Here is a 57671-nt window from a genome sequence, read left to right as displayed (position 1 = left end):
GGCGGTCGACCACCAGCGACTTGGCGTGCAGGCCCATGCGCGCACCCTTGCGGGTGACCGGCAGCGGCTTGTTGACCGCCTTGCTGCCCAGGAACGACGGCCGCGTCTCGGTACGCAGCAGGCGCGTTTCCACTTCGCTGCCGGCGGCACGGCGACGTTCGCGCGCGTTCTGGTAGGCGCTGCCGGTACGCGGATGGTTCACCGGCACCTGCCTGCGGGTCGCGGCCAGATCCCCATCGCTGCCACCGCCGGCATTGCTGCCAGCGGCGCTGCCGCCGATCAGCGGATTACGTCCGCCGTCGTCGTCGCCTGCGGGCGCGGCGATCGGATCAGGCAGCAGGTTGCGGTAGTCGACCGGTGCATCCAGCGGGAACGGCTTGTATTCGAAGATGTTGAAGCCCAGTTCGCGCATGTTGCGTCGCTTGTACTTGTACGACAGCGCATACACGATCGGGTTGTCGGTGGCCGCCAGGCTGTTGCTGGACACCACCACGCGCGGCGGCTGCGGGCGCTTGCGCAGCTCGCGGAACAGCTTCTGCGCCGGCTTGGACAGCACCAGGTACGGCGTCTGCAGGATCACTTCCTTCTGCGCACCGGCAATGAGTGCATCCAGCTGTGGCTCGGTCACATGCTGGCCGGCCAGCGGGGCATCGGCTTTCTCGCGGCGGTGCTTGCGCGGCAGGTCGGCGACGTAGCGCACCGAGGCCACCGGCAGCGCGGTATCCACGAAGGAACGGGTGACGAAGTCCATGTCATTGGCTTCGGCGCTGACCCGCTGCACCCGCTCGGGGCGGCGGAAGGTGGCCGGTGGCAGCACCGGCACGCCCTCGCGCAGCAGGGTGCGGCCCACGTCATTCAGGCGCTCGGCCGGCACGCTGCGGTGGGCGCGCCAGAAGGCATCGAAGTTGGCCGCCATCGCGCGCGCTTCCGGACCGGCGATCATGACGTCGCGGTCGCGGAAGTTGTACTCGCGGTCCCAGTCGTAATAGTCGTCCTGGTAGTTGCGGCCGCCGACCACGCCGATCGCATCGTCGATCACCAGCAGCTTGTTGTGCATGCGCTGGTTGAAGCGACGGAAGCAGCACAGCACGCTGCCGGCGTAGTCGAAGTAGTTCAGCCGGGCCTTGCCGAAGGTCGGGTTGTAGACCCGCAGCTGGAAGTTCTGGTGGGCACCGGACAACGCGCCGAGGATCTGCAGGTCGGAAATCGCCGAGAGCTGGTCGATCAGCACCCGCACCTTCACCCCGCGCCGCGACGCGGCCAGCAGTTCGTCGATGACCAACCGCGCGCTGTCGTCCTTGTCGAAGATGTAGGTCTGCAGGTCGATGCTGCGGGTGGCACTGCGCAGCAGGTTCAGGCGTGCCACCAGGGCGCCCTCCCCCTCGTCCAGCAGGGTGGCGTAGTGGCGCGGCTGCTCCGGGGTGGATTCGGTGAACGCCCGGCCGGCCAGCGCCCGCAGCGGCGAGTCCTGCGCGCAACGGTCGGCGCGCTGGCAATCGACCTGGGTCGAGCGCGCCTGCACGGCGATCGCTTCGGCGCGGTCGCGCTCGGCAGTGGACAGCGATGCACAACCGCTGCCCAGCAACACGCTTGCCAGCGCCAGTACACGCAGCAGGAGGTTCACGGTTTCGGCGCCTCGCTCAGGCGCGCTCGCAATACGAAGGTCACTCGGTCACTCAAGGCAAGCTGCCAGCTGTCCATTCCATACCGGCCTCGCTGCACGGTACCGCGGCTGACGACGTCGCAATCATAGCCGGGTCGGGCGCACTCCGCCTTCTCGACCTTCAGTGTCTCGGGATGGCTGATCCCGCGCAGGGTCAGCCGCCCGTTGATGTCGCCCCCGTCTTCCACGGTCTCCGGCCAGTACGGCAGCGAGTCGAACTCGACCACCGGGTGGCGGCCCGCGTCGAAGAACTCCTCGCCGCGCATCCAGCCGGTGTAGCGCGCCTTGCCGGGGATCTCGACCGAGCGCGTGAACATCTTCAGGTGCACCTGGTGGCGGCCATCGGAGAGGACCTCGATGCGACCTTCGAAGTGCGGGAACAGGCCTTCGATGCGCTGCCCGAAGCGGGTGCGCACCTCGAAACCGATCTGCGAGCGTTGGGTATCCAGGCGCAGGACCCGGTGCGCCTCGGCGACCACCGGCGGCAGGGGCGTTGGCGGTGGCGCGGCAGCCCAGGCCGCGCCGGAAACCAGCAGCACGGGCAGCAGAAAGCGGCTGCGCCGCGCCAGGCTCATTGGATCACGGCCACCAGAACGCGTTCAGGCTGGCCACGCCCGGCTCGATCGAGGCCTCGCGCGGGAACCCGAGCACGGCAATGCCAGCCGGCGGCATGCCGCGGTAGTCGCTGCTGGTGCCGTCGGTCATCAGCGCCACCAGCTGCTCCAGGCCCGGGTTGTGGCCGACGATCAACACCCGGTCCAGGTCACGACGCTCGTCCACCAGCGCCGCCAGGGTGCCCGGGGTGGCTTCGTAGATCCGGTCTTCCAGGCGCTTTTCGACATAGCCGATGGCCGTCATCACCGCTTCCAGGGTCTCGCGGGTACGTCGCGACGGCGAGCACAGCACGCAGTCCGGCAGCAGGTTGTTCTCCTTCAGCCACTTGCCGGCGGCTTCGGCTTCGGCGAGCCCCACCGGCGACAACGGCCGGTCGAGGTCGGCCTGGCCGGGGGTCGCCGGTTCGGCATGGGCATGGCGCAGCAGGATCAATTCACGCATCGCGGGTTTCCATGAAGAAGAGGATGCAGCAGAAAGAGTGACGCAGGCATCAAAGCTTGAGCCAGGACAGCAGCGGCTCCCAGTCGGCCTGGTGCTCGCGCACCTGGGCCGAGCGGTAGTCGAACAGGCTGCGGCCAAGGCCGGTCATGACCACGTAGCTCTGGCTGTCGCGCAGCTGCGCGACCACCGGGTACGGCCATTCGCCCAGCATCTGCAGCGCCTGCTGCGAGGTCTGGGTCCATGGCTTGGTACGGTTGAGCACCAGCCCCACCGGCAGCTTGCGGCTGTGCACGCGCGGGTTCTGGGCCAGGCTGTTGAGGAAGCCGACGATCGCTTCGATGTCCAGCGCCGAGGGCAGCACCGGTACCACCACCGCGTCGGCAGCGTCGAGGAAATGGGGAATATCGTCAGCCAGGGCACCGGCCGGCGCGTCGATGATGACGGTGTCGGTGCCATCGGGCAGCTTCTGCGCCCACTGCTTCTTCCGATACACATCGATCGGCAGCACCGCGCTTTCCAGCCCGGCACGGCGTTGTGCCCAGCGGGTGCTGGAGCCCTGCGGGTCGGCATCGGCAATCACCGTGGCCTTGCCCTGCAATGCCGCGTACGCGGCCAGGTGGGTGGCGACGGTGGTCTTGCCCACCCCGCCCTTGGAACCGGCCACCAGGATCGTCTTCATGCCAGCCTCGCTTCCGGGTACGTGCCCCGAGCGTACACCGGCGATGGTGACGGGAGGTAGCGTCGTGCTGAACCAGCGGCCATCGCCTTTGCTATCGTGGCGCCCCCGAAGGATCGAACCGGCATGAGCGAACTGCAGGATCTGAGCGCGTTGATCCGCGCCAACACCCCACTGATCGTCATCGAGACCCAGGACGAGGGTCGCATCGTCGAGCTGTTCCGGCAGACGCTGATGCACGTATGGCGGGCGCTGCACCGCTGGTCGATCACCGAGGGCCTGCGCCGGATCGACCTGGACAGCGAAGACCCGCCGGTCGGGCCGCCCGACGCCAGCGCGGCCCTGCAGATGATCCGCCAGGCGGAGCAGCGCGGGGTCTACCTGCTGCTCGATTTCCACCCCTACCTGGGCTATGCCAGTCACCAGCGTGCCCTGCGCGACCTGATCCAGCGCCGCCACAGCGAGCCGCATGTGCTGGTGCTGATTGGTGCCAAGGTGGAGCTGCCGGCCGAGCTGGAAGCACTGGCGGTGCGCTTCAACCCGCGCCTGCCCGATGCCAACGCGCTGTTGAAGATGCTGCGCGAAGAGGCCGACGCCTATGCGCGCGAGCATGGCGGCCGCCGGGTTGAAGTCGACAGCGAGGCGGTGAAGAAGATCCTGAAGAACCTGCAGGGCCTGAGCCTGGTCGATGCCCGGCGCATCGCGCGCCAGCTGATCTACGCCGATGGCGCACTTCGCGACGACGACCTGCCACAGCTGGCACGGCTGAAGTTCGAGCTGCTCAACCGCAGCGGCCACCTGTTCTTCGAACATGACAGCGCGCGCTTTGGCGATGTGGCCGGCGCCAACCGGCTCAAGCGCTGGATCAACCAACGCCGCGTGGCCTTCATTGCCGGTTCGGCCCCGGCCGGGTTGGACCCGCCGCGCGGCATGCTGCTGCTGGGCGTACAGGGCTGCGGCAAGTCGATGCTGGCCAAGGCCACCGCCGCCGGCTTCGGTGTACCACTGCTGCGCCTGGACGTGGGCGCGCTGTACAACAAGTACCACGGCGAAACCGAGGCCAACCTGCGCCAGGCGCTGGCCTCGGCCGAGCAGCTGGCGCCCTGCGTGCTGTGGATGGACGAGATCGAGAAGGGCCTGGCCAGCGGTGGCGAGGACGGCGGCGTGTCACGCCGCGTGCTCGGTTACCTGCTGACCTGGATGGCCGAGCGCAAAGCGCCGGTGTTCATCGTCGCCACCGCCAACCAGGTGCACGAACTACCCGCCGAGCTGCTGCGCAAGGGCCGCTTCGACGAGATTTTCTTCGTCGACCTGCCCTTGCCTGACGTGCGCGTGGAACTGCTGCGGCTGCACCTGGGCCGGCGCCAGCTCAACGCCGACGACTTCGCGCTCCCCGCGTTGGCTGCAGCCGCCAATGGGTTCTCCGGCGCCGAGATCGAGCAGGCGATCGTGGCCGGCCTGTATGCGGCGCACGCCGAGGGCCGGCCGCTGGACACCGAGCTGCTGATGACCGAGATCCGCGCCACGCGGCCACTGTCGGTGCTGATGGCCGAGCAGGTGGAGGCACTACGGGCGTGGGCGTCGGGGCGGACGGTTTCCGCGGACGACTGAGTTTCCAGCGAACGGCGCAGCCCCTCGTGGCAGCGGGTTGGCTGTGAACATCAAAATCCGCGCTTGGCCGGGCGGGGTGGATTCGCGGGGGACGCCGTCAACCCGTCCATGGGGGCTTGGCCGCGGCATCCATGCCGCGGACACCCCCGCGAACCCACCCCGCCCGGCCTCTGACAATTTCCGGGTGCGTCCGCCACGGAAGAGAAAAAAGAAAAGCAGAAGCAAAGGCAAAAGCGGTTGGCTGGCCGCCTTTTGTAGAGCCGAGCCCACGCTCGGCTGCATTTCGATCAGATATCGAATAATCGATTCCGATGCACATTCATCCACGCATGGCGTGGATACCGTGTCGACCAAGGTCAACACCTACCCACAGCTGCGAAAATCTGTCGAAGGCGGGGCACTGTGGGTTTGCGGGGTGTGAGCCGCATGGATGCGGCGACCAAGCCCCCATGGATGGGTTTACGGCGTCCCCGCAAACCCACAGTGCCCCGCCATCCCGCAGGAAGCCCGCTGTTGCTTCGGCTCTGGCCGTTGCCTCTGCGGGTGCCGGGTGCAACCCGGCCGAACCCCTCCCTCAGGGCCAGGCAGGCGGCGCGGCAACCCACGCCTGCTGCACCTCGGCCAGCGACGCACGCTCGTCCTCCCGCCACTGCGGCAGCAGCTGCCCATAGTTGGCCGTGGTATTCCACTGCGTCGGCTCGGTGCGTACCGCAGCCGCATACCACTGCACCGCCTCCTGCTTCTGCCCCATGCGCCACAGCGCCAGCGCGTAGGTTGGTGGCACCCAGGTGGGCTTCGTACGGGCGTTGCTGGCCGATACCAGCCACTGTTCCAGCGCCGCCTCTGCCTTGCCCTGCCGGAGCAGGTCCCAGCCGTAGTTCCAGCGCACGCTGCGGCCACTGCTGCTTTGCGCCGGGGCCTCTTTCAGGGCTTCGCCATACAGCTGCTCGGCCAGTTCACCGCGACCCTGCGCCCCGGCCACCGATGCCAGCTGTACCGTCGCCTCGACCGCGCGGCGGCCGCGTTCACGCAGCTTGACCAGCTGGGCCACCAGGTCATCGCCCTCGCCCTGCACCGCCACCATCGGCGTGGCCGCCGGGTCGTTGTCGAAGTAGAACTCCTGTGGTGCAGGCACGGCCGGCGCGGCCCATGCAGTAGCCACTCCCGAGGCCAGCAGCACGCTGGCCAGGATCTTTCCTGGAACTGACATCCCTTCTCCCCAGGCCGCAACTGCAGCCTCCCTCTCTCTTCCCGATCCTAACCCCAGCACCGCCACGGGCGCGAGTGCCGGGGCCTGCGCGGCCCCGCTGCTACAATTCGCGCCTTTCCCGCCGCGTGCCTGCACGCGGCCGGTGCCAGCCGATCCTACCGGGCCAGCCATGACCAGTACCGCGCAACTCACTTCGCCCTCTTCCGCCGACCTGCTCGACCGTGATTACACGCTCGACCACAAGTACACCCGCAATGAGGGGCGGATCTACCTGAGTGGCGTGCAGGCGCTGGTGCGGCTGCCGCTGATGCAGCGCCTGCGCGACGCCGCCGAAGGCATCGACAGCGCCGGCTTTGTCAGCGGCTATCGTGGCAGCCCGCTGGGTGGCTTCGACCTGGAACTGTGGCGCGCGCGCAAGCATCTGGAAGCGGCGAAGGTGAAGTTCACCCCGGGCCTGAACGAGGACCTGGGCGCCACCATGGTGTGGGGCACGCAGCAGACCAACCTGTTCCCCGGCGCCAACGTGCAGGGCGTGTTCGGCATGTGGTACGGCAAGGGCCCGGGCGTGGACCGCTGCGGCGACGTGTTCAAGCATGCCAATGCTGCGGGCACCTCGCGCTACGGCGGCGTGCTGGCGCTGGCCGCCGATGACCATGCCTGCCGCAGTTCGACCCTGCCGCACGGCAGCGAAGACGAATTCGTCAGCGCGATGATGCCGGTGCTGAACCCGGCCGGCGTGCAGGACATCCTCGACATGGGCCTGCTGGGCTGGGCGATGAGCCGCTATACCGGGCGCTGGGTCGGCTTCAAGACGATTGCCGAGACGGTGGAATCGTCGGCCTCGGTGCAGGTCGATCCGACGGCACGCCGCATCGTGCTGCCGGAGGACTTCGAGATGCCGTCGGGCGGCCTCAACATCCGCTGGCCGGACCCGCCGCTGGACCAGGAAATGCGGCTGCACCGCTATGCGGTGAAGGCCGCACAGGCGTTCGCCCGCGCCAACGGCATCGACAAAGTGGTGATGGACGCGCCGCGCGCGCGGCTGGGCATCGTCACCACCGGCAAGAGCTACCTGGACGTGCTGCAGGCGCTGGAATACCTGGGCCTGGATGAAGCCGCATGCGCTGACATCGGCATCCGCGTGTACAAGGTCGGCATGACCTGGCCGCTGGAACCGCAGGGCATCGCGCGCTTCGCGCAGGGCCTGGAAGACATCATCGTGGTGGAGGAGAAGCGTGCCTTCATCGAGCGCCAGATGAAGGAACAGTTCTTCAACTGGCCGGCCAGCTGGGGCCAGCGCCCGTCCATCGTTGGCAAGTACGACGAGAGCGGCGAATGGATCCTGCCGTCCACCGGCGAACTGACCCCGGCCACCATCGCCGGCGTGATCGGCCGCCGCATCCAGAAGTTCTTCAACAACGAATCGATCGAACAGCGCCTCCAGTGGATGCAGGAAAAGGAAGCCGAGCTTGCGTTGCCGCGCGCCAGTTTCCCGCGCGTGCCGCATTACTGCTCGGGCTGCCCGCACAACACCTCCACCCAGGTGCCGGAAGGCTCGCGTGCGCTGGCCGGCATCGGTTGCCATTACATGGTGACCTGGATGGACCGCAGCACCGATACCTTCACCCACATGGGTGGCGAAGGCGTGACCTGGGCCGGGCAGGCGCCGTTCACCGACACCCCGCACGTGTTCCAGAACCTGGGCGACGGTACCTACTTCCACAGCGGTTCGCTGGCGATCCGCCAGGCGGTCGCGGCCGGCGTCAACATCACCTACAAGATCCTCTACAACGACGCGGTGGCGATGACCGGCGGCCAGCCGGTGGACGGCCCGCTGAGCGTGCCCGACATCGCCAGGCAAATGCGTGCCGAAGGCATCCACACCATCGTGGTGCTGTCGGACAACATCGGCAAGTGGACCGGCCAGCGCGAGCACTTCCCCAGCGATGTCGAGTTCCACGACCGCAGCGAACTGGACGAAGTGCAGAAGCGCCTGCGCGAAGTGAAGGGTGTTTCGATCCTGATCTACGAACAGACCTGCGCCACCGAGAAGCGCCGCCGCCGCAAGCGCGGCAAGCTGGAAGACCCACAGAAGCGGGTGATGATCAATTCGCTGGTCTGCGAAGGCTGCGGCGACTGCGGCAAGAAGAGCTTCTGCGTGTCGGTGCTGCCGAAGGAAACCGAGTTCGGCCGCAAGCGCGAGATCGACCAGTCCAACTGCAACAAGGACTATTCCTGCGTGAATGGCTTCTGCCCGAGCTTTGTCACCGTGCACGGTGGCCAGCCGCGCAAGGGCAGCAAGCGCGATGCCTCCACCCTGCTGGACAACCTGCCGGCGCCGACCATCCGCGGCACCCTGGAACAGCCCTGGAACATCCTGATCACGGGCGTCGGCGGTACCGGCGTGGTGACCATCGGCGCGCTGCTGGGCATGGCCGGCCACCTGGAAGGCAAGGGCGCGACCGTGCTCGACCAGACCGGCCTGGCGCAGAAGGGCGGCGCGGTAACCACGCATATCCGCATTGCCCGTCGCCCTGAAGACATCCACGCCGTGCGCATCGCCGCCGGCGAAGCCGATCTGGTACTGGGCTGCGACATGGTGGTGGTCAACGACTACTGGGCCCTGTCGAAGGTGCGTGCCGGCCGTTCGCAGGTGGTGCTGAACACCTACGAGGCGATGCCCGGCACCTTCACCACCCGCCCGGACATGCAGTTCCCCGCCGCCGACATCGTGGCCGGGGTGCGCGTGGCGCTGGGTGGCGAGGAACCGCTGCTGCTCGATGCCACCCAGCTGGCCACCGCGCTGCTCGGCGATGCCATCGCCGCCAACCTGTTCATCCTCGGCTACGCATGGCAGCAGGGCCTGGTGCCGCTGTCGTTCGCATCGCTGATGCGCGCCATCGATCTCAATGGCGCCGCCGTGGCGATGAACCAGCAGGCGTTTGCCTGGGGCCGCCTAGCGGCGGTCGATCCGCAGGCCGTGCAGCAGGCTGCCGGCCTGGTGCGCAACCGCCACACCGATACCGAATCCACCCCGGGCCCGCTGCACCCGCTGCCGCCGGGCGAGTGGGAAGGCAACGAGTGGGGCGCCACCGCTGCGCCGCGCAACACCGGCGACGAACGCGAACTGCGCGGCCTGCCCTCGCATGGTGGCGACGTGGCGTTCCTGCCGCTGGACGATGCGCGCCTGTCGCGCTCGCTGGATGAAATGATCGAGCGCCGCGCCGCGTTCCTGGTCGAGTACCAGGACGCCGCCTACGCCAACCGCTACCGCAGCCTGGTCGAGCGCGTGCGCGCCGCCGAAGCCGACCGCATCGGTGGTTCCACCGCGCTGACCGAAACCGTGGCCCGCTACCTGTTCAAGCTGATGGCCTATAAGGACGAGTACGAAGTGGCCCGCCTGTACACCAGCGGCGACTTCCAGCGCCGCCTGCAGCAGCAGTTCGAGGGCGACTACCAGCTGCGCTTCCACCTGGCACCGCCGCTGTTCGCCAAGAAGGACGAGCAGGGCCGGTTGCTGAAGAAGGAATACGGCCCGTGGATGTTCAAGGCCTTCGGCCTGCTGGCGAAGCTGAAGTTCCTGCGTGGCGGCCGACTCGATGTGTTCGGCCGCACCGAGGAACGCCGCATGGAACGCAAGCTGATCGGTGACTACGAGGCCACCGTGCAGCTGCTGCTGGATGGCCTGGATGATGACCGCCTCGCGCTGGCGGTCGAGATCGCCAGCGTGCCCGAGCACATCCGCGGCTACGGCCACGTCAAGGAAGCGCATTTCGAGCAGGCCAAGGCACGCGAAGCCGCCCTGCTGGCGCAGTGGCGCAATCCGAAGGCACTGCACATCGTGCAGGTGGCCTGATGGTAGTGCCGGCCGCTGGCCGGCATTCATCCCGGCAGTCGGTTGCCGGCCAACGGCCGGCACTACCGGCGGTTTACCCCAACCGCCACAGCAGCAGGCGGTTGTTGGCCGGCATCGCCACATCCCCCAGGCGGGTGAAGCCATTGTCGGCCGCCAGCGCCTGCACCGCTTCGCTATCGCGGATGCCGCTGCGCGGATCACGTGCCTTCAGCCAGGCATCGAACTGCGCATTGCTGTCACTGGTGTAGCGACCGCCGTAGTTGAACGGGCCATACACTGCCAGCAGCGCACCATGACGCAGCACCGGTGGCAGCGCGGCGAACAACGCCTGCACGTGGTCCCAGCCCATGATGTGCAGCGTGTTGGCGCTGAACGCCGCATCGAACGTGCTGCCTTCGGGCAGCGTCAGGCCCGGCGCAGGCGGCAGTTCCACCTGCAATGCCACCGGCGGCAGCAGGTTCAGCAGCGCGGCCTCCGCACGCCAGGCCTCGATACCGGGCAGATGGTCCGGATGATCGCTGGGCTGCCAGCGCAGCCACGGCCAGCGCTCGGCAAAGAAGGCCGCGTGCTGTCCCGTACCGCTGCCGATTTCCAGCACCCGATGGCGGTCGCCCATCCACGGGTCGAGTGCCGTGGCGATCGGTTCGCGGTTGCGCTCGCAGGCTTCTGAATACGGCTTGCTCGACATCAGGGACGGTGTCCAGGCGGGGTCGGCCCCATTGTGCACGAGGGGGTGTTGCTCGGCAGGGCTTGCAGCCCTGCACCCGCAGGAGCCGGAGCCAGAGCAACGTCAAAAGCTGGCATTCCGTGGGTTGGCGGGGTGGGTCCGGTTGAGGGGGACGCTGCAAGTACGTCCATGTAAGCTCGGTCGCCGCATCCATGCGGCTCACGCCCCCTCAACCGGACCCGCCCCGCCTTCGACAGACTTCCGCGATCTGTCGGAACGGCGTACAGCCTTGGTGGGTGCCGACCGTTGGTCGGCACGGATGAATTCATTCGATATCTGACAGATGTGCCGACCAACGGTCGGCACCCACCAACAGCCACCGGCCAGCTGTCAGAGGTGGGGCGGTGTGGGTGGACAGGACCGTTGGCGCCATGGATGGCGCCATCGAGCCCCCATGGATGGGTTCACGGCGTGTCCTGCCCACCCACACCGCCCCGCCATCCCAGGGAATGCCGCTCTGGCTTTGGCCGTTGCCGTTGCATTGAGCAGGTGCAGGGCTGCAAGCCCTGCCGAAACCCCCACCAACCATGACTGCAGTCACTTGCCCGGACGCGCCGCGCTGGCGAAAGTCGAGGAGTTGACGTGATCGGTCCGGCCCGTTGCCAACCGCACGCAAGCGAGAGAGAGAAACGCTGTGCAACGACGTGAGTTCCTGGCTTTTTCCGGTCTGGGCCTGGCGGGCCTGCTGCTGCCGCATTCCCGTGCCATCGCCGCCGAGCAGCTGCTCGCCCCGGTCGATACCGCCCAGCGCAGACGCCTGGCGGACGTAGCGCTCGCCGCCGCACGCACGGCCAAGGCCAGCTACTGCGATGTGCGCATTGGCCGCTATCTCAACCAGTCGGTCATCACCCGCGAGCACCAGGTCGGCAATGTGACCAACCGCGAATCGTCCGGCGTGGGCGTGCGGGTAATCGCCAACGGGGCCTGGGGCTTCGCTGCCACCCATCAGCAGACCGAGGCCGCCGTGCGCGCCGCGGTCGAGCAGGCGGCGGCAATCGCCCGCGCCAACGCCAGCATCCAGACCCGGCCGGTGCAGCTGGCGCCGACGCCATCGGTGGGTGAGGTCCGCTGGCAGACGCCGGTCCGCAGGAACGCCATGGCGGTGCCGATCCAGGACAAGGTCGAGCTGCTGCTGGCGCTCAACGCCGCCGCGCTGAATGCGGGCGCCGACTACATCAATTCCACACTGTTCCTGGTCAACGAACAGAAGTACTTCGCCTCCAGCGACGGTTCTTTCATCGACCAGGACATCCATCGCATCTGGCTGCCATTCACCGCCACTGCCATCGACAAGGCCAGCGGCAAGTTCCGCACCCGTGCCGGCCTGTCCTCGCCGATGGGCATGGGCTATGAGTTCCTCGATGGCGATGCGCGCGGCAAGGTGCAGCTGCCCGGTGGCATCACTGCCTATCGCGATTCCTACGACCCGGTCGAGGACGCCATCGCCGCCGCCCGCCACGCGCGCGAAAAGCTCAAGGCGCCCTCGGTGAAGCCCGGCAAGTACGACCTGGTGCTGGACCCGTCCAACCTGTTCCTGACCATCCACGAGAACGTCGGCCACCCGCTGGAGCTGGACCGCGTGCTCGGCTACGAAGCCAACTACGCCGGCACCAGCTTCGCCACGCTGGACAAGCGCGATGCCGGTTTCCGCTGGGGCAGTGACATCGTCACCTTCTTCGCCGACAAGACCCAGCCTGGCAGCCTCGGTGCGGTCGGCTACGACGACGAAGGGGTGAAGACGCAGCGCTGGGACCTGGTGCGCGACGGCATCCTGGTCGACTACCAGGCCACCCGCGATGAAGCCGATATCCTCGGCCGCAATGCGTCGCACGGCTGCAGTTACGCCGATTCCTGGTCCAGCGTGCAGTTCCAGCGCATGGCCAATGTCTCGCTGGCGCCGGGCAAGCAGCCGCTCAGCGTCGAGGACATGATCAAGGACGTGGAGAACGGCATCTACATCCACGGCCGGGGCTCGTATTCGATCGACCAGCAGCGCTACAACGCGCAGTTCGGCGGCCAGTTGTACTACCAGATCAAGGACGGAAAGATCGCCGGCATGGTCGAGGACGCGGCCTACCAGATCCGCACGCCCGAATTCTGGAATGCCTGCACCGCCATCTGCGATGAGCGTGACTTCCGCCTGGGCGGTTCGTTCTTCGACGGCAAGGGCCAGCCCGGCCAGGTCTCGGCGGTCTCGCACGGTTCGTCCACCACCCGCTTCAACGGCATCAACATCATCAACACCGCGCGCAGTCTCGGCGCTTGAGCCACCCATCCTTCGACATGGAGAGCAGCCTTGCAAAGACGTGACTTCCTGGCCCTGACCGGGCTTACCGCGGGCGGGCTGATCGTGCCCTCCTTCTTCGGCAAGGCAATTGCCGCCGAGCAGCTGCAGAGCACGCTGGACCTGGGGCTGAAGAAGCGCCTGGCCGATGCAGCGCTGGCCGCCGCCCGCCAAGCCGGCGCCACCTACTGCGACGTGCGCATCGGCCGCTACCTGCGGCAGTTCGTGATCACCCGCGAGGACAAGGTGCAGAACGTGGTGAACACCGAGTCCACCGGTGTTGGCATCCGCGTGATCGTCAACGGTGCCTGGGGCTTCGCCGCCACCAATGCGCTGGGTACGGCCGATGTGGCCCGGGCCGCACAGCAGGCCGCGGCAATCGCCAAGGCCAATGCCGGCGTGCAGACCGCACCGGTGCAGCTGGCCAAGGCGCCGGGCGTGGGTGAAGTGAGCTGGCGCACGCCGATCCGCAAGAATGCGATGGAAGTGCCGATCAAGGACAAGGTCGGACTGCTGCTGGACGTCAACGCCGCAGCGATGGGCGCCGGCGCCAGCTTCGTCAATTCGATGCTGTTCCTGGTCAACGAACAGAAGTACTTCGCCTCCACCGATGGCTCCTACATCGACCAGGACGTGCACCGCATCTGGGCACCGATGACGATCACCGCCATCGACAAGTCCAGCGGCAAGTTCCGTACCCGCGAAGGCCTGTCCTCGCCGATGGGCCTGGGCTACGAGTACCTGGACGGTGCAGCTGCCGGCAAGGTGGTCAGCCCGAACGGCGTGGTCAACTACAGCTCTTCCTACAACATGAAGGAAGACGCCATCGCCGCCGCCAGGCAGGCACAGGAAAAGCTGAAGGCACCGTCGGTGAAGCCGGGCAAGTACGATCTGGTGCTCGACCCGTCGCACACCTGGCTGACCATCCACGAGTCGATCGGCCATCCGCTGGAACTGGACCGTGTGCTTGGCTACGAAGCCAACTATGCCGGCACCAGCTTCGCCACCCTGGACAAGCGCGAACAGCATTTCCAGTACGGCAGCGAGCTGGTCAACATCTTCGCCGACAAGACCCAGCCGGGCAGCCTCGGCGCGGTGGCGTACGACGATGAAGGCGTGAAGTGCAAGCGCTGGGACCTGATCAGCAATGGCAAGCTGGTGGATTACCAGACCATCCGCGACCAGGCGCACATCCTCGGAAAGACCGAGTCCGACGGCTGCTGCTACGCCGACTCGTGGTCCAGCGTGCAGTTCCAGCGCATGGCCAACGTGTCGATGGCACCGGGCAAGAAGCCGCTGAGCGTGCCGGACCTGATCAAGGACGTGGAGAACGGCATCTACATCATCGGTGATGGTTCGTTCTCGATCGACCAGCAGCGCTACAACGCGCAGTTCGGCGGCCAGCTGTTCTACGAGATCAAGAACGGCCAGATCACCCGCATGCTGGAAGACGTGGCCTACCAGATCCGCACGCCGGAGTTCTGGAATGCCTGCACCGCCGTGGCCGACGAGCGTGACTACCGCCTGGGCGGTTCGTTCTTCGACGGCAAGGGCCAGCCGGGCCAGGTCTCGGCGGTCTCGCACGGTTCGTCCACCGCGCGCTTCAACGGCATCAACGTCATCAACACCGCACGCAGCCTCGGCTGACCGGTCAGGAGCCCTTACACCATGAGTATCTTCACCGAAGCCCAGGCCAAGGCCATCCTCGACAAGGTCATCGCCCTGTCCAAGGCCGACGAGTGCACCGCCGTGCTGGCCGGCGCGATCAGCGGCAACATTCGTTTCGCGCTGAACAATGTCTCCACCAGTGGCATCGTCGACAACACCGAGCTGGCGGTCACCGTCGCCTTCGGCAAGCGCGTCGGCACGGCCTCGATCAACGAGTTCGACGACGCCGCGCTGGAACGCGTGGTGCGCCGTGCTGAAGACCTGGCACGCCTGGCCCCGGAGAATCCGGAGTTCATGCCGGCCATCGGCAAGCAGAGCTACCGCGCCAGCCCGACCTTCAGCGAATCCACCGCAGCGATCGACCCGGCCTTCCGCGCCAAGGTCGCCGCCGATTCGATCGCTCCTTGCCGTGGCCACGGCCTGATCGCCGCCGGCTTCCTCGAAGACGGCCAGGGCTTCCAGGCCACCGCCAACAGCAACGGCAACTTCGCCTACCAGCGCACCACCAACTTCGATTACACCTGCACCGTGCGTACCGAAGATGGCCGTGGTTCGGGCTGGGTCGGCCGCAACCTGAAGGATGCGGCGGACTTCAAGGCCGACCAGGACATCCGCATCGCCATGCGCAAGGCCACCGAATCGGCCGAAGCCAAGGCGCTGGAACCGGGCAAGTACACGGTGATCCTGGAGCCCGCCGCGGCCGCCGGACTGATCAGCTTCATGATGAACTTCTTCAGCGCACGCTCGGCCGATGAAGGCCGCAGCTTCCTGTCGAAGAAGGGCGGTGGCAACAAGCTGGGCGAGCAGGTCTACGACCCGCGCGTGACCATGATCGCCGACCCGTGGCATCCGGACGCACCGGTGCTGCCGTGGGATGGCGAAGGCATGCCGCGCGAGCGCATGGCCATCATCGAGAACGGCAAGATCGCCAACCTGGACTACTCGCGCTTCTGGGCACAGAAGCAGGGCAAGACCGCCAAGGCAACACCGGGCAACCTGCTGATGAGCGGTGGCGACAAGAGCACCGCCGAGCTGGTGCGCGGCACCCAGAAGGGCATCCTGGTCACCCGTACCTGGTACATCCGCATGGTCGATCCGCAGACCGTGCTGCTGACCGGCCTCACCCGCGACGGCACCTTCTACATCGAGAACGGCCAGATCAAGCACCCGGTGAAGAACTTCCGCTTCAACGAATCGCCGGTGATCATGCTCAACAACATCGAAGAGCTGGGCAAGCCGGTGCGCGTGGCCGGTGATGAATCCAGCTACGTGATGATGATCCCGCCGATGAAGCTGCGCGATTTCACCTTCACCTCGCTGTCCGACGCGGTCTGATGGATCGCCGGGCCTGTCTGCGCTGGTTGGCCGCTGCCGCTTCGGCGGCGGCGCTGCCGGCCTTCGCGCAGGCCGGCCCGCGCAGTTCGCGCTACGACTTCTGGTTCACCCGCCTGCAGTACGACTCCGGCGACTGGGACGTGGACGCGCGCATGCCGTCCAACCTGATCACCTCGCTGATCGACTACACCTCGCTGCGCGTGGACCCGCAGGAACACGTGGTAGCGCTGGCCGACCCGCGCATGCTGGAAGCGCCGTTCTGCTACCTGGCCGGGCACACGCTGGTAGAGTTCAACGCCGCCGAGCGACAGAACTTCGTGCGCTATGTGCGTAATGGCGGCTTCGTCTTCGTCGACGACTGCAACCACGATATCGACGGCCTGTTCGCCACCTCGTTCGAAGCGCAGATGGGTCGCCTGTTTGGTCCCAAAGCACTGCAGAAGCTGCCCAACAGCCACCCGCTGTACCGCAGTTTCTTCCGTTTCCCCGACGGCCCGCCCGCCACCAGCTTCGAGCTCAACGGCTGGGGCGACGACCTGGTGCACGACTACCTGAAGGGCATCGAGGTCGACGGCCGCCTGGGCCTGCTCTACAGCAACAAGGACTATGGCTGCGAGTGGGACTACGACTGGCGCAACAAGCGCTTCCTGGCCGAGGACAACACCCGCTTCGGCGTCAACATCGTGATGTACGCGTTGAACAATTGATAGGACCTGCACGCCCATGACCTCCCCCGACCTCGATTCCCTGCTGCCGCGCCTGCACGATCTGCGCGCTGCGCTCGCACGCGCCGTGGTGGGCCAGAACACCGTGGTCGAGCAGCTGCTGATCGGCCTGCTGGCCGGCGGCCACTGCCTGCTGGAAGGTGCGCCCGGGCTCGGCAAGACCCTGCTGGTGCGCTCGCTCGGCCAGGCACTGGAGCTGCAGTTCCGGCGCGTGCAGTTCACCCCGGATCTGATGCCCAGCGACATCCTCGGCACCGAGCTGCTGGAGGAAGACCACGGCACCGGCCATCGCCATTTCCGCTTCCAGCAGGGCCCGATCTTCACCAACCTGCTGCTGGCCGACGAACTCAACCGCACCCCGCCCAAGACCCAGGCCGCACTACTGGAAGCCATGCAGGAACGCACGGTCAGCTACGCCGGCACCACCTACGCATTGCCCGCGCCGTTCTTCGTGCTGGCCACGCAGAACCCGATCGAGCAGGCCGGCACCTACCCGTTGCCGGAAGCACAGCTGGATCGTTTTCTGCTGCACGTTCTGGTGGATTACCCCAGCGAAGACGAGGAACGGCAGATCCTGGAACAAACCACCGGCGGCACCACCGACGCGGTACCGAAGGTGATGGACGCCGAGGCGGTGATCGCGCTGCAGGCTGCGGTACGCCAGGTGCATGTCAGCCCTGATGTGCTGGCCTGGATCACCCGCCTGGTGCGCGCCAGCCGCCCCGGCGACGGCGCACCGGCGGCCATCAACCAATGGGTGAAGTGGGGCGCCGGCCCGCGCGCCGGGCAATCGCTGGTGCTGGCGGCGAAAGCACGCGCACTGCTGCAGGGCCGGTTCGCCGCCACCCGCGAGGATGTGCAGGCGCTTGCCGCGCCGGTGATGCGCCATCGCCTGCTGCTCTCGTTCGCCGCCGAGGCCGAGCAGAAGCGTGCCGACGACGTGGTCGCTGCGCTGCTGCAGGCCGTGCCGTTCCCGGGTTGATCCTCGCGTGAACGCCGGTACCCCGCTGACGTTGCCACCGGAACTGCGTGCGCGCCTGCGCATGCTGCGGTTGCGGCCGCGCCTGGCCAGCGGGGCGAGCGGCATCGGCCAGCACGCCAGCCGCAGCCGCGGTGCCGGTCTCGAATTCGCCCAGTACCGTGCCTACGAGCCCGGCGACGAACTGCGCCAGATCGACTGGAAGCTGTATGCGCGCTCGGACCGCTTCTTCGTGCGCGAATCCGAACGCGAAAGCCCGATCACGGTCTGGCTGCTGCTCGACGCCACCGCTTCGGCCAACCAGGTGGATCGCGCGACACCGCAACGCACGCGCCTGGACCACATGTGCGGCGTGGCTGCGTGCCTGGTTGAACTGGCCCTGCAACAGGGCGATCGTTTCGGCCTGCTGGCAATCAATGGCGATGGCCTGCAGCTGGTGCCCGCAGCGAACGGCGCACGCCAGCGTGATCGCGTGCATCTGCAACTGCATGCCTTGCAGGCACGCGGCGCCTGGCCTGCTGCCGATCGCCTGCGGCCGCTGTGGGAGCGCGTTCGCCCGGGGGATCTGCTGCTGGCGATCGGCGACGGCTTCGACGACGCCGGCATCGTGTTGCTGGAACAGCTGGCCGGCGCACGCCGCGAAGTGGCACTGTTGCAGATCCTCACCGCCGACGAGCGCGACTTCCCGTTCGATGCCGGCCATCGCTTCCGCGACCCGGAAACCGGCGAGGAACTGCTGGGCGATGGTGCGGCGATCCGCGCTGACTACCTGCAGCGCTTCGCCGACGCACGCAGCGCGTTGCAGTCGCGCCTGCAGGCCAGCGGCATCGCCAGTGCCACCGGCTGGCTCGACCAGCCGCTGGATCAACCACTGCAGGCGCTGTTCGGGCGTGGGGGCGGTGCATGATCCTGCTGTTCCCGTTGGGCCTGGCCGCGCTCGCCGCAGGGCTGTTGCCGTTGTTGATTCATCTGGCCCGGCGCCATCCGTATACGCCGCTGGATTTCGCCGCGCTGCGCTGGCTGCGTGCACAGGTCCGGCCGCGCCAGCGCATCCGCTTCGATGACTGGCCGTTGCTTCTGGTGCGGCTGATGTTGCTGGCTGCATTGGCCTTTCTGCTGGCACGACCTGCGTTGACCGGCCCTGCCCCTGTCCCCGCTGCCTGGACGGTAGTGGCGCCTGGGATGGACGCCGCCGCACTGCGCGGCACCGCCGAAGAGGGCAACTGGCACTGGCTGGCACCTGGCTTCCCCGCCATCGATCAGGCACCACCGGCATCCAGCGCATCCCTGCCCAGCCTGTTGCGCGAACTGGACGCGCAGCTGCCCGCGGGCACCGCGTTGACCGTACACGTTCCCGATCCCCTGCCCGGCCTGGATGGCGCCCGCCTGCAGCTGTCGCGCGATGTGCAATGGCACACGCAGCCGATGCCGTTCACACCGCCGCAGACTGCAGCGGCACTGCCGCAGCTGCGCGTGCACGGCGAGGCATCCGCCACTGCCCAGCACTGGTTGAACGCACTGCAGCGCGCGTGGGGCGTGCAGGCACCGCTCGCTCCGCTGTCGGCGGATGCCCTGCCCGAACGCGGCGAGATCGGCGTGTGGAGCCGCAGCGATGCACTGCCGGCGAACTGGCAGGCGTGGCTGCGCGACGGCGGTCATGTAGTGACCGCCGGCAAGCCTGCTGCCAGCGCCAGCGTCCTGCTGCGCGACGCCGAGGGCGTACCGCTGCTGTGGCAGCAACGCATCGGCCACGGCTATCTGCTGTCGCTGCCGGGCGACTGGAATACCGCCAGCAACGCCGCGCTGCGAGATCCGCGCCTGCCACGTGCCCTGCTGCTGGCGCTGCAGCCGCCCACGGCCCCGCGCCTGGGCGATGCACGTGACCACGCACCGCACCGGGCCGCATTGCCTGCTTCAATACCGCCGCTGCGAGAGCCGACGCCTTGGCTGTTGCTGGCCATCGTGCTGCTGTTCGCGCTGGAACGCTGGATGGCCAGCAGCGCCCGGCGCAGGGTGGGCGCATGAATGCCCTGCAACACGCCTGGCAACGTGCGCGCCGCCGCCGTGCGCTCATCACCCTTCTGCTGGGCCTGCCGTGGGCGCTGGCCGCAACGGTACTGGCGCTGCGCCTGGCGGGCTTCGATGTCGCCTGCGTGGTTGGCACGGTCAGTCTGCTCGCCTGCGCGGCCTTCGCCACGGCACGTGCCCGCCAGCTGGACCGGCAATGGCTGCAGCGCCAGCTCGATGGCAGCGGTGCCAGCGAGGACAGCGCCGACCTGCTGTTCGCCGACGCCGCCACACTCAATCCGCTGCAGCAGCGCCAGCGTGCGCATGTGCTGGCCGCGCTGGAGCGCGCGATGCCGGAGCTGCGTCCACGCTGGCCGCGTGGGGCATTGGCGTTGTGCTGGATCGCAGGCCTGGCCATCGTTGTACTGGCAGTCGGCTGGCCACGTTCCAGCCCCCTCTCCGCGCCAGCCCGTACGGCGGCACCTGGCAGCACGGCTGCCGCGGGCCCACTGCACCTGCAGTCCACCCGCCTGCGCATCGACGCGCCGGCTTATACCGGCCAGGCCACGCTTACCCAGAATGCGCTGGACGCCAAGGTCGCCGCAGATAGCCGGCTGTCCTGGTCCCTACGCTTCGACCGTGCACCGGACAAGGCATGGCTGCAGTTCCACGATGGTCGCCGGTTGCCGCTGAGCGAGCACGAAGGACAGTGGCAGGCGCAGGATGTGGCACGCGCGCCGGTGCTGTACCGCGTGGTGAGCGAACCGGCACTGGCAGAGACCCGCCTGCATCGGCTGGATGTGGTGGCCGACCGCGCACCCAGCGTGCGCGTACTGGAGCCCACGGCCAGCCTGGTGCTGGGCACGCCGGGGCAACGGCAGTGGGCACTGCGCTTCGAGGCCAGCGACGATTACGGTGTCGCGGCGCAGGCAACGCTGTCGATCACCACCACCCAGGGCAGCGGGGAGAACATCACCTTCGTGAAGCGCAGCATCACGCTTGCCGGCAGCGGCGAAGCCACCGCGCGACGTTTCACCCATACCCTGGATCTGGCTGCGCTGGGCGCGCAGCCCGGCAACGATGTGATCGCCCAGTTGGAAGTGCGCGACAACCATGCACCCACGCCGCAGACCGGGCGCAGCAGCAGCGTGATCCTGCGCCTGCCCAGCGCCGAAGTCGCGCTTGGTGCAGAGCTTGAGGGCCGCATCAAGAAGACCCTGCCTGCGTACTTCCGTAGCCAGCGGCAGATCATCATCGATGCCGAAGCCCTGATCCGGCAGCGACGCGGCCTGGCCGCCGAGGACTTCGTGAAGCGCAGCGATGCGATCGGTGTCGACCAGCGCATCCTGCGCCTGCGCTACGGCCAGTTCCTGGGCGAGGAAAGCGAGGGTGCGCCGAAGCGACCGCCGACCAGCGACCTGCCCACCAGCGATACGCCGGCCGCCGACGATCACGATCACGATCACGACCATGGCGCCGATGCCGGCGCGCACGATGCGCATGGCCATGATCACGGCGGCAAGCCGGCCAATGCCGATACGCCACCGGTATTCGGCAGCGACACCGACGTGCTCTCCGAGTATGGCCACACCCATGACCACGCCGAAGCGGCGACCCTGCTCGATCCGCAGACCCGCGCCACGTTGAAGGCCGCGCTGGACCAGATGTGGTCGGCCGAAGGCGAGCTGCGCCAGGGGCGTCCGGAACAGGCATTGCCCTTCGCCTACAAGGCGCTGGGCTTCATCAAGCAGGTACAGCAGGCCGAACGCATCTATCTGGCCCGGGTCGGGCCGGAGTTGCCACCGATCGATGAAGGCCGTCGCCTCAGCGGTGATCGCGCCGGACTGGCCAGTCGTGAACTGCCGTTGGCCGCGCGCACGCCGCCGGATCCGGCCATTGTTGAAGCCTGGCAACGCCTCGGCGATGACAACGGCGCACCGGATCTCGATGCGCTCGCGACCTGGCAGCAACGCAACGCCGCCTACCTGCCCGATGCACTGGATCTGGCCGCCGCCATCGAGCAGCTGCGCATCGAGCCCGGTTGCCACGACTGCCGCCTGCGCCTGCGCGCACAGCTGTGGCGGGCGCTGCAACGTCCGCTGCCGCAGGCGATGCGGCGCAGTGCGGCCGATGCGATGGGCCAGCGCTACCTCGATGCGCTGGAGGCGCAGCCATGACCCCCTCCAGCCCGAACCTGTGGATTGCGCTGGCACTTGCTGTGGTAGTGGTCATCGCCAGCGTGCGCCAGCTACGCGGAAGCAAAACGCACCCAGGCCGCCGCTGGATCGGCATCGCGCTGCAGATCGCCGCTGCCATGCTGCTGTATTTCTGCCTGGTACCTCCGACGCATCAGCGATCCGCCGCTGGCCTGGTCGTGCTCGGCGCCGAGGCCGACAAGGCGGGTGCACTGCCAGCCAGCGAAGGCCCACTGTTGCTGTTGCCCGAAGCTGCCGATGTGCCCAGCGCACAGCGCGTTCCCGATCTGGCCACCGCGCTTCGCCAGCATCCAGCCTCCACGCTGACGCTGGTCGGTGCGGGCCTGGCCGCACGGGACCGTGACGCGGTGCTGCCGCGGGATGTACGTTGGCAGGCCGCACCTGAGACGCGCGGCTGGATCGCGCTGCAACCACCGGCCGATGTGGCCCCCGGTGCACGCTTCGAAGTACTGGCCCAGGCGCGTGGCGCGGCAAAGGCGAAAGCAGAACTGCTCGACCCGGCCGACAGCGTGGTCGATCGCACGGACGTTGCCGACGACGGCCGCGTGCAGCTGAGCGGCATCGCCCGCGCCGAAGGCCGCAGCGTGTTCAAGCTGCGCCTGCTCGATGCCGACGGCCATGTGCTGGACAGCGTCCCGGTGCCGCAGCAGACCCTGCCGGCCGCACCGTCGCGCCTTTTGGTGCGCGCCAGTGCGCCAGGCCCAGAGTTGAAGTACCTGCGCCGCTGGGCGGCCGATGCCGGCATCCGTGTGCAGGCGCAGGCGGATACCGGCGCCGGACTCAGCGTCGGCGATGGCCCGGTGTTGATCGATGCAGCATCACTCACGCGCAGCGATCTGCTGCTGCTGGACGAACGTAGCCTGGCAGCATTGAGTGCGGGCCAGCTGGCCGCCGTGCGCCAGGCGCTGCGCGATGGACTGGGCGTGCTGGTCCGCAGCGCGGGCGCGCCTTCGGCCAGTGCGCGCCAGCGTCTCCGCGATCTGGGCCTGCCCGTGCAGGGCGATGGCAGCAGCCGCACCCTCGAACTTCCCGGCGATGGCGAGAGCGCGATCCTCGCCGCACGCCGTGGCCCGCTCGCCGCCGGCACGTTGCCGACCGGCTACGGCGAAGAGGCCGACCGCAGCTCGCACGGTGCCGCCCTGCCAGCGCTGGAGACACTGACGCTGCAGGCGCCGGGCAGCAGCGCGCTGCTGCACGATCGTGCCGGCAATGCCATCGGTGGCTGGCGCGCGGTTGGCAGGGGCCGCATCGGCCTGCTGCCGCTGACCGACAGCTGGCGCTGGGTGCTGGCCGGGCGCGATGACCGCCATGGCGAACTCTGGAGCAGCGTGGTGGCCACGCTGGCGCGCGCACAGAGCAGCGATGATGCGCTGTGGTCACCGCAGCCGATCAGCTGGGCAGGCGAACGGCAGGCGCTGTGTGGCGTGCGAGCGCCGCTGCAGGTCTTCAACAAACGTGGTGACGCTGTACCCCTGATCGTCGATGGCGCGACATCGGCGCTGCGCTGCGCCGGCTGGTGGCCGCGTGAGGCAGGCTGGCAGCGCCTGCAGCATGGCGACCGCGTTGTCTGGCGCTATGTGTTCGACCCGAAGGATGCACCGACGCTGCATCGGCAGGCGATGATCGATGCGACCACGCAGGCGTTGGCTGCCAGCACGCCTGCAGACGCGTCGGTGATGCAACCCGTGCCGGGCTCGCGCTGGCCGTGGTGGCTGGCGTTCGTGTTGTGCGCATCGCTACTGTGGTGGCTGGAGCGACGGCGCTGACCGCATCGATTGGATCGAGGAGAGCATCCACGCATGGCGTGGATCTACTGGCCGGTTGCCCTGATGGATGCCAACCTTGGTTGGCGCCTTTCCACGGGGTCAGCGCTTGCCCGCGCGCCGGTACACACCGTTGAAACGCACGTTCATGCCACCGCATTCGCTGTTGTCGGCCACGATCAGTACCTCACCCAGCGAATGCACTCGCACCCTGCAGGTGTCCTCGACGAATTCCACATCAGCACCACGCGGCGTCGCCCGCGCTTCCACCTGGCCCATGTTCGGCCCGTAGGGACGCTGTTCCGGCGTGGGGTTGGCTGAGGGCCAATAGGCGTCACCCTCCACATGCAGTTGCCCGCCCTGCACGCGGATCTTCAGGCCGTTGTCGCCATCCTTCCACTCGCCCGCCCAATCCTGCAGCGCTGGCACCACCACCGGCAACGCCTGCAGCTTGCTGCGGTCGACCCACCCGGCACTGCCGCCCACCTTGTTCGGGAAGAACGCGCAGCGGTAGTGGCCGAGATCACGCCCGGTCACCACGGTATCGCCATTGACCACATAGCTGCGCTGGCGGCAGGCCGGTTCGCCTTTCGCCGGGCAGCCGTCCATGTCACCCAGCAGGTACAGACGGGGCGCATCGATCACCCGTGCCAGGGCGAACCGGCTCTGTTCGGAGGGAAACGCGCCATTGCGGCAGGCGCCATCATCGGCAATGCCATCCGCAAAGGCGGAGACCGGCAGCAATGCGGCCAACAGGCAGATCGAACGCAGGAACATGGCAGCCCTACCGGTGGGGAGCCGGCAGGATATACCGGCCTACTTCACCGGCGGTGCATCACCGGCATCCTGCTCCTCGGAGAACCGCAGCGCACGCTGCTGCTGTTCGGCACTGAGCTCCGGCGGTGGCCGCGCCACGGCGGCCTGGATCTGCGCAGGTCCGCCGGTGAGTTTGTTGACGCCCTTGGCGGCCGCCATCACCCCCTTGACCACGCCCATCATGATGTAGCCGCCGCCCATGCTGACCTGCTCCGGCGAGGGCGGTTCGCTCCAGTCGCGGCTGAAGCGGTTGTCGCCGAACTTCACCGGATTCTTGAAGCGGTACAGGTCCAGCGGTTCGTCGTCGGGCTTGAGCGCACGCACTTCGCCCAGGGTGGTGACATTGTCCTGCGGCAGGGTGGTGGAGATCGGCGCGGCAGGTGCTGCCGGGGCATCAGCAGGGGGAGCGGGCACAGGATCGGACACCGCTACCGGCGCTGCCTGCTGCGCCTGCGCGAGGCCCGCCAGCAACAGGCTGGCCAGCAGTATTCCCTGCGTTCCACGTCGTGCCACAGCCATCCACCCTGTTGGTTGCGTCCAGTGAACAAGGATACGGATGCGGGCTTCAGATTTCGTTGGCATCGGCGGGGGCATTCAGGGTGTGTCACGCATCATCGCTGCGCGGCCTGGGCGCCGAAGTTTGCAACGAACTTCATTCCCCTCGGGAGGCGGGGACGGCATCCTGCGGTTTTCCCGGTAAGGCCCTCCTTGATGACAGCTCCCTCCACACGCCCGCCGCGTTGGCCAGTCGCCTGCTGATGTCGCACGCGGCAGTACTGGTTGGTCTGGCGGTCGTGTGCCTGATGGTCATCGCGACCGCCGCCGAATGGACATCGCGTGTCCGCGCCGGCATCGCCTCGCTGCGCCGGAGCAGCACGCTGCGGACGCTGGGCGCGGACGAACACATGGCACTGGTACCGGTGCGCGCGTTGACCGGCTGCGACCATGACGACCAGATAAAGCGGCTGAGTGGAGCCTTCACCGGCGGGGCGTGGCGAAACAGCTTCCCGGTCGGTGACGGCTTCCTGGGTGGCATTCCCGTGCTGGTGCCAAGACAGGCATGGCCCTACCTCTCGGAAGACAATGAAGCTGACGTGGTACTGGGTGATCACGTGGCCATGGTGGTGCGTCTCAATGGCTTCACTATCGCTGCTGCACGGCCGGATGCAGCCACCAGCCGCGTCTGTGGCGAGCGCCTGGAGACACCCGAAGAAATCTCGATGCGACGGGGTCCCGGCCTGCGTCCGTCCCCGCTGGTGATTGCCGCACTGGCGCTGTGGGCCGCCACCGGCGTCCCGGGCCTGCTCGCCATGCCGTTGCTCGCCATCGCCGGTCTTGCGGCCTGGCTGGGCTTCCCTCGCCGCAACGGCCCTGCGACAGCGCAGCGCGTGCTGCGGGTACGCGGGCGCCTGCGCGCGTACCAGCGTACTGCCCAGACATCACGGGTGTGGTTGCTGGGCAATGACCGGCGTGTGCAGCTTCCAGAGAAATGGGAGCACGCTGCGGCATTCTCCCGCGGGCGCTCGATGCTGCTGGATGTGCGCGCCTGTGACGGCGCAGTGCTGGGCGCGGGCACGGCATGGTGCCTGGCCAGCGATCGACGGCGCTATCCGCCCACGGGAGGGTTCTGGCAACTGGCGTGGCTGGGCCTGCTGTTGTGCGTGCTGGTCTTCGGCGTCGCCTGGATGCCGGTGTCGCAGCGCCTGGCGCTGGGCTGGCCGCTTGCGTCTGGCTGGCAGGCGGTGGCATTGCTGGCGTTGGGCTGGCACGCGGTGCGGTTTGTGATCTGCATGGTGCAGCTCCACCGCCGCAACGAGGCGCTTGACGCGGAAATCGCGCAGCGTCCGGACCCGTGGCACTGAACGGTTCACGCCCTTCGCGCGCGGTGTCTCACATCCTGAGACGTGAGTGTGGTGCCATGTAACCCCTCGCAATCCGTCCCGGCTCCATCTTCCATGGCTTACGAACTCGCCAAGCGCACCGCCGATGCCGAGCAGAAGCTCGCCACCCGCGATGGCCTGCCCGCCCGCGACGGCGCCCTGCTCAGCGCGCGCCTGCAGCGCCGCTACCAGGACCGCATCACCGGCAGTTTTGCCATTCCCGGCCGCGAAGGCCGCTATGCGCCCATTCCCGGGTCGGTGCCGCCGGCGCTGGCCGCCGCGCTGAAGGCGCGTGGCATCGAGCAGCTCTACAGCCACCAGGCCGAGGCCTGGGAGGCCAGCCAGCGCGGCGAGCACGTGGCCATCGTCACCCCCACCGCCAGCGGCAAGTCGCTGTGCTACACCCTGCCGGTGGTCAGCGCGGCGATGCAGGACAAGGCCAAGGCGCTGTACCTGTTCCCCACCAAGGCCCTGGCCCAGGACCAGGTGGCCGAACTGCTGGAACTCAACCGCGCTGGCGATCTGGGGGTGAAGGCCTTCACCTTCGATGGCGACACCCCGGGCGATGCGCGCCAGGCCATCCGCCTGCACGGCGACATCGTGGTCTCCAACCCGGACATGCTGCACCAGGCGATCCTGCCGCATCACACCAAGTGGGCGCAGTTCTTCGAGAACCTGCGCTACATCGTCGTCGACGAAGTGCATACCTACCGCGGCGTGTTCGGCAGCCACGTCACCAACGTGCTGCGCCGGCTCAAGCGCATCTGCGCGTTCTACGGCGTGCAACCGCAGTTCATCCTGTGCTCGGCCACCATCGGCAACCCGCAGGCGCATGCCGAAGCGCTGATCGAGGCTCCGGTCACCGCTATCACCGAATCCGGCGCGCCCAGCGGCCCCAAGCAGGTGCTGCTGTGGAACCCGCCGGTGATCAATCCGGACCTGGGCCTGCGCGCCTCGGCGCGATCGCAGAGCAACCGCATCGCGCGCATCGCGATCAAGTCCGGGCTGAAGACCCTGGTGTTCGCGCAGACACGCCTGATGGTGGAAGTGCTGACCAAGTACCTGAAGGACATCTTCGACCACGACCCGCGCAAGCCACCGCGCATCCGCGCCTACCGTGGCGGCTACCTGCCCACCGAGCGCCGCGAGACCGAGCGCGCGATGCGTGCCGGCAACATCGACGGCATCGTCAGCACTTCGGCGCTGGAACTGGGCGTGGATATCGGCAGCCTGGACGTGGTCATCCTCAACGGCTACCCCGGCAGCGTGGCCGCCACCTGGCAGCGCTTCGGCCGCGCCGGTCGTCGCCAGCAGCCCGCGCTGGGGGTGATGGTGGCCAGTTCGCAGCCGCTGGACCAGTACGTGGTGCGGCATCCGGATTTCTTCGCCGAGGCCTCGCCCGAGCACGCGCGCATCGCGCCGGACCAGCCACTGATCCTGTTCGACCATATCCGCTGCGCAGCGTTCGAACTGCCGTTCCGGGTCGGCGACGGCTTCGGCCCGATCGATCCGGAAGTGTTCCTGGAAGCGCTGGCCGAAACCGAAGTCATCCATCGCGAAGGCGAGCGCTGGGAATGGATCGCCGACAGCTATCCGGCCAACGCGGTCAGCCTGCGCGCGGTGGCCGACGGCAACTTCGTGGTAGTCGACCGCAGCGATGGCCGCCAGCAGATCATCGCCGAGGTCGACTATTCCGCAGCTGCGCTTACCTTGTATGAAGGCGCCATCCACATGGTGCAGTCCACCCCCTACCAGGTGGAGACGCTGGACTGGGACGGCCGCAAGGCCTACGTCACCCGCACCCACGTGGACTACTACACCGACAGCATCGACTTCACCAAGCTCAAGGTGCTGGACCGCTTCGATGGTGGCGTGGCCGGCCGCGGCGATTCGCACCATGGCGAAGTGCACGTGGTACGCCGCGTGGCCGGCTACAAGAAGATCCGCTACTACACCCACGAGAACATCGGCTACGGCCCGGTGAACCTGCCCGACCAGGAACTGCACACCACGGCGGTGTGGTGGCAGCTGCCACAGGCGCTGCTGCTGCGTGCGTTCGCCAGCAAGCAGGATGCGCTGGATGGCTTCCTCGGCGCAGCGTATGCGCTGCACATCGTCGCCACGGTGGCGGTGATGGCCGATGCGCGCGACCTGCAGAAGTCGGTGGGCAACGGCGATGGTTCCTGGTTCGCGATCGCCGACCAGAGCGGCCGTGGCCAGCTGCGTGGCAGCGAGGGCGATCCTGGCGTTGTCGAGCTGCTGCAGGAGTTCGTGCCCACCGTCTACCTGTACGACAACTTCCCCGGCGGCGTCGGCCTCAGCGAACCGCTGTGGCAGCGCCAGGCCGAGCTGGTGCAGCGCGCGCGCGAACTGGTGCAGCGCTGCGACTGCAAGGCCGGCTGCCCGGCCTGTGTCGGCCCGGTGCTGGCTGCTCAGGAAGAGGATGACACCTCGCCGCGCGCGCTGGCACTGCGGGTGCTCGACCTGTTCGATGCCGAAGCGTGCCAGCACGTACCGGATGTGGCGGTGACCCCGCGCGAGCCGATGGAGCTGCTGGCGCCGTGAGCCTGAGCCTGGACAAGCTGCGCCTGCTGCGGAAGCAGGCCGGCGACCCGAAGGCGAGCACGCCCGCTACGCCCGAGCCGCCGCCGAAAGTGCCGGCGCCGGTGGCCGCCAACGATGTACTTCAGCCTGCAGCCGAGCGTTCGGTGTTCGCCTGGGTCGAGCAGGAGATCCGCCACAAGCCAACCGGCGCTGCCGCACCTTCCATGGCGCCGCCCGCGCTGCGTCGGCCCGAGGTGGGCAGCCTGCATCGCCTGCTCGGCCTGCGCTCGCGCGGCGGTGCCACGCCAGCGCGTGCCAGCGCGCAGGATCGCCAGCTGCCCGGCGAAGAGATCGCACCGGGCCTGTTCCTGATCGAATCGCTGCAGCCGCAGGCGATCCCGGCACAACCGCTGTCGCTGGATTTCGCCCGGCGCGAGGGCGAACAGGTGGCTGCGCGCGACCTGCTGTTCTTCGATACCGAAACCACCGGCCTGGCCGGCGGCACCGGCACCCGCGCCTTCATGATCGGTGCCGCCGACTGGCACGCCTGCCCGCAGCGCGGCGAAGGCCTGCGCATCCGCCAACTGCTGATGTCGACGATGGCCGCCGAGGACGCGATGCTGGCCACCTTCGCCAGCTGGCTGCAGCCCTCCACCGTGTTCTGCAGCTACAACGGCCGCAGCTACGATGCGCCACTGCTGAAGGCACGCTATCGACTGGCCCGCCAGCGTTGCCCGATCACCGCACTGGATCACGTCGACCTGCTCTACCCCACCCGCCGCCGCTATCGCGGCACGTGGGAGAACTGCAAGCTGTCCACCATCGAACGCCAGCTGCTGCGCGTGGTGCGCGAGGACGACCTGCCGGGCTCGGAAGCCCCGGGCGCATGGCTGCGTTTCCTGCGTGGCGGCGATGCGGTGAACCTGCGGCGGGTCGCCGACCACAATCACCAGGACGTGGTGACGCTGGCCCTGCTGCTGCAGCGGCTGGTGCGCGAGGAACAGCGCGAGCGCGAGACGCTGGCATTGGTCGGGCAGTAAGCGTTGACGCGGCCTGACGGTGGCAGCGGTGACACTGCCGCCACCATCCATGCCTGGAGCCCGACGATGCGCCTCAATCCCCTGGCCCTGCTCGCCATCCTGCCCTTGGCCGCCTGCAGTCACGCTGGCAGCAGCACCTCCCACGATCCCGCGCCGACGCCGACGCCGGCGCCCGTGGCCGATACCGCGCACGAATGCAAGCCGGAGGCGCTGGACGCCTTCACCGGCAAGACCGCCGACGAAGCCACGATCAAGAAGCTGGTGGCTGACAGCGGCGCGCGCGGTGCACGGGTGGTCAAGCCCGGCATGGCGGTGACCATGGACTTCCGCCAGGACCGCGTGACCGTGCAGGTGGATGCGCAGAACCGCATCGAGCGAGCCAGCTGCGGTTGATCGACCCAGGGTAGTGCCGGCTGCTGGCCGGCACCCCACATTGCCGGCCTGCGGCCGGCACTACCGATCAGAGTTGCTCGGCCTTGCCGCTGGCCAGTGCGCGCGCGATCACCTGCTGTGCCTGCTGCGATGCCTGCGCATGCACGCGTGCCTGGCGCTCACCCAGCGCGGCCTGCTGGCTGCCCAGTGCCGCCTGGCGGCTGGCCAGTTCAGACTGCTGGCTGGCCAGACGCTGCATCTCACGGGTGCGGCCGGACTGCGCGGCCTCGCTGCGGGCTTCCTGTATCGCACGACGTGCCTCGGCGGCGGCCTCGCGCGCAGCCTCACGCGCAACGGCCATATCGCGGGTTGCACCGCGTGCGACATTCGCCGCTTCCGCAGCTGCCTCACGGTTGATGTCGTGGGCGGCCATCGCGCTGCGCGCTGCCTCGGCGGCGGCCAGTGCGATGCGGCGTGACTCCTCGCCCTGCAGACGCCCCATCTCACCCATCTGCTTGCCGAGTTCGCCCTGCTGGCGACCCAGCGCACTCTGCTGGCGGCCCAGTTCGCTCTGCTGACGACCCAGGTCTGCGGCGCCGCTGTAGGCACGCTGCAAGGTCTGGATCAGCATCGGGTCGCGCACCACATAGCGCTTGTCGCCCTGGCGGAACCACAGCGCCGGGCCCTTGCCGAGCTGCCTGCGGGCCACCGTAACGTCGTCGATGCCACCGTTGGCGAAGGTCGAATCACCATCGACCAGCACGTAGGCCTCCCGGGGCGACTTGCCCAGATCGAGGCGACCGTAGGTGGTGATGGACGTGGTGGTTGACGTCGTGCCGTCATGGTCTTCATCCATGCCAGCGGCATCGTCGACGTAGGCTACGTCGGCATCGTCAGGACCGGACGGTTCTTCCACATTGGCCGGTTCGGCGGGCGGCGCCGGCGCCACCGGCACGGCCGGCACACGCGCGGACAACGGGGGTGCAGGCGGAGCCTTCGGCGGCGGCGGCACCACAGCCTTCGGCGCAGCCGGCGGCGCGGGCGGTGCCGGCGGCACCGGCGCTGCGACCAGTCGCATCGGCGCCACGCCCACCACCACCACCACGGCAGTCAGCGCCATCGCCAGGATGCGCGGGCAGGCCCGGCGCGGCTGCAGCGAGAGCAGGCGGCGCTTGAGGCTGGTGGTGTTCGGCGCGGCACTGGCCACGCCCAGGTGCGGCTGCGGTGCCACGCCCAGCTGCAGCAGCAGGCGGCCATAAGCCTGGCGGCTGGCACCGTACTGGCCGACCACGGCCGCATCCACCGCTTCCTCGCGGGCCTGTGCGTATTCGCGCACCGACAGGCGCAGCAGCGGGTGGAAGAAGAACAGATGCTGGGCCAGTGCGGGCAGCAGGCCCCACTGCAGGTCACGCCGCTGCAGGTGCTGCAGTTCGTGGGTCAGTGCCAGGTCCAGCGCATCGCCCTGCAGGGCATTGTCGCCGGCCGGCAGCAGCAGCACCGGGCGGAACGGCCCGACCAGCTGCGGTGCGTCCACCTGCGTGCTCATCCACAGCCGCGGTGCAGGGCGCACGCCGTGTGCGTCGGAGGCCAACTGCAGGGCCTGCACCAGCGCTTCGTCCTCGCAGGGATAGGCCGCGGCCAGCAGCGCCCGGCAGCGGCGCCACTCACCGAAGGTGCGCAGGGCCATCAGCAACACGCCGGACAGCCACAGCGCTGCCAGTGCGACCGCCCACCACGCAACCGCCGGCACGTCCGCTGCAGGCGTCGGCATCGTCGCCAGCAGCTGCGCCGAGGCTTCCGGCGCCAGCGGGTAGACCAGATCAGCGGCAACGTCGGTGGCGGTCATCGCCACCGCCTGCGGGGCCGGCAGCCAGGCCAACTGCAACGGCTGGCTCCAGAACAGGCCGAGCACGGCCTGCAGCGAGACCAGCCACCACAGGCGGCAGCGGGTGGCCGCAGACAGCGACGGCAGCGCGCGGCACACGCCGTACACCAGGGCCACCAGCAGCACGGTCTGCAGGCTGGTCCAGCCCAGCCGTTCCAACATCGGGATCAGCATCGTGGTGTCCATGGCTCAGCCCTCGTGGCGACGCGATTGGAGTTGGGCGACCAGCGCTTCCAGCTCGGCCAGCTCGTTGTCGCTGACCTGCTGGCGCTGCGACAGGTAGGCCACGAACGGCGACACCGAGCCCTGCAGGGTGTTGTCGACGAACTGGGCCACGGCACCCTGCAGCACGCTCTCCGGGCCACGGGTGGCCTGGTAGCGGTAGACGCCGTCCTGCTGCTGGCGCTGAAGATACCCCTTCGCCCGCAGCCGCTCCATCATCGTCAGCACAGTGGAACGGGCGAGTCCACGGGCCTCGCCATAACCACTGGCGACCTCGCCGACCGTGGCCGGCGCATGTTCATCGATGTACTGCAGCAGGGCCAGTTCCTGGTCCCCGATCGTCTTGCCACGCATGACACCACTCCCTTGACTACACGTGTCGTCACTTTCTGCGTGACGACAATTGTAGTCAACCCCCCGGAAGTCATGGGCCGACGAACGGTAGGGGGATGAGCTACGGCCTCAGCGCCCGATCACGAACGGATCGCCCTTGCACGGCAGCAACGGCCGGTCATCGCAGGGCCACAGCGTTGCGGGAACGGTCCTGGCCACCTCGAAGTGATCCTGGTTCCAGCGCAGGAAACCGCCGTGGATGGCATTGCCATGGTCGAAGCTGCGCGCATCGGCGGCCAGTGGCTGTTCGGGATCGACCTCGGCCGCCCAACGCAGCACCGGCACCTTGTCCAGCTGCCCGATGAAGGCGAACAGATCGCCCGCGCCCTTGCTCTGATAGGCCGCCATCGCCGCCGCGTCGGGCAGCTCGGCCTGCGCCAGCAACGATGCGGTGACATCCTGCAGCGGTGCCGCTCCCTGTGCGATGTAGGCGCGCATGCCCGTGGTGGTTGCCGGACAGTCCTGCAGCTGCACCAGATACCCGGTGGTTCCGCCACTGCCGGAGAACGACCGTATCCAGTAGCGGAAACGCGGCCCGCTGCGATCAGTGACCATGAAATCCTGCTGGCCACCCTGCGCGGGAATGGAAAGCACCTGCACGTCGCTGGCGCCCTCCACGTTGCACTTCAACTTCGCCAGCACCTGCCTGGCCGGTTCCGGCAGTGCTTCGTAGCGGCCGCCGGGGTAGGCGCTGCCAGAGGCTTCCGGCAATGCGGGCAATCCACGATCAGAAGGCAGGAACTGCGCTGGTTGAACGGGTTGGGTCGTGGGCGCTGCCGGCGCGACGCGCTCCCCGGCAGGCGCACAGGCGCTGCATGCCAGCAGCAGCATCAACGAAACGCTCGGCATCAGGTGTGATCGGATCATCGCTCAACGCCCTCCCATCGCCGGCGCTTCCTGCGGTTGTGCAGGCGCGGGGGTGGATGCAGCCTGTTCGCGCGATTGCTGCTGCAGCTGGCGCAGGCTGGATTCCACTGCAGTCTCGCGCACCTCGGCCGCATTGACCCCTGCGCGCAGCGCTGCAGGATCGCCCGGGCTGCCCTGGACCAGGAACAGTGTCTCGCCCGCCGTGCGGCCGGCGCTGGGATTGCTGGCCACGATCTGGTCGACCCGGGTGATGCCCGCGGCCTTCGCTTCGCGCAGCATCACCAGACTGTAGTCGTCGGCATGCTCGGCGTAGCGTCCGCCCAGGGCCTGCAGGCGCGTGCTGATCTGCTGCTGCAGGGCATGATCGCGATGCTGCGGCTGACGGGGGTCGTCGTTGGCCGCGAGCGGCACGTCCTGCCCCAGCTCGCGCAGCTGGCCGGGTGCAACCGAGGTCAGCACGTACTGCCATCGGTTCTGCCCAGGCGTGCCGCGCACCGTCGACACGAAGTCGTCGTACTCGCCGCCGCCGATGGTCTGGCAGCCGGCCGAATCGGTGTTGGAGCGGCTGCCGCGATGGATCTTGAAGGTGTCGTTGAGGTCCTGCACGCCCTGGGTATCGCGCGCATCGAACCAGCCGTCGCCGTTGCTGTCGCGCTCCACCTGGCCGGCACCCGCCGTGATCGCGTCCTGCGAGGGACGCAGCGCGAACTCATCGGGATGGCCGTTGCGCGGATGGGTGGTCGCGCGCATCTCGGTGGTGCCTTCGCCCAGGCGCCCGAGGTCCTTGACCCGGTCACCGTTGACATCCTCACCCTCGGTCTTGGTGCGCGGCGCCACGTCGCCGAACCCCGGGCTGCGCGGCGTAGTCTTGGCATGACCGTCGTACTGGGCGGTCGGCTCGGTCGTGGCCTGGTTGAACTCGCGCACATGACCATGGCCCTGCGCATCCTTCCACAGCACTACGATGCGATCGTCATAGACGCCACGCCCACGTGCCTCGGTGGTGCGGTTCTCGTCGCGCAGTCCCAGCACCACGCGGTCCTGCGTTGCCATCGCGTCATTCGCCGCGGTGTTGCCGCGCTGGGCCACGATGCTGCCGTACACGTCGTACTGCTGGGCCTGGCTCAGGCCTGCGGTCTCAGCCGCATCGGGCATCCGTGGTGGACGCGCCGCGTTGCCCAGACGGTCCAGCATCGGGTTCACCGTGGCCGCATCTGCTGCGGCAACACCTCCGCTGCGCCGCAACGCCTCAAGCTCGGTGGCGGCGCGCGCCGACACGTAGCGGTCCAGCGCTTCCTGCACCACCGCGGTCTGGCCGTTGTGCAGGGCGTCCAGGCGGGCGGCAGCACCGCGCGCGTCGTTCTGCCGCAACAGGGCAGCGACTTCATCGGCCGCTGCATTGATATCCAGTTCGGGCATGGTCGGTCCTTGAACGTGATCGGCGTGGGGGTCCAGCCTACTCCAGCGCGCCTGCCGGGCCTTTGACACCTGCCACACGGCCGCGCGAAGCCTCGTTCAGGAGGCTCCGCACAGCCCGGCGGTTCAGCCCCGCGGCCCGCCCATCACCGGCAGGATCACTCCGCTGATGTAACTGGCACAGACCGGCGAAGCCAGGAACACATAGGCGGGCGACAGTTCTTCGGGCTGTGCGGGCCGGCCCATGTCACTGTCCTTGCCGAATTCAGCGACTTCCTGCGCCGCCTTGTCGGCCGGGTTCAACGGCGTCCACACCGGCCCCGGCGCCACGCAGTTGACCCGGATGCCACGTGGCAGCAGCTGGCTGGCCAGTGCCATGGTGAACGCATGGATCGCGCCCTTGGTGGCCGAATAGTCAATCAGCGCCTTGCTGCCGAAAATACCGGTTTCCGAACCGGTGTTGATGATGCTGGCACCCTCGCCCAGGTGCGGTAGCACCGCGCGCACCATCTGGATGTAACCGCCGATGTTGGTCTGCAGGGTTTCCTGCAGATGCGCGTCTTCCAGGTCTTCCAGCCGCTCGCAATGCAGCTGGAACGCGGCGTTGTTGACCAGGATGTCGATGCCGCCGAACGCCTTGGCCACCTGCTTGACCGCCTTGTTGCAGAAGCGCGGATCACGCACATCACCGGCGATCACCACGCAGCGGCCGCCTTCGCGCTCCACGTGCTGGCGGGTGATGTCCGCGTCCTCGGCCTCGTCCAGGTGCAGTACCGCCACATCGGCGCCTTCGCGGGCGAACAGTACTGCCACCGCACGGCCGATACCAGAATCGCCACCGGTGATGATCGCGCGCATGCCCTGCAGCTTGCCGCTGCCGGCGTAGTCCGGTGCAAGGAAACGCGGGGCCAGCTCCAGTTCGTGTTCATGCCCAGGCTTGGCCAGCTGCTGCGCCGGCATCGCCTCCGGTTGCCGGCGCGCACCGGCCTGGGTCGCGGTCTTCTTCGTTGCTTTTTTTGCCGCGCGCACGTCCTTGGCCTTTTCCTGGTCCTGCAGGCGTCGCTGCCGGGCCGCGACGCGCGCTGCGCGTGGATCGCTGGCGGCCGCCTTGCGGGTGGCGGTCTTCACCACGCGCGGGCGATCGGGGGCGGCGACAGTCTTGCTTGCGGTGCTGCCTTTGCGCACCTTGGGCGAGGCTTTGCGGCGGACGGGGGCTTTCTTGGTACTGGCCATGCAGGTCTCCTCGGGAGGGAAAGGGGCTGCCGGCCAGCGGCCGGCACTACCGGGGGCGGCGCACGCCGCTCCTGCAGTGTCTCCACCTATGCTGTTGGCAGCAGTGAGCGCACCGTGTCCACGATGTGCACGGTATTCATTCCGCCACCACGTGCGGCGTCGCACGCTGCACGCAACCACACAAGGAATGCCTCCATGAAACATGCCATTGCCACCGCCACCGTCTGCTTTGCCCTCGCCGCCTGCAGCAGCACGCCGGTGGCCCAGGTGCAGCCGATCGACGGCGTGATTTCCGGCCAGTGCCACAGCGACATGGTGCGCGGCGCACTCGGCCTGGCCGCTTCGGACGCCACCGTGGCCCGCGCACGCGTGGACAGCGACAGCCTGCACGTGCGGGTGCTGCGCCACGACGGCCCGCGGGTGCCACCGGCGCACGAAGGCGGCGACCGCCTGACCATCGAAAAGGGACGCACCAACAACATCACCGCGATCTACTGCGGCTGAGCCTGCGCGCCCTGCGCAGCACGCGCAGGGTGGCCTGCTCCCACTGGCGCGGCCCGCGCAGGCCGGCCAGCGTGGCCAGTTCGCCGCGCTCCCAGCCGGCAAACACGCACGGGTCGATGTAGGCCTTGCGGCACACCGCAGGCGTGTTGCCCAGCAGCGCTGCCACCTCGCACACCACCGCACGCTGTGCCTGCGCCAGCGCGCGCTGGCTGGCCGGTTCCGGCAGCTCGGTCGCGGCAAACGCCTGCACCGCCGCGACGGTGCCGCCCCAGGTACGGAAGTCCTTGGCGGTGAAGTCCTCGCCCATCACCTCGCGCAGGTAATCGTTCACCGCGCCGGAATCCACCGGCTGCAGCGCACCGTCGTCATCGCGGTACTGGAACAGCGCCTGCCCCGGCAGCTGCTGCAGGCGCCGCACCAGCAGCCCCAGCCTGCGGTCGCCCACGGTCACCTCCTGCAGCTGCCCCGACTTGCCGCGGAAGCGCATGCGCACCCGGCCACCGCGCAGCAGTTCCAGATGGCGGTTGCGCAGTGTGGTCAGTCCGAACGAACGGTTCTGTTGTGCATAGGTTTCATTGCCGACCCGCACCAGGGTATCCGCCAACAGCGCGACCACCATGGCCAGCACCTTTTCCTGCGGAAACCCAGGTCGCTTGAGATCCCGTGACAACCGCCGCCGCAGCGCGGGCAACGCCTCGCCAAACGCAATGATGCGGTCGAACTTGCCGGCATCCCGCTCTTTGGCCCAGTCAGCGTGGTAGCGGTACTGCTTGCGCCCGCGCGCATCGCGGCCGGTGGCCTGCAGGTGGCCGTTGGCGTGGGCACAGATCCACACGGCGGTGTAGGCGGGCGGAACCGCCAGCGCACGGATGCGCTGCAGGGTGTTGGCGTCGCGTATCGCGTGGCCATCAGCATCGCGGTAGCTGAAACCCTTGCCGGCGCGGCGCCGGCTGATGCCCGGCTGGGTGTCGTCGACATAGCGCAGGCCGGCCGCGCGCGCGGCCTGTCGTTCGGGGGTGGAGGGAGTTGGCATGCCTGTAGTGTCGCTGTCGCCATGCCGCGATCCTGTCGATAACACAAGACAAACACGTGAGGGCCGGTTCGCCGCTATGCTCGGGTCTTCACAACCCCTTCCGGAGTCATGATGTCGTTCCCGATTCGCGCCCGTTCGCTCTCCGCCCTGTTGCTGCCGGCCGTGCTGGCCCTGACCGCCTGCCAGGCACCGGCGCTGGATGAACAGGATTCGGCCACCGCCCACGCCCAGCAGGCCGCCGAAGCAGCCAAGGCGCCGGCCGACGACGCCGGCAAGGCCACCGAGGCACCGCCGGTCGGCACCTGCGACGCCAGCCAGGTGCAGAGCCTGGTCGGCCAGACCTACACCGACGCCCTGGGCAAGCAGGCGCAGGAAGATGCCGGCGCCAGCCAGGTGCGCGTGCTCAAGCCCAACGACGTGGCCACGATGGAGTTTCTCGGCGACCGCCTGAACATCGAAGTGGACGACAAGGGCGCCGTCAGCGGCGTGCGCTGCGGCTGAGTCCCGCCCCGCGCCGGCACTGGGTTGCCGGCGCGTTCTGTTGCACCTGCAACCGTGTATTGCGGCGTTGCAGCAACCTGTGATCTAGTCGAGGCATCCGGTGGCCTCACGATGCGCTCCAGGGAATGAGCGGGGACGAGTGTCGCCGCCAACCCTATACGCATCGAGGTAGAGATGGCCCCCCGCAACCGCCAAGGGCTTTACGACCCGCGCTCCGAGCGCGATGCCTGTGGATTTGGCATGGTCGCCCAGCTCGACGATCAACCATCGCGCCTGTTGGTTGATACCGCCATCGCCGCGCTTTCGCGCATGACCCACCGTGGCGGTGTCGCCGCCGATGGCCTGACCGGTGATGGCTGTGGCCTGCTGCTGCGCCGCCCCGATGCCTTCCTGAAACTGCTGGCCAGCGAAGCCGACATCGCGGTCTCCGCACGCTTCGCCGCCGGCCTGGTGTTCCTGCCGCACGACGCCGACGCTGCGCAGGCCTGCCGCGCGCAGCTGCAGGCGCAGGTGGAAGCGGTGGGCTGCAAGGTCGCCGGCTGGCGCGAGGTGCCTACCGACGACAGCGTCTGCGGCCAACTGGCACGCGACACGCTGCCGCGCATCGAACAGGTGTTCGTCGACGCCGGCGTCGGCCAGGATGATGCCGGCTTCGCACTGGCCCTGTTCCTGGCCCGTCGCCGCAGCGAGCAGCTGCTGCGCGAACACGCCGACTTCTACGTCACCACCCTCACCCCGGATGCGATCAGCTACAAGGGCATGGTGCTGCCGGACAAGCTCAGCCGCTTCTTCCCGGACCTGCAACGCCGCGAACTGGCCTCCAGCGCCATCGTGTTCCACCAGCGCTTCTCCACCAACACGCTGCCGCGCTGGCCGCTGGCCCACCCGTTCCGCATGCTCGCCCACAACGGCGAGATCAACACCATCGAAGGCAACCGTCGCTGGGCGCAGGCGCGCAGCAAGGTGTGGAAGACGCCGCGCTTCGACATCGCCGAGTTCGATCCAGTGATCTCCATGCACGGTTCGGATTCGCAGAGCCTGGACAACATGCTGGAGCTGATGGTCGCCGGTGGCATGGAGCTGATCCAGGCGCTGCGCATCCTGGTGCCGCCGGCCACGCAGTCGCTGGAATTCAAGGACCCCGACCTGGCTGCGTTCTACGAGTTCCATGGCCTCAACAGCGAGCCGTGGGATGGCCCGGCTGGCATCGTCGCCTGCGACAGCCGCTACGCCGTGTGCACCCTCGACCGCAACGGCCTGCGCCCGGCGCGCTGGATGCTGACCGCCGACCGCCACTTCCTGGTCGCCTCCGAAGCCGGCGTGTGGGAAGTGCCGACCGAACGCGTGGTGCGCAAGGGCAAGCTCGGCCCAGGCGAAATGGTGGCCATCGACCTCAAGCGTGGTGACCTGCTCGACTCCGACGCGGTCGACCGCATCAACCGTGGTCGCGCGCCGTACAAGCAGTGGCTGCAGCAGGGCGTGACCTACCTGCAGACCGAACTGATCGACCCCTCGCTGGTGGAAGAACCCTTCGACGAAGGTACCCTGCGCAGCTACCACAAGCTGTACCAGCTCAGCAGCGAGGAAGTGGAGCAGGTGCTGCGGCCGCTGGCCGAGACCGAGCAGGAAGCCACCGGCTCGATGGGCGACGACACACCAATGGCGGTGCTGAGCCAGCGCAGTCGCCCGCTGTACGACTATTTCCGCCAGGCCTTCGCGCAGGTCACCAACCCGCCGATCGACCCGCTGCGCGAAGACTGCGCGATGTCGCTGTCCACCCAGCTCGGCAAGGAGACCAACATCTTCCATGCCGGCCCGGAGACGGTGAACCACGTCATCCTCAATTCGCCGGTGCTCAGCCAGCGCAAGCTGCGCCAGCTGCTGAAGATGGACCAGTACGTGCAGGCCAATCGCCTGCTCGACCTGTCCTACAGCGAAGACGAGGGCCTGCGCGCGGGCATAGAGCGCATCTGCAGCGAAGCCGAACAGGCCGCGCGCGATGGCATGGTGATGCTGCTGCTGTCCGACCGCTACCCGGTGGCCGGGCGGCCGATGGTGCATGCGCTGCTGGCCACCAGTGCCATCCACCACCACCTCTCGCGCCTGGGCCTGCGCTGCGACGTGAACCTGATCGTCGAGACCGGCACCGCGCGCGACCCGCACCACATGGCCTGCCTGCTCGGCTTCGGCGCCACCGCGGTGTATCCGTACCTGGCCTACCAGACCCTGTTCGACCTCGGTCGCCGCGGCATCCTCAAGCTGAGCAAGGGCGGTGAGCAGTCGCAGATCGGCCGCCGCTACCGCAAGGGCGTGTACAAGGGCCTGTCGAAGATCATCTCGAAGATGGGCATCTGTACCGTGGCCAGCTACCGCGGCGCGCAGCTGTTCGAGATCATCGGCCTGGAGCCGGAGGTGGTGGACCTGTGCTTCCCGGATACCGCCTCGCGCATCGGCGGCGCCGGTTTCGCACGCCTAGATGCCGACGCGCGCGAGCTATGCGCGCAGGCCTGGGACGCACAGCAGGACGTGGATGTCGGCGGCCTGCTGAAGTACGTGCACGGCGGCGAGTACCACATGTACAACCCGGATGTGGTGACCACCCTGCAGCGCGCGGCGCGCAGCGGTGACCCGCGTGCGTGGCAGCAGTACTGCGATGCCGTGCATGCGCGGCCGCCGTCGGCGCTGCGCGACCTGCTGGAACTGATTCCGGCGGCCACGCCCGTGCCGCTGGACGAGGTCGCCCCGGCCAGTACCCTGTTCCCGCGCTTCGATACTGCTGCGATCAGCCTGGGCGCACTGTCGCCGGAAGCGCACGAGGCGCTGGCCATTGCCATGAACCGCCTCGGTGGCCGCAGCAATTCCGGCGAAGGTGGTGAGGATCCCGCCCGCTATGGCACCGCAAAGCGCAGCAAGATCAAGCAGGTGGCCTCGGGCCGCTTCGGCGTCACTGCCGAATACCTGGTCAACGCCGAGGTGCTGCAGATCAAGGTCGCGCAGGGCGCCAAGCCCGGCGAGGGTGGCCAGCTGCCCGGCCACAAGGTCAACGAACTGATCGCGCGGCTGCGCTACGCCCGGCCGGGCATCGGCCTGATCTCGCCGCCGCCGCACCACGACATCTATTCGATCGAAGACCTGGCCCAGCTGATCTACGACCTCAAGCAGGTCAACCCGACCGCGCTGGTGTCGGTAAAGCTGGTCAGCCATGCCGGTGTGGGTACGATTGCCGCCGGCGTGGTCAAGGCCGGTGCGGACCTGATCACCATCTCCGGCCATGACGGCGGCACCGGTGCCTCGCCGGTCAGCTCGATCCGCTATGCAGGTGTACCGTGGGAGCTGGGCGTGGCCGAAGCGCACCAGGCGCTGCTGGCCAACGACCTGCGCGGGCGTACCCTGCTGCAGACCGATGGCGGCCTGAAGACCGGCCTGGACGTGGTCAAGGCCGCGCTGCTGGGCGCGGACAGCTTCGGCTTCGGCACCGCGCCGATGATCGTGCTGGGCTGCAAGTACCTGCGCATCTGCCACCTCAACAACTGCGCCACCGGCGTGGCCACCCAGGACGAGCGCCTGCGCGAGAACCACTTCACCGGCCAGCCCGAGCGCGTGGAGAACTTCTTCCGCCTGCTGGCCGAGGAAGTGCGCGGTTGGCTGTCGTTCCTGGGTGCGCGTTCGCTGGAAGAGATCGTCGGCCGCACCGGCCTGCTGCGGCAGATCGAAGCGGCACCGCGCGACGGCGTGCGCGTGGACCTGTCGCGCCTGCTGGCCGACAGCCGCTACGAGGGCAGCCACTGCGCCGCGCTGCGCCTGTACGAATCGCCGGACAGCCTGGCCACGCAGATGGATGGCCTGCTGGCGCCGGCCATCGAGCACAAGCGTGGTGGCGAGCACCGCTTCCTGATCCACAACACCGACCGCAGCATCGGCACCCGCCTGGCCGGTGCAGTGGCGCGCGCGCACGGCAACCAGGGCATGGCCGAGGCACCGCTGGAACTGCGCTTCCGCGGCAGCGCCGGGCAGAGCTTTGGTGCCTTCAACGTCGGCGGCCTGCACCTGGAAGTGGAGGGTGAAGCCAACGACTACGTCGGCAAGGGCATGGCCGGTGGCCGGCTGGTGGTGCGCCCACCTCGTGGCGCGCGCTTCGAGGCACGCAGCACCGCGATCATCGGCAACACCTGCCTGTATGGCGCCACCGGTGGCGAGCTGTTCGCCGCGGGTCGCGCGGGCGAGCGCTTCGCGGTGCGCAATTCCGGCGCACTGGCGGTGGTCGAGGGTGCCGGTGATCACTGCTGCGAGTACATGACCGACGGCGTGGTGCTGGTGCTGGGCAAGGTCGGCCTGAACTTCGGTGCCGGCTTCACCGGTGGCCTGGCCTACGTGCTGGACGTGGACCGCGATTTCGTCGATCGCTACAACCACGAACTGATCGACATCCATCGCGTCTCCGCCGAAGGCTTCGAGAACTACCGCCAGCACCTGCACCGCCTGATCGGCCGCCACCGCGAGCTGACCGGCAGCATCTGGGCGCAGCAGATCCTGGACGAGTTCCGCGATTACATCGGCAAGTTCTGGCTGGTCAAACCCAAGGCCGCCAGCATCGAGTCGCTGACTGAAACCCTGCGACGCGCTGCGTGATGTCTTCCGGTAGTGCCGGCCGCTGGCCGGCAACGTTCCCCCTCGCATTCCAGAGCCCGCCATGAGCCGCAAGCACGCCTTCCAGTTCCTCGACCTGCCCCGCACCATGCCGCAGCGCATTCCGGTGGAACTGCGCACGTCCGGCGACTGGGGCGAGCTGTACGGCAAGTTCGGCAAGGAAGATGCCCAGTACCAGGCCGGCCGCTGCCTGGACTGCGGCAATCCTTACTGCAGCTGGAAGTGCCCGGTGCACAACGCCATTCCGCAGTGGCTGCAGCTGGTGCAGGAAAACCGCATTCACGAGGCGGCCACGCTGTGCCACAGCACCAACCCGCTGCCGGAAGTGTGCGGCCGGGTGTGCCCGCAGGACCGGCTGTGCGAAGGCAGCTGCACGCTGGAAGAGTTCGGTGCGGTGACCATTGGCGCGGTGGAGAAGTACATCGTCGATACCGCGCTGGCCAGCGGCTGGCGCCCGGATCTGGGCGCGGTGCAGCCGACCGGCCACAGCGTGGCGGTGATCGGCGCGGGTCCTGCCGGCCTGGCCTGTGCCGACCGCCTGGCACGCGCCGGCATTGCCGCCGTGGTCTACGACCGCTACGAACAGATTGGTGGCCTGCTGCAGTTCGGCATTCCCAGCTTCAAGCTGGACAAGGACGTGATCCACCGCCGTCGCGAAGTGCTGGAGGGCATGGGCGTGCAGTTCCGCCTCGGCGTGGAGATCGGCCGCGATGTCAGCGTGCAGCAGCTGCTGGACAGCCACGATGCGGTGTTCGTCGGTACCGGCGCCTACCGCTACACCGATGGCGGCCTCGATGGCCAGGATCTGAAGGGCGTGCTGCCGGCCCTGCCGTTCCTGGTGCAGAACAGCCGCATCGTCGGTGGTAATGATCCGAAGGGCCGGCCGATTGCCGGCTGGGAAGACACCATCGCCCTGCCAGATCTCAACGGCAAGCGCGTGGTGGTGCTCGGCGGTGGCGACACCGGCATGGATTGCGTGCGCAGCGCGGTGCGGCTGGGTGCGGCCAAGGTCACCTGCGCCTACCGCCGTGACGAAGCCAACATGCCCGGCAGCGCGCGCGAAGTGGCCAATGCACGCGAAGAGGGCGTGCGTTTCCTGTTCAACCGCCAGCCGCTGTCGATCGAGGCCGGTGCCGATGATGAAGTGATCGGCGTGACCGTGGTCGAGACCCGGCTGGGCGAACCGGATGCCAACGGCCGCCAGAACGCGGTGCCGATCGAGGGCAGCGAATCGCTGCTGGAGGCGGACGTGGTGATCATCGCCTTCGGCTTCTCGCCGACCTTGCCGGCCTGGCTGGCCGAACACGGCGTGGAGGGCCAGTCCAACGGCCGCATCGTGGCCGGCGGCAAGGACCGCCTGCCGTTCCAGACCGCGCATCCGCGCCTGTTCGCCGGTGGTGATGCAGTGCGCGGTGCCGACCTGGTGGTGACCGCCGTGGCCGAGGGCCGCGACGCCGCCGCCAGCATCGTGCGGCTACTGGCCCACTGAGTCCGGCACCAGCAGTACCGCCAGCAGCGCCCGCAGCACGTGCGGCTCCACCGGCTTGGCCAGGAAGTGGTCGATGCCAGCCACACGACAGGCTTCGCGGGTGCTTTCCATCACGCTGGCCGTGAGCGCGATGATCGGCACCTGCGCACGCGCCGGGCAGGCATCGGCGCGGATCGCCCGCGCCAGTGCGAAGCCGTCCATGCCCGGCATGTGGCAGTCGGTGATGACCAGGTCGAACGGCTGCGCCTGCCATGCTTCAAGCGCCGACCGTCCGTCGGTACAGGCGTGGACCTGCAGCCCGAGCGCACGCAGGCGTTGCTCCAGCAGATGCAGGTTGGTGGGATGGTCTTCAGCCACCAGCACGCGCGACGCCGGCAATGGACGCGCGTCCGCAACCGCCGTCGAAGGTGCAGCCGCGGGTGCCTCGCAGGCATCCAGGTCCAGATCCAGCCAGACCGTGGTGCCTTTCCCGGGTGAGCTGCGCAGCTGCAGCTCCGCGCCCATCGAGGTCGCCAGCTCGCGGCAGATCGCCAGGCCCAGCCCACTGCCGCCGAAGTGCCGTGTGGTCGAGCGCTCCGCCTGGGCATAGGCGGCGAACACCGCCTGCTGGCGTTCCTCGCTGATGCCCACGCCGCTGTCGCTCACCTGCAGGCGCAGCCGCTGGCCGCCGTCACGCTGCTGCAGTACCTGCACCTGCAGTTCCACGTGGCCGTGCCGGGTGAACTTCAATGCGTTGCCGGCCAGGTTGAACAGGATCTGGCGCAGGCGCAGGCCGTCGGCCAGCGATCCCGGCTGCATCTCCGGATCCAGCACCACCTGCAGGTGCAGGCCGCGGCTGGCGGCCACCGGCATCAGCAGTTGTTGCACCGCGCGCACCAGTGCCGCCAGATCGATGGGCAGCAGCTGCAGTGGTGCGCCCTGCAGACGCTGGCTGTGCAGGACATCGTCGAGGATCTGCCGCAACATCCGCGCGGCATCATCGACCGTGGCCAGCACCTGCTGCTGGTGTGCCTCCAGCCTGCTGCCCGCCAGCCGTTCGAGCATGCCCAGCAGCGTGCTCATCGGGGTGCGGATCTGGTGGCTCATCGTTGCCAGGAAGTGCGCCTTGGCCTGTGCTGCCTGTTCGGCCTGGCGGCGCGCGTCGGCCAGCGCGCGGGTACGTGACTGCACCTCGCTGACGTCGATCCAATAGCCGCTCCACTCGACGTCGCTGTCGTCGCAGGGCAACGGCCGCCCATGCGAACGCACCCATCGCCACCCTTGTGGCGAACGGGTGCGGAAAGTGACGTCGATCGGGCCACGCGCCAATGCAGCCGTCTCGACACCGGCCATCACCTGGTTGCGGTCATCCGGATGGACCGCGGCCAACAACCGCTGATGATCGATCCGCGCGGTCTCCACGCTGATTCCGAACAGGGCCTGCACGTCACCGGCGATCTGCGGAAAGCTGTAATGGCCGCCTGCCGACCGACGCGCCTGGTAGACCACCGCCGGCAGGTTCGCGGTCACCTCCTGCAGGCGCAGCTCCACCCCTCGGCGGCGCACGCCCTCGCGATGGACCCGCCAGTAGCCGAAGGCATGTACCAGCGCCAGGGCGAGCAGGATCAGCGAGGCCGGCACCAGCCAGCGCAGGGGCGACGATGACGGGGAATTACGCGGCCGGTCCGGCAGCCAGTCCGCGCGGATCTGGTCGCGCTCGGTATCGGTCAGCTGCGACAGCGCCTGCTCGAAGCCGACGATGACATCGGCGCAGGCGGGCGTGGTCGCCAGCACCAGGGCATCGTCGAAACCGGCCGGCGCAGCGATCAGCAGTGGATCGCCCTGGTAGCGGCGCAATGCGGCCTCGACGTCGCCGAGGTTGGCGACTACCGCATCGATCAATCCGGTGCCCAGCAGCGGGAGTGCATCGTCCAGCGCTGCCGGTGGCAGCAGCTGCGCACCCACGGCCTGCTCGGCCAGCAGTCCCTGCAGCGGCATCCGGCTGGGGCTGGCCACGGTGCGTCCACGCAGATCTTCCAGGCCCAGCACCGGCGACGCGTCTTCCCGGCGCACGATCACCTGTGGCAGCTGCAGGTAGGGCGTACTGACCACCCATCCAGCGGGCAGTTGCGAGCGGGGCCATCCCAGCAGCGCCTGGGTGCCGGCCGGCAGCTCGTCCCGGTCCACGCTGTCGGCCGGCACGGGCAGCAGCTGCAGTGGCCGTTGCCCGCCCAGCAGCTTCAGGTACGCCGCGCCCAGCCCCCGGGCCTCGCCCTGTTCGTTGGACGACAAAGGTGCGCGGTCTGACGGCCAGGCGATGCGCAGCGGTGTCCTGCAGCCCGTGGCGGAGGCCGTGGCAGGCAGCAGCAGGCTGGCCATGACAGCAATGGCTGCCGGGAAGCCGGCGACATTCACGGTAGGCATCCTCATCTCGCGGGCGGAAGGAACGGCCGCGCTGCGGTACCGCTGCCTGCCACGCTATCTACGTGCGGACCGACGGCAATGAAGAAAGTTGTAAAAGCATCCAGATAGGGGAATGCCGACATACACTGCCGCCTTCACCCGTAACTGCGGAGCGTTCGATGCGCATCGGCCTGGCTGCCAACCGTCTTCATCACCACGACGCGCGCGCCGCGCTGTTCCGTTGGCTGCGCAGCAGCGAGGCCGGCCTGCGCGAGCTGGGCGTGTCGCTGCATGCGGTCGGTCGCACCCATGACGCGATCGAACGACAGGGCTTCCTGGCCGGGTACGCGGGCCTGCACCGTTATCCCTACGGTCGCGAGGGTGGACTGATGAAGCTGGTCGCCGAAGTCGTTGGCATGGGTCCGGATCGGACACTGGATGGTGCGATCTATCTGATTGATCCGGTCGATCCGTCCTCGGTATTTCCGGAAGCCACGGCGCTGAAGCGCCAGTGCGTGATTCACGGCAAGCCGTTCATTTCGACCGTGGCCACCGCCCGCGACTGGGTCGAGGTGGAGCGCGTCCACGCCGGGCTGGCGGCAGACGGCGGCGCCGACGACCTGCATGCGTTCGAAGGCCAGACGCTGGCACTGATCGCGCACGATGCGATGAAGCCGGCGATGCTGGCCTTCGCCGATGAGCACTTCGATGTGCTGGCCCGGTTCGGTGAGCGGGTGGCGACCGGAACCACCGGCCAGCGTTTGAACGAGCTGGCCTGGAGCCGGGGCTGGCCACGTGATACGCCGTGGGTGACGCGCTACCAGAGCGGCCCGATGGGCGGTGATGCGCAGATTGCCGACCGGGTGCTGGAGGGGCGTTGCCAGCGTGCGATTTTCTTCGAGGATCCGCATGTGGCGCGCCAACATGAGGCGGATATCCAGCTGCTGGAGCGCGCGGTGACGACGGTGACGGATCAGGCGGTGTGCATTACGGCGCCGCGGGTGGCGGCGCGGTGGGCGGCGGCGGCGGCGCTGCGGGCGGGGTGAGGGTTTCGGCCAACGGCTGAGCCCCTCGTGGTGGGGCGTATCCGAAGGCAATGCCGTGCTTGGCCGGACGGGGTGGATTGCGCAGGGGTCGCTGCAAGTACGTCCCTGTAAGCTCGGTCGCCGCATCCATGCGGCTCACGCCCCTGCGCAACCCACCCCGCCCGGCCACGGACAGTTTCCGATGTGCCCACCACGGAAGAGAAAAAGAAGAGCAGGAGCGGGTCGCGCGCTGCGCGCGCTTTTGTAGAGCCGAGCCATGCTCGGCTGCTCTTCAACGTGATGACTGGAACCCCGCGCTGCGCGCGTCAGCCGAGCGTGGGCTCGGCTCTACAGGGTGCGGGGCGCGGTCACAGCAGCTGGCGCAGCATCGCTTTGAGGCGTCGCCCTTCCAGCTGGAAGTAGTCGCGCTGTTCGCGCCAGGCGGGGAAGCGTTGTTCCACTTCGTGCCAGAACGCGGGCGAGTGGTTGGGCTGGATCAGGTGGCAGAGTTCATGCACCAGCACGTATTCGAACGCTTCCGAGCGGCCCAGCACCAAGGCCAGGTCCAGTGCCATGCTGCCGTCGGGGGCCAGCGAGCCCCATTGCGAGGACATCACCTTCAGCCGCAGGCGGCTGGGTGCGCGCGGCAGGGTGGGCAGGTACTTCGGCAGCCAGCGACCGACGTCGGCGCGGGTCTGGGCTTCGTAGAACTCGCGCAGCAGACGGCGCAGGGTGGCGTCACCACCACGGGTGGGCCACTGCACGCAGGCGCCGTGCGCGTCGATCTCCAGGCGCGCATAGCGGCCTTCCTGCCAGCGCAGTGGCAGCAGTTCGCCGCGCAGGGGCAGCACGCCGTCTTCGCCGGGCTGCAGCGGCGCCGGCAGGCCCTGGCCCTGGTACTGGCGCAACTGCAGTGCAAGCCAGTCGCGGTGCTGTTCCAGGAAGCGTTCGCCCATCACCAGGCTTGCGCGCGGCGGCAGGGTCAGGCGAGCGCCGCGTTCGTCCACGCTCAGCTTGATGCGGCGCGCACGCGGATCGCGCACGCGCAGTACCTCGATCTCGGCATCCTCCAGGCGCAGGCGAACGGTGTCGCGCTGTACGGTGGCGGGCGGGGTCGGGCTGATCAGGCGGCGCAGCAGACGGCTCATGCACCCAGCATAGCGCTGCTTCGGGCCGCCGGATGACCGGCGGCCGTCGGGCTGCCTGTTCAGTCAGCCTTGCTGAGCTTGAAGGCTTCTTCCAGCAACAGGAACAGGCGGCGGATCTCGGCGCTCTGCAGGGCGAAGCGGGCGTCGAACTCGGCGCGGCGGCCATCTTCGTCGGCATGCTCCAGCTGGTCCAGGGCACCGTCGAGGAACTTCAGCTTGCGCACGATCAGGTCGTCGCCGATCACGAAGGACAGGTTGTCCTCGAAGATCAGCGCCAGCTTGGTCACCTGCTTGCCGGCGTCCAGGTGCTTGTCGATCTCGTCGCAGCGCAGCTCCTGATGCTGGCACTTGACCACCGCGCCACCTTCCACCGGGTCCTTCATCTCGCACTCTTCGCCCAGGCTCAGCCCGGTCGGCAGCGGCTCGCCGGCGATCCAGCCGGTCAGGATCGAGCGCGGCGCGACTTCGGCGTTCAGCGGCATCGCCGGGAAGCTGCCGAGCAGGCCACGGATGTCGGACATGAAGTACTCGCCGGTCTTGCGGCTGGAGGTATCCACCGCCACGTAGCCGTGCTGCAGGTCGATGAAGGCGTCGTTGCGCGAGGACTTCACGAAGGCGCGCGGCAGTAGTTCATGCAGCAGGTCGTCCTTCATGCGCTTGCGCTCGCGGCCACCCGGGCGGCGGCCTTCCTTCTCCTCGATCTCCTCCAGCTTGCGCTCGAGCAGGTCGTTGACCACCGCCGCCGGCAGGATCTTGTCCTCCCCGCCCACGGTCAGCCACAGGTGCTCGGCGATGCGGTGGGAGAGCAGCTCCTTCTCCTCGCGGCCGAACGGCGAGATGAAGCCGCGCGAGTTCATTTCCAGCGCGCCGACCGGCTTCAGCAGGGCGTGCGGCAGCAGGGTGTCGACTTCGGAAAAATCGGTGGTGGTCGGGAAACGGAAGAACGTCAGGTTGCGAAAGAACATGGAATTCCGGATGGCAAAGAGGAAGGGCGGCCGACCTTAAACGGCGGGCGTCTCGGGATCTGCGTCGGCGTCGGCCGGGGAACCGGCCAGCCAGGCATGGGCGTCGGGCAGCGGCGCGTCGTCGCGACGGCCCAGCGCCATGAAATCGAACAGGGTGGTGTCAGCCAGCTGCGAGGGCCGGACTTCGCCCATGGCACGCGCGATCTGCTCGATGCGGCCCGGGTGGTCCTTTTCCCATTGCTTCAGCATCAGGCCGACCTGGCGGCGCTGCAGGTTCTCCTGGCTGCCGCACAGGTTGCAGGGAATGATCGGGAACTGGCGCGCCTGCGCGTACTCGACGATGTCACTCTCGCGCACGTAGGCCAGCGGCCGGATCACCACATGCTTGCCATCATCGCTGCGCAGCTTCGGCGGCATGCCTGACAGCTTGGCGTGGTGGAACAGGTTCATGAAGAACGTGGCCACCATGTCGTCGCGGTGGTGGCCCAGCGCGATCTTGGTGAAGCCATGGATTTCGGCGTAGTTGTACAGCGCACCACGACGCAGCCGCGAGCACAGCGAGCACATCGTCTTGCCTTCCGGAATGACCCGGCTGACCACCGAATAGGTGTCCTGCTCGATGATGTGGTACGGCACGCCCAGCCCTGCCAGGTACTCCGGCAGCACGTGCTCGGGGAAGTCCGGCTGCTTCTGGTCCAGGTTCACCGCCACCAGCTCGAACGGCACCGGCGCCTTCTTCTGCAGCTGCAGCAGCACGTCCAGCAGGGTGTAGCTGTCCTTGCCGCCGGACAGGCAGACCATGACCTTGTCGCCGGCCTCGATCATGCCGAAGTCGGCAATCGCCTCACCGACCTGGCGGCGCAGGCGCTTGGCCAGCTTGTGCTGCTCGCGCTCGGCCACGCGCGGATCGCGGGCGGCGCGCGGCTGGGAACGCGGCAGGGGATCGGGAAGGGAAATCACGGCACTCATGGGTTCCATTCTAACGGCTCGGAGCGGCCACGGCCGGGGGTCGGGATTCCCCTCTCCCGGCAGTCATCAACGCTGTGTATGCTCGGACGCTGTGGACACCTACAGCCCCGCCGAGATCGTCGAGCACCTCGCCGCCCTGCGCGCCGAGCATCGCCTGCTGGATGAGCAGATCACCCGCATGGCCGCCAATGGCGAGGACGAGCTGGAAGCCAAGCGCCTGAAGCGGCGCAAGCTGCAGTTGAAAGACTGCATCGCCAGGCTGGAAAGCCTGCAGATTCCCGACGAACCGGCCTGAGCCGGGTTCAGGTGGGTGCCAACCTTGGTTGGCCTCCTGCTCTGGTGGGCGCCCACCTTGGTTGGCCTCTGCCCTGGTAGGTGGCAACCTTGGTTGGCACGACGGGAAGGTGTGTGGACCAAGGTCCACACCCACCGCAGGATTCAGTTCAATCCTGCGGCGCCGGCTCGTCCGGGCGTGCCGCTTCCGGGCTGACCCGTTCGATGGTGTGGCGCAGCTCGCGGCCGAGGATGAACTTGGCGTCCTTGGCCCAGGCATCCAGGCGCTCGTCGAACAGCAGCTTGCTGTTCTCGTCCGGCCACACCAGGCGCAGCTCGCGCAGCTTCTGGATGAAGCCACGGAACAGGGTGCGGTCGAAGAACTCCGGCGCGGCCGGTGCATAGAGCAGGCTCAGACGCTGCGCCGCCTGCTGGCACAGGCTTTCCAGCTCGGCCGCACCCAGCACGCCCGGGCCGTTCTTCACCAGCACCGAGATGGCGATGTAGTAGCGCTCGAACGCCTGCTGCAGTGAATGGCCAATCGCACGCAGGCGGAATACTTCGTCGGTCTGCCCGGTGTTGCGCGCCAGGATGCCGCCGTCGTCGTCGTTGACGTTCTGCAGCAGGCCCTCGCGCACGAACACGTCGATGGTCTGGTCGATGCGCTGGGCGAACTCGTCCTCGCTCCACGGCAGGAACAGCTCGGCCTGCAGGAACGGGTACACCGTGCGGCCCAGCTGGACCAGGCCGGTGCGGCTCATGCGGCGGTTGTTCTGGAAGCAGCAGGCCACCCACGACGAGGCGGTGAACAGGTGCAGCACGTTGTTGCGGAAGTAGCTCAGCAGCACCGCGGTATCGCCGCTGACGCTGAGCACGTCGCCCAGCGGATGCTTGATACGGGTGAGGACGTTGATTTCCTCGGCGTGGGCGATGATCCGCTCCGGCGAATGCGGGGTCACCGTCACCCGGTCCGAATACGGCATCTCGACCAGCAGCGTCTTGCACAGCTCGATCTGCGCGATCAGGTCGGCCTCGCCCATCGCGTGCTTCGGCGTGGACAGCAGGGCCAGCGCCAGCAGGTTGATCGGGTTGACGTCGGCGGCGCCGTTGATGCGCACCTGGATGCGCTCGGCCAGCGTATCCACCGTGGTCGACAGCCAGGCCGGCTTCTCGTCTTCGGAAACCGCCTCGCCCTTCCACTCCGGCGCCTTCTCGGCCAGCACGTCGTTCAGTGCGATCGGTTCGCCGAAGTTCACCACCACCTGGCCGTAGTTCTGCTTCAGCACCTTGGGGATGCCCCACAGCAGCGACCAGATCGATTCCTTTTCCTTCGGCCGGCCGGACAGTTCGTCCAGGTAGCTGCCGCCCTCCATCAGCTTCTCGTAGCCGATGTAGATGGGCTGGAACAGCACCGGCTTGCGCGGCTGGCGCAGGAACGCACGCAGCGTCATCGAGATCATGCCGCCCTTGGGCTGCAGCAGGCGGCCGGTACGCGAGCGGCCGCCTTCGACGAAGTACTCCAGCGAGTAGCCACCGGCCACCAGCTGCGCGACGTACTCACTGAGCACGGCCGAGTACAGCGCGTTGCCACGGATCGAGCGGCGGATGAAGAACGCACCGCCCTTGCGCAGCAGGGTGCCGACCACCGGCAGGTTCAGGTTGATGCCGGCCACGATGTGCGGCGGCACGATGCCACGGTCGTACAGCAGGTAGGACAGCAGCAGGTAGTCCATGTGGCTGCGGTGGCTGGGCACGTAGACCACTTCGTGGCCCGGTGCGGCGGCCTTGAACTTGTCCAGGTGGTGCACCAGCACGCCCGCATAGATGCGGTTCCACACGTGGCTGAGCATGAAGCTGGCCGAACGCACCACCGGGCTGGAGTAGTCCGCGGCGATTTCCCAGGCGTAGGCGTGCGCCTTCTTCCAGGCGTCGGCCGGCTTCGAGTTGTCGCGCTTGGCCTGCGAGGCGATCGCTTCGCGCACCGGTTCGGCCGCCAGCACCTGGTCCACCAGCAGGCGCCGGGTCGACAGGTCAGGACCGATCACCGATTCACGGATGCGGCGGAAGTGCGTACGCAGCACGCGCTGCAACTTGCGTACCGTGCGCTCCGGCTCCAGGCCTTCGTCCACGGTGCTGCGCAGCGAGATCGGCGGGGCGAAGCGGACGATGGTACTGCGGCCGTTGAGCAGTACCGCCAGCAGGCGGCGGAAGCGGCCGACCAGCGCCCAGTTTTCCGAGAACAGCACAGCGAACCAGCCGCTCTGCTTGTCCGGCGCGCGGCCGACGAAGATCGACACCGGCACCAGGTGCACGTCCAGGTCGTCGCGCACGCGATGCGCCTGCAGGACCTTGGCCAGCGAATCGGAATGGGTCTTGGCACCCCGCTGTTCGGGGATCAGCGAGTTGCTGGAGCTGCGCCGCGACAGCGCCAGGTAGGCGCGCTTGCGGCCGGTCGGGTCACCGGCCAGCGGCACCAGCGGCGACGGCAGGCCGGCCTGACGGCAGGCCTTGTCCAGGATCAGCGCGTTGGACAGGCCGTAGTCTTCCAGCACGTACATGACCGGGCGGCCATCGTTGTACTGGCCCGGGTCTTCCGGCTCGATCTTCAGCGACAGCCACGGCTCGACCAGGCGGCCCAGCAGGCGAGCCCACAACGGGCGGCGGCCGGCTGGACGCGCGTGCGCGGGCGGCGGTACCGGGTTCGGGCCGGTACCGGTCGAGGGGGACGCCGGCACCGTATCGGCGGGCGTCGACTGGGATTCTTCGCCGGGGAACGGCAGCGGGTTCTGTTTCGACATCGGCGCCATTATGGCTTAGGCGGCGGCGTTGCCGCTTCCCCACCCTCGGCGGGGGCTTCAGCCGGTGACGGCGACGCAGCGGCGCGGGCCGCATCGGCCTTGCGCAGCAGCGCGTCGGTGTCGGCCAGGGTGCGGGTCAGGTACCAGTGGCCCTCGCGGCGGCTCAGCGGCAGTTGCAGGGTCATTTCGCGGCCAGCCAGGTCGTAGTGCAGGCGTACCAGCGCATTGTCGCCCTCCACCGACAGCAGCTCGCCGCGCACGCTGCGCAGCGCGTCGTCCACGCCCAGCCCGTAGCTGCCGAGCACCGCCTTGAGGGTGTGGATGAACGGCGCCAGCTGCTGCAGGCTGCCTTCCATGCCCGCGGCCTGCATGCTGGCTTCATCGTCGAAGCCGACCTTGCCGGCCGCGCCGACCAGCACGGCGATGGTGCTGCGCGCGCGGGCGCGGTCACTGATCGGTGCCCCCTGCGCCCAGCTGGCGAGGGTTTCGACGAGTGCGATGTAATGCGCCTGCTGGCCCGGTGTGTAGCCCTTCTGATGGCGCAGGTACTGCACACCGAAGTTGCCCATCGACTGCGCGGCCTGGCGCACGGCACCGGCCTGGCCGGCCAGCTGGCGGTCGAAGCTGCGTTGCAGTTCGGCGCTGGCATTGGGCGTGCGCAGTGCGGCCAGCATCGGCAGCAGCTGGTCACCCAGCGGCAGCTCGGTCAGCGGCCACTGGCTGTGGCCTTCGGCCCAGGCCTGCTGCAGGCGCTGGTACTGGCTCGGCGGTACCGACAGCTTCGCATAGCCGACCAGATCGTCTTCGGCCAGGCGCAGGGCCATCGCCTGCACCGCCGCAACCGGTTCGGCCGCCGGCCTGGCCGGATCGTTGGCCGGTTCACGGCACGCCGCCACTGCCAGCAGCAGCATGGCTGCCAGCCCCCATCCACGCGCAGACCTTCCTCGCACTGCCACGCTCATGCACTCGGACTCCCCGGACCGGTCCGCATCTTGCGGCCTGCGACGTGACAGCGGCAAGCCGGGACGTCACGGTTTCCGCTGTTGCTTGTGCAAGTCACTGACCGGAATAAAAAAAGAGCCGGGATCACGGGGATCACAGGCTCTTCAAGCCGGCGCGGGGCCGGTGGACAGTGTTGTGGCACATGTCCGGTCCGAGGACCGGATGGCGGCGATCCTACGCTGCCGCTCAAGTTAAGGCAACACTTCACGTAGTTACGTATAAATCATTGATTTTATTGATCAACCCGACGCTTCGCATGGAGGCCATGAAATCTACGGCAGGTTTTGCGGCGATTCGGGCACAACCGCTGGTGGACGGATGCAAAAACGCCATCCCGCGCGGGTCGGGATGGCGTTCGGGCCTGCAGCGTGCGCAGCGGAATCTCAGCGCGCAGCCAGCGCCGACGTGATTTCCTGCTGGATGGCCCGGGCCGCGGCCTGCGGATCGGCCGCCAGGCGGATCGGGCGACCGACCACGATGGCATCGGCGCCATCGGCAAAGGCCTGGGCCACGCCAACGGTACGCTTCTGGTCATCGCCGACCGGGCCACCGGGGCGGATGCCCGGGCAGACGATCGAGAACCCGGCGCCGGTAGCGGCACGGATCGGGCCGGCTTCCTGGCCCGAGGCGATCACGCCATCGATGCCGGCCGCCTGCGCGGCCAGCGCGCGCTCGACCACCACGTCCACCGGCTCACGGTCGATGCCCATCTGGGCCAGGTCCGGACGGCCCATCGAGGTCAGCACGGTCACCGCCAGCAGGCGCATGTCGCTGCTGTTGGCGGCGGCGCAGGCTTCCATCATCGCCGGGTGCCAGCCATGGATGGTGGCGTAGCTGACCGGCCACTGCGACAGGCGCTTGATCACCGCCGCGGCGGTGGCCGGGATGTCGAAGAACTTCAGGTCGACGAACACGCGCTTGTCGCGGCGGGCCAGCTCGTCCAGCACCTGGAAGTACTCGCCGGAGGCGAGCAGTTCCATGCCGATCTTGTAGAACACCACGCTGTCGCCAAGGCGGTCGACCCACTCAAGCGCCTGCACGCGGTCAGGCACGTCCAGCGCGAAGATCAGGCGCTCGTCGTCGCGCAGCGGCAGCGGCGCGCGGCTCACGGTGCGTAGTCCAGGGCAGCGCGCTTGGCGTCGTGGCGGGCCTGGCGCGACTGGCTGTAGTCGTTGTTGAACTGCGCCGGCTCGAAGCCGCCGTAGGTCGGGTTCGGCAGCATCCACCAGCGCTCGCCGAACCAGTCGTGGTACTGCTGCAGCAGCGCGTCACGGCCGTCGTTGGTGTTGGCGGTCACTTCGACGAAATCGCCCAGCTGGTCGCCGAACTGCATCAGCACGCGGTATTTCTGCCCGGCCAGGCGGCGGCGGCAGTTCTTCTCGCTGCCAGCCTGCTCGCAGCCTTCGACCACGGTGCCCAGGCCGAGGAACACGCTGTCATCGGCCACCGGCAGGCCCTGCTCGCGCAGGTTGGCCAGGGTCGCGTCCTTCAGGTGCACGGCGCGGTTGGAGATGTACAGCAGGGTCACGCCCTTGGCGTTGGCGGCCTTGGCGAAATCGACCACGCCCGGAATGGCCTTGGCCTTCTTCTCGGCCACCCACTGGTCCCAGCTCAGCTCGTCGTACTCCTTGCCATCGCGCACCAGGCGCGCCTGGTAGGGCGAGTTGTCCAGCACGGTCTCGTCCACGTCCAGCACCACGGCCGGCTTCAGGCCCTTGGCCTCGTTGCCGCGTTCTTCCGGCACCAGCGCATCCCAGTGGGCTTCCTTCAGCGCGGCGTCCAGGTGGTCGGCGGCGGCGCGGTAGGTCTGCTCGGTGATCGCCTTGTACTCCTGCGCGCGCTGCATCCACAGCACTGCATTGAGGTTGTCATTGGCAGCGGCATCGAGCGCGCCGTCGGCCTTGGCAGCGGCGGCCGGGGCCTCCGGCGCAGCGGCTTCAGCGGCAGGCGCATCCACGCGCTTGCAGGCGGACAGGCCCAGCGCCGCAGTGGCGAGCAGGGTCAGGGACAGGGAAACGGGACGACGCATGGATTCACCGGCAATCAGATATACCCGCGCATTTTACCGGCAAAGGCGGTCCCGGGACGGCTATGCTTGGCGGTTGACCCGTTGCCCTTCCGGAGGCCGCCATGACCGATTCCACCCAGACCCCCGACGTCCCCCTGCTCGACGCCGTGCAGGCCCGCCTGCTGGGCTGCCTGGTGGAGAAGGAGGCGACCACCCCGGACACCTATCCGCTGACCGTCAATGCCGCCCAATCGGCCGCCAACCAGAAGACCGCCCGCGAGCCGGTGATGAACGTCGATGCCGGCAGCGTGCAACATGCGCTGCGCCAGCTGGAGGCGCTGGGCCTGGCCCGCCAGCACTTCTCCTCGCGCGCGGACCGCTATGAGCACCGCCTGCAGGCCGCGCTGGACCTGACCCGGCAGCAGACCGTGTTGCTGGCGCTGCTGCTGCTGCGTGGGCCGCAGACGCTGGGCGAGCTGGTCA

The 57671-nt window shown here is 68.3% G+C and carries 44 protein-coding genes (2 of these 44 cut by a window edge); 22 read left to right on the top strand and 22 right to left on the bottom strand.

Features of this window, described 5'->3' with window-relative positions:
* The 4 genes in view from ACW5IY_RS00475 to ACW5IY_RS00460 are tightly spaced (at most 49 nt apart) and all read right to left on the bottom strand, a layout consistent with a single transcriptional unit that may run on beyond the window.
* A protein-coding gene (locus tag ACW5IY_RS00475) for a phospholipase D family protein (RefSeq protein ID WP_049435389.1) crosses the window boundary here: on the bottom strand, nt 1-1624 show its 5' portion. The gene continues 428 nt to the left of window position 1, outside the view; the window shows 1624 of its 2052 coding nt (coding positions 1-1624); it begins with the start codon at nt 1622-1624; its stop codon lies beyond the left edge, outside the window.
* The gene (locus ACW5IY_RS00470; protein ID WP_043400783.1) at nt 1621-2238 is read right to left on the bottom strand and encodes a YceI family protein; all 618 of its coding nucleotides are present in this window, start codon (nt 2236-2238) and stop codon (nt 1621-1623) included. The genes ACW5IY_RS00475 and ACW5IY_RS00470 overlap by 4 nt, the downstream gene beginning before the upstream one ends.
* A 4-nt stretch (nt 2239-2242) precedes the next feature.
* The gene (locus ACW5IY_RS00465) at nt 2243-2719 is read right to left on the bottom strand and encodes a SixA phosphatase family protein (RefSeq protein ID WP_049435386.1); all 477 of its coding nucleotides are present in this window, start codon (nt 2717-2719) and stop codon (nt 2243-2245) included.
* 49 nt (nt 2720-2768) lie between these two features.
* Complete coding sequence (locus tag ACW5IY_RS00460; protein ID WP_010487235.1) at nt 2769-3398, bottom strand: ParA family protein; 630 nt, start codon at nt 3396-3398, stop codon at nt 2769-2771.
* 123 nt (nt 3399-3521) lie between these two features.
* Between ACW5IY_RS00460 and ACW5IY_RS00455 the strand changes: the two genes are divergently transcribed.
* Entirely contained in the window at nt 3522-5006 is a 1485-nt protein-coding gene (locus tag ACW5IY_RS00455) for an AAA family ATPase (RefSeq protein WP_049435384.1), read from the top strand.
* 574 nt (nt 5007-5580) lie between these two features.
* Here ACW5IY_RS00455 and ACW5IY_RS00450 read toward each other — a convergent pair.
* On the bottom strand, nt 5581-6216 hold the full coding sequence (locus ACW5IY_RS00450) for a tetratricopeptide repeat protein (protein ID WP_049435383.1): 636 nt from the start codon (nt 6214-6216) through the stop codon (nt 5581-5583).
* Nucleotides 6217-6385: 169 nt separating this feature from the next.
* Between ACW5IY_RS00450 and ACW5IY_RS00445 the strand changes: the two genes are divergently transcribed.
* Nucleotides 6386-10072, top strand: a complete 3687-nt coding sequence (locus ACW5IY_RS00445; protein ID WP_049435381.1) for an indolepyruvate ferredoxin oxidoreductase family protein — start codon at nt 6386-6388, stop codon at nt 10070-10072.
* A 73-nt stretch (nt 10073-10145) separates the two neighbouring features.
* On the opposite strand, the gene ACW5IY_RS00440 is transcribed toward ACW5IY_RS00445, so the two are convergent.
* Nucleotides 10146-10760 carry a DUF938 domain-containing protein gene (locus tag ACW5IY_RS00440; protein ID WP_019337590.1) on the bottom strand — a complete coding sequence of 205 codons (615 nt, stop codon included), beginning with the start codon at nt 10758-10760 and terminating at the stop codon, nt 10146-10148.
* A gap of 673 nt (nt 10761-11433) precedes the next feature.
* Between ACW5IY_RS00440 and ACW5IY_RS00435 the strand changes: the two genes are divergently transcribed.
* Genes ACW5IY_RS00435 through ACW5IY_RS00395 form a run of 9 tightly spaced genes read left to right on the top strand, consistent with a single transcriptional unit; the run spans nt 11434 to nt 23779 of the window.
* The gene (locus ACW5IY_RS00435; protein ID WP_049436218.1) at nt 11434-13065 is read left to right on the top strand and encodes a TldD/PmbA family protein; all 1632 of its coding nucleotides are present in this window, start codon (nt 11434-11436) and stop codon (nt 13063-13065) included.
* Between the two features lie 30 nt (nt 13066-13095).
* Entirely contained in the window at nt 13096-14730 is a 1635-nt protein-coding gene (locus ACW5IY_RS00430; RefSeq protein WP_049436217.1) for a TldD/PmbA family protein, read from the top strand.
* A gap of 21 nt (nt 14731-14751) precedes the next feature.
* Complete coding sequence (locus ACW5IY_RS00425) at nt 14752-16086, top strand: TldD/PmbA family protein (protein WP_019336350.1); 1335 nt, start codon at nt 14752-14754, stop codon at nt 16084-16086.
* On the top strand, nt 16086-16793 hold the full coding sequence (locus ACW5IY_RS00420) for a DUF4159 domain-containing protein (protein WP_043400817.1): 708 nt from the start codon (nt 16086-16088) through the stop codon (nt 16791-16793). The genes ACW5IY_RS00425 and ACW5IY_RS00420 overlap by 1 nt, the downstream gene beginning before the upstream one ends.
* A gap of 16 nt (nt 16794-16809) precedes the next feature.
* Nucleotides 16810-17793 carry an AAA family ATPase gene (locus ACW5IY_RS00415; protein WP_043400821.1) on the top strand — a complete coding sequence of 328 codons (984 nt, stop codon included), beginning with the start codon at nt 16810-16812 and terminating at the stop codon, nt 17791-17793.
* Between the two features lie 7 nt (nt 17794-17800).
* Nucleotides 17801-18697 carry a DUF58 domain-containing protein gene (locus ACW5IY_RS00410; RefSeq protein WP_049436214.1) on the top strand — a complete coding sequence of 299 codons (897 nt, stop codon included), beginning with the start codon at nt 17801-17803 and terminating at the stop codon, nt 18695-18697.
* Nucleotides 18694-19815 (top strand): BatA domain-containing protein, encoded by a 1122-nt coding sequence (locus ACW5IY_RS00405; RefSeq protein ID WP_049436213.1) that lies wholly within the window; start codon nt 18694-18696, stop codon nt 19813-19815. The genes ACW5IY_RS00410 and ACW5IY_RS00405 overlap by 4 nt, the downstream gene beginning before the upstream one ends.
* Complete coding sequence (locus ACW5IY_RS00400; protein WP_049436211.1) at nt 19812-21974, top strand: hypothetical protein; 2163 nt, start codon at nt 19812-19814, stop codon at nt 21972-21974. Before ACW5IY_RS00405 ends, ACW5IY_RS00400 begins: the two co-directional genes overlap by 4 nt.
* Nucleotides 21971-23779 carry a hypothetical protein gene (locus tag ACW5IY_RS00395; RefSeq protein ID WP_049436209.1) on the top strand — a complete coding sequence of 603 codons (1809 nt, stop codon included), beginning with the start codon at nt 21971-21973 and terminating at the stop codon, nt 23777-23779. Before ACW5IY_RS00400 ends, ACW5IY_RS00395 begins: the two co-directional genes overlap by 4 nt.
* A 99-nt stretch (nt 23780-23878) precedes the next feature.
* Here the strand turns inward: ACW5IY_RS00395 and ACW5IY_RS00390 are convergent, their stop codons facing one another.
* Nucleotides 23879-24553: a hypothetical protein gene (locus tag ACW5IY_RS00390; protein WP_049436208.1), complete on the bottom strand. Its 675-nt coding sequence runs from the start codon at nt 24551-24553 to the stop codon at nt 23879-23881.
* A gap of 39 nt (nt 24554-24592) precedes the next feature.
* The gene (locus ACW5IY_RS00385) at nt 24593-25111 is read right to left on the bottom strand and encodes a hypothetical protein (RefSeq protein ID WP_049436206.1); all 519 of its coding nucleotides are present in this window, start codon (nt 25109-25111) and stop codon (nt 24593-24595) included.
* Nucleotides 25112-25332: 221 nt separating this feature from the next.
* Here ACW5IY_RS00385 and ACW5IY_RS00380 point away from each other — a divergent pair, with 221 nt between their 5' ends.
* From ACW5IY_RS00380 to ACW5IY_RS00365, 4 genes are all read left to right on the top strand, one after another.
* Entirely contained in the window at nt 25333-26454 is a 1122-nt protein-coding gene (locus tag ACW5IY_RS00380; protein WP_457326868.1) for a hypothetical protein, read from the top strand.
* 93 nt (nt 26455-26547) lie between these two features.
* Entirely contained in the window at nt 26548-29037 is a 2490-nt protein-coding gene (locus ACW5IY_RS00375; RefSeq protein WP_049436203.1) for a DEAD/DEAH box helicase, read from the top strand.
* A complete protein-coding gene (locus ACW5IY_RS00370) occupies nt 29034-30056 on the top strand; it encodes a ribonuclease H-like domain-containing protein (RefSeq protein WP_049436200.1) in 1023 nt (340 codons plus the stop codon). The genes ACW5IY_RS00375 and ACW5IY_RS00370 overlap by 4 nt, the downstream gene beginning before the upstream one ends.
* A 66-nt stretch (nt 30057-30122) precedes the next feature.
* Nucleotides 30123-30449: an I78 family peptidase inhibitor gene (locus ACW5IY_RS00365; RefSeq protein ID WP_049436198.1), complete on the top strand. Its 327-nt coding sequence runs from the start codon at nt 30123-30125 to the stop codon at nt 30447-30449.
* A gap of 67 nt (nt 30450-30516) precedes the next feature.
* On the opposite strand, the gene ACW5IY_RS00360 is transcribed toward ACW5IY_RS00365, so the two are convergent.
* From ACW5IY_RS00360 to ACW5IY_RS00340, 5 genes are all read right to left on the bottom strand, one after another.
* Nucleotides 30517-32499, bottom strand: coding sequence for a M56 family metallopeptidase (locus tag ACW5IY_RS00360; protein ID WP_049436197.1), 1983 nt, complete (start codon nt 32497-32499; stop codon nt 30517-30519).
* Between the two features lie 3 nt (nt 32500-32502).
* Nucleotides 32503-32889: a BlaI/MecI/CopY family transcriptional regulator gene (locus tag ACW5IY_RS00355; RefSeq protein ID WP_014035478.1), complete on the bottom strand. Its 387-nt coding sequence runs from the start codon at nt 32887-32889 to the stop codon at nt 32503-32505.
* 108 nt (nt 32890-32997) lie between these two features.
* Nucleotides 32998-33639, bottom strand: coding sequence for a hypothetical protein (locus tag ACW5IY_RS00350; protein WP_230080520.1), 642 nt, complete (start codon nt 33637-33639; stop codon nt 32998-33000).
* 159 nt (nt 33640-33798) lie between these two features.
* Nucleotides 33799-35214, bottom strand: coding sequence for an XVIPCD domain-containing protein (locus ACW5IY_RS00345; RefSeq protein ID WP_049436194.1), 1416 nt, complete (start codon nt 35212-35214; stop codon nt 33799-33801).
* A gap of 123 nt (nt 35215-35337) precedes the next feature.
* Complete coding sequence (locus ACW5IY_RS00340; protein ID WP_049436193.1) at nt 35338-36444, bottom strand: SDR family oxidoreductase; 1107 nt, start codon at nt 36442-36444, stop codon at nt 35338-35340.
* A gap of 195 nt (nt 36445-36639) precedes the next feature.
* Between ACW5IY_RS00340 and ACW5IY_RS00335 the strand changes: the two genes are divergently transcribed.
* The gene (locus tag ACW5IY_RS00335; protein ID WP_049436192.1) at nt 36640-36948 is read left to right on the top strand and encodes a putative periplasmic lipoprotein; all 309 of its coding nucleotides are present in this window, start codon (nt 36640-36642) and stop codon (nt 36946-36948) included.
* Here the strand turns inward: ACW5IY_RS00335 and ACW5IY_RS00330 are convergent.
* Nucleotides 36926-37981, bottom strand: coding sequence for a DNA topoisomerase IB (locus tag ACW5IY_RS00330; protein WP_049436189.1), 1056 nt, complete (start codon nt 37979-37981; stop codon nt 36926-36928). The genes ACW5IY_RS00335 and ACW5IY_RS00330 overlap by 23 nt on opposite strands.
* A 111-nt stretch (nt 37982-38092) precedes the next feature.
* Between ACW5IY_RS00330 and ACW5IY_RS00325 the strand changes: the two genes are divergently transcribed.
* The 3 genes from ACW5IY_RS00325 (at nt 38093) to ACW5IY_RS00315 (ending at nt 44618) form a co-directional block, all read left to right on the top strand.
* Entirely contained in the window at nt 38093-38482 is a 390-nt protein-coding gene (locus ACW5IY_RS00325; RefSeq protein WP_049436186.1) for an I78 family peptidase inhibitor, read from the top strand.
* A 174-nt stretch (nt 38483-38656) separates the two neighbouring features.
* On the top strand, nt 38657-43111 hold the full coding sequence (gltB, locus tag ACW5IY_RS00320; protein ID WP_049436184.1) for a glutamate synthase large subunit: 4455 nt from the start codon (nt 38657-38659) through the stop codon (nt 43109-43111).
* A gap of 61 nt (nt 43112-43172) precedes the next feature.
* Nucleotides 43173-44618 carry an FAD-dependent oxidoreductase gene (locus tag ACW5IY_RS00315; RefSeq protein ID WP_049436183.1) on the top strand — a complete coding sequence of 482 codons (1446 nt, stop codon included), beginning with the start codon at nt 43173-43175 and terminating at the stop codon, nt 44616-44618.
* Here the strand turns inward: ACW5IY_RS00315 and ACW5IY_RS00310 are convergent.
* Entirely contained in the window at nt 44604-47012 is a 2409-nt protein-coding gene (locus ACW5IY_RS00310; RefSeq protein WP_049436223.1) for an ATP-binding protein, read from the bottom strand. The two genes, ACW5IY_RS00315 and ACW5IY_RS00310, sit on opposite strands and share 15 nt — an antisense overlap.
* Nucleotides 47013-47179: 167 nt before the next feature.
* On the opposite strand from ACW5IY_RS00310, the gene ACW5IY_RS00305 reads away from it, so the two are divergent.
* On the top strand, nt 47180-48046 hold the full coding sequence (locus ACW5IY_RS00305; protein WP_010487313.1) for a methylglyoxal synthase: 867 nt from the start codon (nt 47180-47182) through the stop codon (nt 48044-48046).
* 347 nt (nt 48047-48393) lie between these two features.
* Here the strand turns inward: ACW5IY_RS00305 and ACW5IY_RS00300 are convergent, their stop codons facing one another.
* From ACW5IY_RS00300 to ttcA, 3 genes are read right to left on the bottom strand one after another with little or no spacing between them, the layout of a single operon-like run.
* The gene (locus tag ACW5IY_RS00300; protein WP_032128692.1) at nt 48394-49173 is read right to left on the bottom strand and encodes a M48 family metallopeptidase; all 780 of its coding nucleotides are present in this window, start codon (nt 49171-49173) and stop codon (nt 48394-48396) included.
* A 59-nt stretch (nt 49174-49232) separates the two neighbouring features.
* Entirely contained in the window at nt 49233-50138 is a 906-nt protein-coding gene (locus ACW5IY_RS00295) for a recombination-associated protein RdgC (protein WP_005411825.1), read from the bottom strand.
* A gap of 36 nt (nt 50139-50174) precedes the next feature.
* Nucleotides 50175-51107, bottom strand: a complete 933-nt coding sequence (gene ttcA / locus ACW5IY_RS00290; protein ID WP_180836268.1) for a tRNA 2-thiocytidine(32) synthetase TtcA — start codon at nt 51105-51107, stop codon at nt 50175-50177.
* Between the two features lie 91 nt (nt 51108-51198).
* Between ttcA and ACW5IY_RS00285 the strand changes: the two genes are divergently transcribed.
* Nucleotides 51199-51402, top strand: coding sequence for a YdcH family protein (locus tag ACW5IY_RS00285; protein WP_005421068.1), 204 nt, complete (start codon nt 51199-51201; stop codon nt 51400-51402).
* A gap of 148 nt (nt 51403-51550) precedes the next feature.
* Here the strand turns inward: ACW5IY_RS00285 and plsB are convergent, their stop codons facing one another.
* The 4 genes from plsB to ACW5IY_RS00265 form a co-directional block, all read right to left on the bottom strand.
* On the bottom strand, nt 51551-54187 hold the full coding sequence (plsB, locus tag ACW5IY_RS00280) for a glycerol-3-phosphate 1-O-acyltransferase PlsB (protein WP_049436179.1): 2637 nt from the start codon (nt 54185-54187) through the stop codon (nt 51551-51553).
* On the bottom strand, nt 54187-55140 hold the full coding sequence (locus tag ACW5IY_RS00275) for a hypothetical protein (protein ID WP_049436178.1): 954 nt from the start codon (nt 55138-55140) through the stop codon (nt 54187-54189). Before ACW5IY_RS00275 ends, plsB begins: the two co-directional genes overlap by 1 nt.
* A 423-nt stretch (nt 55141-55563) precedes the next feature.
* Nucleotides 55564-56289: an orotidine-5'-phosphate decarboxylase gene (gene pyrF, locus ACW5IY_RS00270; RefSeq protein ID WP_049436176.1), complete on the bottom strand. Its 726-nt coding sequence runs from the start codon at nt 56287-56289 to the stop codon at nt 55564-55566.
* Nucleotides 56286-57209 carry a 5'-nucleotidase, lipoprotein e(P4) family gene (locus ACW5IY_RS00265; protein ID WP_049436174.1) on the bottom strand — a complete coding sequence of 308 codons (924 nt, stop codon included), beginning with the start codon at nt 57207-57209 and terminating at the stop codon, nt 56286-56288. Before ACW5IY_RS00265 ends, pyrF begins: the two co-directional genes overlap by 4 nt.
* 101 nt (nt 57210-57310) lie before the next feature.
* Between ACW5IY_RS00265 and ACW5IY_RS00260 the strand changes: the two genes are divergently transcribed.
* Nucleotides 57311-57671: the 5' portion of a YceH family protein gene (locus tag ACW5IY_RS00260; RefSeq protein WP_010487332.1), read on the top strand. Its footprint extends 293 nt past the window's final position; only the first 361 of its 654 coding nucleotides appear in the window; the start codon lies at nt 57311-57313; its stop codon lies beyond the right edge, outside the window.

The sequence above is a fragment of the Stenotrophomonas sp. C-A genome (assembly GCF_054030835.1).
The sequence above is the reverse complement of the archived record's forward strand: the minus strand, read 5'-3'. Positions and strand labels throughout refer to the sequence as shown.

Excerpts from the sequence above, each read along its gene's own strand:
- ACW5IY_RS00470 (WP_043400783.1), bottom strand. The coding sequence starts at position 2,238 with ATGAGCCTGGCGCGGCGCAGCCGCTTTCTGCTGCCCGTGCTGCTGGTT.
- ACW5IY_RS00465 (WP_049435386.1), bottom strand. The coding sequence starts at position 2,719 with ATGCGTGAATTGATCCTGCTGCGCCATGCCCATGCCGAACCGGCGACC.
- ACW5IY_RS00460 (WP_010487235.1), bottom strand. The coding sequence starts at position 3,398 with ATGAAGACGATCCTGGTGGCCGGTTCCAAGGGCGGGGTGGGCAAGACC.
- ACW5IY_RS00455 (WP_049435384.1), top strand. The coding sequence starts at position 3,522 with ATGAGCGAACTGCAGGATCTGAGCGCGTTGATCCGCGCCAACACCCCA.
- ACW5IY_RS00450 (WP_049435383.1), bottom strand. The coding sequence starts at position 6,216 with ATGTCAGTTCCAGGAAAGATCCTGGCCAGCGTGCTGCTGGCCTCGGGA.
- ACW5IY_RS00445 (WP_049435381.1), top strand. The coding sequence starts at position 6,386 with ATGACCAGTACCGCGCAACTCACTTCGCCCTCTTCCGCCGACCTGCTC.
- ACW5IY_RS00440 (WP_019337590.1), bottom strand. The coding sequence starts at position 10,760 with ATGTCGAGCAAGCCGTATTCAGAAGCCTGCGAGCGCAACCGCGAACCG.
- ACW5IY_RS00425 (WP_019336350.1), top strand. The coding sequence starts at position 14,752 with ATGAGTATCTTCACCGAAGCCCAGGCCAAGGCCATCCTCGACAAGGTC.
- ACW5IY_RS00420 (WP_043400817.1), top strand. The coding sequence starts at position 16,086 with ATGGATCGCCGGGCCTGTCTGCGCTGGTTGGCCGCTGCCGCTTCGGCG.
- ACW5IY_RS00415 (WP_043400821.1), top strand. The coding sequence starts at position 16,810 with ATGACCTCCCCCGACCTCGATTCCCTGCTGCCGCGCCTGCACGATCTG.
- ACW5IY_RS00405 (WP_049436213.1), top strand. The coding sequence starts at position 18,694 with ATGATCCTGCTGTTCCCGTTGGGCCTGGCCGCGCTCGCCGCAGGGCTG.
- ACW5IY_RS00400 (WP_049436211.1), top strand. The coding sequence starts at position 19,812 with ATGAATGCCCTGCAACACGCCTGGCAACGTGCGCGCCGCCGCCGTGCG.
- ACW5IY_RS00395 (WP_049436209.1), top strand. The coding sequence starts at position 21,971 with ATGACCCCCTCCAGCCCGAACCTGTGGATTGCGCTGGCACTTGCTGTG.
- ACW5IY_RS00390 (WP_049436208.1), bottom strand. The coding sequence starts at position 24,553 with ATGTTCCTGCGTTCGATCTGCCTGTTGGCCGCATTGCTGCCGGTCTCC.
- ACW5IY_RS00385 (WP_049436206.1), bottom strand. The coding sequence starts at position 25,111 with ATGGCTGTGGCACGACGTGGAACGCAGGGAATACTGCTGGCCAGCCTG.
- ACW5IY_RS00375 (WP_049436203.1), top strand. The coding sequence starts at position 26,548 with ATGGCTTACGAACTCGCCAAGCGCACCGCCGATGCCGAGCAGAAGCTC.
- ACW5IY_RS00365 (WP_049436198.1), top strand. The coding sequence starts at position 30,123 with ATGCGCCTCAATCCCCTGGCCCTGCTCGCCATCCTGCCCTTGGCCGCC.
- ACW5IY_RS00360 (WP_049436197.1), bottom strand. The coding sequence starts at position 32,499 with ATGGACACCACGATGCTGATCCCGATGTTGGAACGGCTGGGCTGGACC.
- ACW5IY_RS00355 (WP_014035478.1), bottom strand. The coding sequence starts at position 32,889 with ATGCGTGGCAAGACGATCGGGGACCAGGAACTGGCCCTGCTGCAGTAC.
- ACW5IY_RS00345 (WP_049436194.1), bottom strand. The coding sequence starts at position 35,214 with ATGCCCGAACTGGATATCAATGCAGCGGCCGATGAAGTCGCTGCCCTG.
- ACW5IY_RS00340 (WP_049436193.1), bottom strand. The coding sequence starts at position 36,444 with ATGGCCAGTACCAAGAAAGCCCCCGTCCGCCGCAAAGCCTCGCCCAAG.
- ACW5IY_RS00335 (WP_049436192.1), top strand. The coding sequence starts at position 36,640 with ATGAAACATGCCATTGCCACCGCCACCGTCTGCTTTGCCCTCGCCGCC.
- ACW5IY_RS00330 (WP_049436189.1), bottom strand. The coding sequence starts at position 37,981 with ATGCCAACTCCCTCCACCCCCGAACGACAGGCCGCGCGCGCGGCCGGC.
- ACW5IY_RS00325 (WP_049436186.1), top strand. The coding sequence starts at position 38,093 with ATGTCGTTCCCGATTCGCGCCCGTTCGCTCTCCGCCCTGTTGCTGCCG.
- gltB (WP_049436184.1), top strand. The coding sequence starts at position 38,657 with ATGGCCCCCCGCAACCGCCAAGGGCTTTACGACCCGCGCTCCGAGCGC.
- ACW5IY_RS00315 (WP_049436183.1), top strand. The coding sequence starts at position 43,173 with ATGAGCCGCAAGCACGCCTTCCAGTTCCTCGACCTGCCCCGCACCATG.
- ACW5IY_RS00305 (WP_010487313.1), top strand. The coding sequence starts at position 47,180 with ATGCGCATCGGCCTGGCTGCCAACCGTCTTCATCACCACGACGCGCGC.
- ACW5IY_RS00300 (WP_032128692.1), bottom strand. The coding sequence starts at position 49,173 with ATGAGCCGTCTGCTGCGCCGCCTGATCAGCCCGACCCCGCCCGCCACC.
- ACW5IY_RS00295 (WP_005411825.1), bottom strand. The coding sequence starts at position 50,138 with ATGTTCTTTCGCAACCTGACGTTCTTCCGTTTCCCGACCACCACCGAT.
- ttcA (WP_180836268.1), bottom strand. The coding sequence starts at position 51,107 with ATGAGTGCCGTGATTTCCCTTCCCGATCCCCTGCCGCGTTCCCAGCCG.
- plsB (WP_049436179.1), bottom strand. The coding sequence starts at position 54,187 with ATGGCGCCGATGTCGAAACAGAACCCGCTGCCGTTCCCCGGCGAAGAA.
- ACW5IY_RS00275 (WP_049436178.1), bottom strand. The coding sequence starts at position 55,140 with ATGAGCGTGGCAGTGCGAGGAAGGTCTGCGCGTGGATGGGGGCTGGCA.
- ACW5IY_RS00265 (WP_049436174.1), bottom strand. The coding sequence starts at position 57,209 with ATGCGTCGTCCCGTTTCCCTGTCCCTGACCCTGCTCGCCACTGCGGCG.